The sequence below is a fragment of the Burkholderia sp. HMSC10F09 genome, assembly GCF_001806955.1.
GTDB lineage: Bacteria > Pseudomonadota > Gammaproteobacteria > Burkholderiales > Burkholderiaceae > Burkholderia > Burkholderia multivorans.
In genome coordinates, this window is the sequence record NZ_KV786553.1 from 1 (window position 1) to 45,207 (window position 45,207).

Genomic DNA, 45,207 nt, shown 5'->3' on the forward strand with positions numbered 1-45,207 from the left:
CCGGCGGGCCGGCGGACGTCGTCATCGGCAGCGCGGCGGCCGCGGCGAACGTCAGCACCGCGGCGGCGACCCAGCCGCTGCGCCAGCCGCCGAGCAGCGGCCCGACGACCATCGAGAGTGCGATGCCGGCCGGCATGAAGGTGCTCCACAGGCCGAACACGACCGCGCGGGACGCGGGCGGCGTCACGCGGTTCAGCACGGCCGGCGCCGCGACGACGACGATCACGAAGCCGACGCCTTCGGCGACGCGCGTGGCGAGCAGCACCGCGAAGCTGTCCGCGACTGCGCCGGCGACGCTGGCGACGCCGAGCGCGACGAGTCCCGTGACCAGCAGCCGCCGATCGCCCCAGCGCCGCACGAGCAGCCCGGCCGCGATTCCGCCGAATACGCCGACGAACGGAAAGACCGACATGATGGCGCTCAGCGACGCGAGCGAGCCGCCGAACTGTTGCTGAAGCGACGGCAGCGCGATCGTCGCCTTGCCGACGTGCAGCGCCGACACGATGCTCGCGAGCACGACGTTGACGACGGCCGCGCGATAGCCGCGCGACGGCGTGGCGGCGACCGACGCCGCGACAGACGATTCGGTCATCTGCGATCTCCGTTGTGAGCGGTCGCGCGCATCGGCGTATCCGTTGCGGGCACGAGCGAACCGGCGCCCATCATACAAATTGAAGTTCACTTCAAGTAAAGGGGTGCAGCGCGCAACGATGCGTTTCGCCGATCGAGGCAATCGGCGTAATGGTGCGGTCGAGCCAATCGGCGTAATCGGCGTAATCACCGCAATCGGCGTAATCGGCGTAATCGGCGTAATCGGCGTAATCGAGCCGATCGACGCAATCGACGAAATCGACGTAATACCGTGTATTGCTGCGATGCAGGCCACGCGTATGCGCGCCGCGCGACGACCGGTGCGCAATCGACCGCGCGGTTCTCGGCCGCGACACACCACAGTCGACGCGCATCCGTCTCGCAAACCGTCTCAATCGGCTGAGACGAACGTCCCAGCGTCTCACCCGCCGCCCGATGCGCACGTGCAGAACCGCGCGTCGGCGCATTCGCACGGCGCCTTGGCCGGCGCGGCTGCGCACGATGGTGCGCCGCCCATCGCCTGCCCCGCGCGGCGCTCGCGCGCCACACGCAGCACGCTGGCCCCGTTCCTGCATGCGGTGCGTCGCGCGATCGCACAGCGCGCCACGGTGCCGCGCATCGCGGCACGACGACAGACAACCCACGGAGACAACAACATGAGTACACCCGCATCGAGTTCCGCCCGCAGCATGAAGGCCGCCGTGTGGCGCGGCCGCCGCGACATCCGCGTCGAAGAGGTTCCCGTGCCCGAGCGACCGCCGGCCGGCTGGGTGAAGATCCGCGTGCACTGGTGCGGGATCTGCGGCTCGGACCTGCACGAATACGTCGCCGGCCCCGTATTCATTCCGGTCGACGCGCCGCACCCGCTGACGGGCCTGAAAGGCCAGTGCATCCTCGGTCACGAGTTCAGCGGCGAGATCGCCGAGCTCGGCGACGGCGTGACGGGCTTCGCGATCGGCGACCGCGTGACTGCCGACGCCTGCCAGCATTGCGGCACCTGCTGGTACTGCACACACGGGCTCTACAACATCTGCGAAAACCTCGCGTTCACCGGACTGATGAACAACGGCGCGTTCGCCGAATACGTCAACGTGCCCGCCGAACTGCTGTACCGGCTGCCCGACGGCTTCCCGACCGAGGCCGGCGCGCTGATCGAGCCGCTCGCGGTCGGGCTGCACGCGGTGAAGAAGGCCGGCAGCATCGTCGGGCAGACCGTCGTCGTGGTCGGCGCGGGCACGATCGGGCTCTGCACGATCATGTGCGCGAAGGCAGCCGGCGCGGGCCGCGTGATCGCGCTCGAGATGTCCGACGCGCGCAAGGCGAAGGCGCTCGAAGTCGGCGCGAGCGTCGTCATCGATCCGAAGACCTCGGACGCGATCGCCGAGGTGAAGGCGCTGACGGGCGGCTACGGCGCCGACGTGTCGTTCGAATGCATCGGCCACACGACGACGGCGAAGCTCGCGATCGACGTGATCCGCAAGGCCGGCAAGTCGGTGATGGTCGGGATCTTCGAGGAGCCGGCGCCGTTCAACTTCTTCGACATCGTGTCGACCGAGAAGGAAGTGATCGGCTCGCTGGCCTACAACGGCGAGTTCGCGGACGTGATCCGCTTCATCGCCGACGGCCGGATCGACGTGCAGCCGCTGATCACCGGCCGCATCGCGCTCGGCGACATCGTCGCGCGCGGCTTCGAGGAACTCGTCCATCACAAGGACCGCAACGTGAAGATCATCGTGCAGCCGGCGACCTAGCGGGCACTGTGCGGCCGGCGCGGTCGGCGCCGCCGCGCGATGCCGGCTGCTTCCTGCCGCGCACGGCCGCACGTGGCATCAGGCGATTCTTCGATATACTGGACCGCACAACTTTCGCGCATGCCCGCCCGGCGGGCGCCTTGGTCCGCCCGGCCTCCGCATGCGCGTCCTGTCCACACACACGCGAGAGTCGCCCGTGAAACCGCGAGCCGGCCTGATCCTCGAATTCGTCGTGAACCTGCTGCTGCCGTGGGTTGCCTACCGCGTCGCGCATCCGTATTTCGGGGAAACCGGCGCGTTGTATGCCTCGGCGGTGCCGCCCGTCGTCTGGTCGATCGTCGAGTTCGTGCGGTCGCGGCGCGTCGATGCCGTGTCGCTCGTCGTGCTGTTCGGCATCGCGCTGTCGATCGTCGGGATGGCGCTCGGCGGCAGCGCGCGGACGCTCTTGATGCGCGAGTCGCTCGCGTCCGGCGCGATCGGCGTGGTGTTCCTGCTCTCGCTGTTCCGTGAACGGCCGCTGATCTTCTATCTCGCCCGCGCGACCGTCGCACGCGAGATGGCCGGCGGCGCGGCGCGCTTCGAGGCCGTCTGGGCCGAACAATCGGGGCTGCGGCAGATGCTTCGGCTGATGACGTTCGTCTGGGGCGTCGGGATGACGCTCGAGATGCTGCTGCGCTGCTGGATGGTCGCGACGTGGCCGGTCGAGCGCGTGCTGGTCGTGTCGCCGATCATCGGCTACTCGGTGTTCGGCGGGCTGCTCGCCTGGACGTTCTGGTACCGGCGGCGGATGCGCGCCCGCAACAGCGTCGACATCCCGACCCGCGAAGGGCTCACGGAAACCGCAGGCCCCTGAAGAGCGGCCGGTTCCCGGCCGGTGCGGCCTCGCAGCGGCGCACGGCCGCCTGGCTGTATCGCTGCGGTATGATGCGCGCCGTCTTGTTTGACGAATCCGACGCGCCGCATGACCGCCCTCTCTTTCCCCTTCGTCGCGACGTGGTTCGCGCTGTTCGCGTCCGCCGCGCTCGCGTGGCATCGTCCGCTGCGCCGCGCGAGCCTCGTGCTGGCCGTGCTCGGCTATGCGGGCGCACTCGCGCTCGGCGAACTCGCGCCGATCGCGCTGCTGCCGCTCGCCCTGCTGGCCGCGATTGCGTGGGGTGTCGCGCCGGGCCGTCCGCCGACGCTGCGCATCGTCGCGCACGTCGCCTTTGTCGCGCTGGCAATCGCATTGAGCCTGCATCTGCTGCCGGGTTTTCATAATCCCCGCGTGATCGGCCCCGTGCGCTTCACGCCCGATGCGGTGCCGTTCACGATGTACCTGAACCTCGACAAGCCGCTCGTCGGACTCTGGCTGATGTGGGTGCTGCCCTGGATCGCGCCCGCCGTGCCGATCTCACGCGCCGTGCGCGTCGGTGCCGCCGCAGCCGTCGCGACGGCCGGCGCCTGTCTCGCGGGCGCACTCGCGTTCGGCCTCGTCGGCTGGGCGCCGAAATGGCCGCCGTCCGGCTGGCTGTGGCTCGCGAACAACGTGCTGCTCGTCACGCTCGCCGAAGAGGCGCTGTTTCGCGGCTATCTGCAAGGCGGGCTCGAACGCGTGCTGCGCCGGTTCTCCTGGGGTGCGCCCGCGGCGCTCGCGATCGCCGCGCTGGCGTTCGGCGCCGCGCACGCGGCCGGCGGCTGGCCGTGGATCGTGCTCGGCACCGTCGCGGGCATCGGCTATGGCATCGCCTGGCGACGCGGCGGGCTGTTCGCCGCCGCGCTCGCGCACATCGGGCTGAATCTCGTGCACTTCGCGCTGTTCACGTATCCGATGCTCGCCGCCGCGCGCTGAAGGCAAGCGGCGCCGCGCGCGATGCGTAACGGCGCCGTCAGTTGAACCCGGCGACCGCGTGCGGCACGTACGGACGTTCGAGCGTCGCGATCTCGTCGTCGGTCAGCTTCAGGTCGAGCGCGGCGAGCGCGTCGTCGAGCTGGGGCAGCTTCGAGATGCCGACGATCGGCGCGGTAACGCCGCGCTTCTGCGCCACCCAGGCGAGCGCGACCTGCGCGCGCGGCACGTTGCGCGCGGCCGCGATCGCGGCAACTGCATCGACGATCGCGCGATCCGCATCGGCCGTCGCATCGTACAGCCGCTGGCCGACCGCATCGCTCTGCTGCCGCTCGGACGATTCGTCCCAGTTGCGCGTCAGGCGCCCGCGCGCGAGCGGGCTCCACGGAATCACCGCGATCCCTTCGGCTTCGCAGAGCGGCAGCATTTCGCGCTCCTCCTCGCGGTACAGCAGGTTCAGGTGATTCTGCATGCTGACGAAGCGCGTCCAGCCGTGCTGCCGTGAGGTGTAGAGCGCCTTCGCGAACTGCCACGCGTACATCGACGACGCGCCGATATAGCGCGCCTTGCCCGCCTTCACGACGTCGTGCAGTGCCTCGAGCGTCTCCTCGATCGGCGTGCTGTCGTCCCAGCGGTGGATCTGGTACAGATCGACGTAGTCGGTGCCGAGCCGCTTCAGGCTCTGGTCGATGTCGGTCATGATCGCCTTGCGCGACAGCCCCGCGCCGTTCGGGCCCGGCCGCATCCGGTAGAACACCTTCGTCGCGATCACGACCTCGTCGCGTTTCGCGAAGTCGCGCAGCGCACGACCGACGATCTCTTCGGACGTGCCGTCCGAGTACATGTTCGCGGTATCGAAGAAGTTGATGCCGGCTTCGATCGCGCGGCGGATGATCGGGCGGCTTTCCGCTTCCGGGAGCGTCCACGGGTGCGTGCCGCGCGACGGTTCGCCGAACGTCATGCAGCCGAGCACCAGCTTCGACACTTCCAGTCCTGTGGATCCGAATTTCACGTATTCCATCGTCTGCCTCGCCAGTCGGGTTGAGCTTGCGGCCGACGCGCGCGGAAACACGACGAAGCGTACGCACGCGCAGCGGCCGAAACGTCGCATGTTATACCGGCCCGCGCGCGCCTGCAGGCGCGCGGATCGGTGCGGCGGACGTCAGCGGATCTGGTCGGCGATCGGCCGCAGGAATTCCGAGAAGCCGGTCAGCATGATCTGCACGCCGACGCACAGCAGCAGGAACGCGGACACGCGCATCGCGACCTTCGTCCCTTCGGTGCCGAGATAGCGCGCGAGCAGCGCGGCACGGCTGTACGTGAGCCAGATCACGACGCCGATCAGTGCCGACACCGCGACCGATACGATGCTCGACAGCATGAATTCGGAGAGCTTGTGCGTGCGGTTCGCGTTCAGCGCGATCGCGGTCGCGATGGAGCCGGGGCCGACGGTCAGCGGCACGGTCAGCGGGAAGAACGCGCGCGTCATGATCGCGTTGGCATCGATCGGCTTGACGGGCGTATCGCCGCCGCCCGGCACGTCCGGTTCGTTCAGCATCTGCCAGCCCGACACCGCGACCGCGAAGCCGCCGCCGATGCGCAGCGCCTCCATCGAGATCCCGAAGAAATGCAGCACCGGCGTGCCGACGAAGAACGCGACCATCAGCACGATGAACGCGTTGAACGCGACCTTCTTCGCGAGCAGATGCCGCTCGTGCTCGGTCAGCGTTTCGGTGCGTTCGAGAAACAGGAAGGCGATGCCGATCGGATTGATGATCCCCATCAGGCCGGTGAAACCGAACAGGATCTCGGAGATAAGGCGGTGAACGATCATCGGCGCGAACAAACGGTCGGGGCTGGGCCGGCGGCGTGCCGGGGGTCACGCATTGTAGAGCAAGCGCCTGGCGCCGCGCGCAAATCGTGCACGCGTTGCGCAACGCGCCGCTCGCGCGCGCATCCCGCAAGCGAGGCAAGAACACAATGCGCGGGCCCGCCTTTATTCCGCAGCCGGCTCCCACGCAGGCGCACGCTTCGCGAAGAACGCAGCGAAGCCCTCCTTCGCTTCGTCGGTCGCGCGCACGCGCGAGATCGTCTGCGCCGTGAACGCCGCACGCGCGTCCGACGGCGGATACTCGCCGATCGCATCGAAGAAGCGCTTGATCTCCATCAGCGCGTTCGGGCCGTTGCGGCCGAGTTCGGCGAGCGTCTTGTCGAGCGCGTCGTCGAGTGCATCGAGCGGGACGGCCTGATGGATCAGCCCGATCGCGACCGCGTCGTGCGCGCTCAGCTGCGTCGCCGTCAACGCGAGCCGGCGCGCCTGACGCTGGCCCACTGCCTCGACCAGATACGGACCGATCACGGCCGGCAGAATCCCGAAGCGCGCCTCGCTGACCGCGAACCGCGCGTGCTCGCTCGCGATCACGATGTCGCAGGCCGCGCAGAGGCCGACGCCGCCGCCGAACGCGTGGCCCTGCACGCGCGCGACGGTCGGCTTCGGACACTGCCGGATCGCGCGCATCATCGCGGCGAACCGCTCCGCGTCGCGCAGGTTCGCGGCAGCGTCGTTCGCGCTCGCACGCTGCATCCACTGCAGGTCGGCGCCGGCGCAGAACGCGCGGCCGTCCGAGCGCAGCACGATCGCACGCACGCCGTCGCGCGCGCCGAGCACGGTAAACGCGTCGGTCAGCTCGGCGATCATCGTCTCGTCGAATGCGTTCAGCACGTCGCCGCGCTGCAATGCGACGGTCGCGATGCCGCGCGCATCGACCGTCACGGCCAGAGTCTTCAATCCATCCATCGAACAGGTTTCCTCGCTAAAAGACAGCAGCGCCCGCCACGGCGCCGCGATTACGCGGCGATCCGCCGGTCGACCACGCGGCGCGCCTTGCCCGTCGCGCTCGCCGGAATGCCGCCCGCGGCCAGCACGGTCACGCCGGCCGACACACCGATCATCGTCTTGATGCGATGCTGCAGCGCGCGTGCGATCTCGGCTCGTTCGCCGTCGGTCGTGCTCGCGGTCGCTTCGGAGCGCAGCTCGACCGCGAGGTCGAGCCGGTCCATGTGCCCGTCGCGCGACAGCGTGATCTGGAATTGGCCGGACAGCTTCGGCTGCGCGACCACGAGTTCCTCGATCTGGCTCGGGAACACGTTCACGCCGCGCACGATCAGCATGTCGTCGGAGCGGCCGGTGATCTTCGCGAGGCGGCGCATCGCGCGCGCGGTCGGCGGCAGCAGCGCGGTGAGATCGCGCGTGCGATAGCGGATCACCGGCATCGCCTCCTTCGTCAGCGACGTGAACACGAGTTCGCCCTCGCTGCCGTCCGGCAGCACCTCGCCCGTCACCGGATCGACGATCTCCGGATAGAAGTGGTCTTCCCAGATCACCGGGCCGTCCTTCGTCTCCACGCATTCGCACGCGACGCCCGGGCCCATCACTTCGGACAGCCCGTAGATGTCGAGCGCATCGATGCCCGCGCGCGTCTCCACTTCTTCGCGCAGCGCCTGCGTCCACGGCTCGGCGCCGAAGATGCCGATCTTCAGCGACGACTGCGCCGGGTCCATTCCCTGCCGCACCATCTCGTCGATCAGGTTCAGCATGTACGACGGCGTGACGAGGATGATCTTCGGCTCGAAGTCGCGGATCAGCTGTACCTGCTTCTCGGTCTGGCCGCCCGACATCGGCACGACCATGCAGCCGAGCCGTTCCGCGCCGTAGTGAATCCCGAGCCCGCCGGTGAAGAGCCCATAGCCGAACGCGTTGTGCAGCGTGTCGCCGGGCCGGCCGCCCGCCGCGCGGATCGACCGTGCGGTGACGTTCGCCCACGTGTCGATGTCGCGCGCCGTGTAGCCGACCACGGTCGGCTTGCCGGTCGTGCCGCTCGACGCGTGCACGCGCACGACCTGCTCGCGCGGCACCGCGAACAGCCCGAACGGATAGTTGTCGCGCAGGTCGTGCTTCGTCGAGAACGGGAACTTCGCGAGATCGGCGAGCGTTTTCAGATCGTCCGGATGCACGCCCGCCGCGTCGAACGTGCGGCGATAGTGCGCGACGTTGTCATACGCATGGCGAAGCGACCATTTGAGGCGCTCGAGCTGCAGCGCCTGCAGTTTGTCGCGGCTGGCGGTCTCGATCGGCTCGAGCGCGGCGGCGGGGTGCGTCGGGTAAGTCATCGGGGTGCTCCTCCAAGGGAATATGTCGTTGTCGTGATCGGGATCGCGGCTACGCGCGCAACGACCGGCCGGCCGCGTGCCGCGCGGCGATGCGCGGCGAGACGCGATAGCGGTCCTCGCCGTAGCTCGCGGCGAGGTTCGACAGCACGCGGTAAACGCGGCCGACGCCGATCGCGTCGGCCCACGCGAGCGGGCCGCACGGGTAGTTGACGCCCTTCTCCATCGCGAGATCGAGATCGGCGGGCGAGCAAACGCCCTGGTTCACGGCGTCGGCCGCCTCGTTCGCGAGCATCGCGACCGTGCGCATCGCGATCATCCCCGGCACGTCGCCGAGGCCGATCACGCGGAAACCGGCCTGCTGGAACAGGCCGACCGCGTCCGCGTACGCGGCGTCGCTGCATTGCAGGGCGCGCGCGAGCGCGACGACGCCGGCCTGCGTGTAATCGCGCGCGAGATCGACGAGCACGAGATCGGTCATGCCGGTTTGCGCGGCGCGCTCGGTCGCGGTGCGGCCGTCCGTCAGCGCGATCGACGCGCGGCCGGCCGTCGCGATCAGCTCGTGCGGATGCGCATCCTGCACGCGCGCGCCCGCGATGCGCTCGGCCAGGCGCGCATGCAGCGCGGCGGCCGGGCCGTCGACGGCGAACAGCACGACGTCGGCCGGCGCGTCGCGCGGCGGTTCGACCTCGGCGACGGGCGGCGCAGCGCCGTCCGCATAGGAATAGAAGCCGCGCCCCGACTTGCGGCCGAGGAAACCCGCGTTCACGAGTTCCTGCTGGATCAGCGACGGTGTGTAGCGCGGATCGTTGAAGTACGCGCGGAACACCGATTCGGTCACCGCGAAGTTCACGTCGTGACCGATCAGGTCCATCAGTTCGAACGGCCCCATCCGGAAGCCGCCGGCGTCGCGCAGCACCGCGTCGATCGACGCGGGCGTGCCGCCCTGTTCGTTCAGCACGCGCAGCGCCTCCGCGTAGTACGGCCGCGCGACGCGATTGACGATGAAACCGGGCGTCGACTTCGCCATCACGGGCTTCTTGCCCCACGCGGCCGCGGTCGCGTAAAGCGCCTGCGCGACCTCGGGCGCGGTCGCGAGCCCGCTGACGACCTCGACGAGCGCCATCAACGGCGCCGGGTTGAAGAAATGCAGGCCGGCGACGCGCTGCGGCGCGCGCAGCCCGGCCGCAATCGACGTGATCGAGATCGACGACGTGTTGGTCGCGAGCAGACACGCATCGTCGACATGACGTTCCAGCGTCGCGAAAATCTCGCGCTTCACGTCGAGCCGCTCCGCAGCCGCCTCGACGATCAGCGCCGCGGGCGCGAAATCGGCGAGCGCGCGCACGGCGCGGATGCGGCCGCCGGCGGCTTCGGCCTCGGCCGGCTCGAGCCGCCCTTTCTCCGCGAGCCGCGCGAACTGCGCACGAATGCCGGCCAGCGCCTTGTCGCAAGCGGCTTCGTTCAGGTCGTACAGCAAGACCGTGTGGCCGGCCGCAGCCGCAACCTGCGCGATACCCGCGCCCATCGCGCCGGCGCCGATCACGCCGACGACGGCCGACAGCGGCAACGCGCCGGGGTTCGTCGAATGTGCAGAAGAAACAGCCATCGCTTGCGATCCGTCATCAAGTGGAAGTGCGAGCGATTATAAACCGACCGGTCGGTAGATTTATGTCAGGGCGAGCCCGAATTTGTCGGGCAACGCAGCATGACGGAAGCTGCGACGACACAAAATCGACATGGCCGGGCACTTTTTTCGAACAGAAAGGTCAATGTAAGCGTTCGAAAACGAGATAACGGTCCCGGAACGCCTGATAAGATTCGACGAATCGCCGGCTTTCGGGGGAAAACCGCGTGTCGAGCCGACATCGGCGCCCGGCGTCGGTCATGCGGGGCCGGAACGGCGCCGCCGCCGAGCCGCCGGCCGCATCGAACCGTTTCATCCAGCGACGGGCTCCGGCCCGCCCGCGCCCGTCGCGGCCTCGCGGCCGCACACCTCGGCGACGCTACCGCGCAGCCATCCTTCAGCTGCATCGTCCTCGTTCGGCGGATTGTCCGGCCGGGCTTCGTCAACCCGTGGCGACGCATCGCGCGTCGCCACTCGAATAAGGAAACCCTCCATGCCGATCTCGTCCAACCAGCTCCCACGCTGGACCCTCTGGGCCCCGCTTGCCGCCTGGCTGGTGCTCGCGCTGTCGCGCGTCGTGCCGGCCGAAGGCCTCGTCATCGCGCTGTTCGCGGCCGCGCTCGCGGGCGCGGTGTTCGCCGCCGTCCATCATGCCGAAGTCGTCGCGCATCGCGTCGGCGAGCCGTTCGGCACGCTTGTGCTCGCGGTCGCCGTGACGGTCATCGAAGTCGCGCTGATCGTGTCCGTGATGCTCGGCGCCGGCCCGGAAAAATCGGGCCTCGCGCGCGACACCGTGTTCGCCGCCGTGATGATCATCTGCAACGGCATCGTCGGGCTGTGTCTGCTCGTCGGCGCCTGGAAGCACGGCGAACAGGACTTTCATGGGCGCGGCGCAAGCAAGGCGCTCGCGGTGCTCGCGTCGCTGTCCGTGTTGTCGCTCGTGATGCCGAACTATCTGAGCGCGGCGCCCGGCCCGATGCTGTCGAAGTCGCAGCTCGCGTTCGCCGGCGTGTCGTCGCTCGTGCTGTACGGCGTCTTCGTGTTCGTGCAGACGGTGCGCCATCGCGACTACTTTCTCGCCGATCACGACAGCGCGAACGAGGCCGTGCATGCGGCGCCGCCGAGCGGCCGCACCGCACTGATCAGCCTCGCGCTGCTGTTCGCGAGCCTCGTCGCGGTCGTGCTGCTCGCGAAGCTGCTGTCGCCGGCCGTCGAGCATGCCGTGATGAAGCTCGGCGCGCCGGAAGCGGCGGTCGGGATCGTGATCGCCGCGCTCGTGCTGCTGCCGGAAGGGCTCGCGGCCGTGACGGCCGCACGCGCGAACCGGCTGCAGACCAGCATGAATCTCGCGCTCGGCTCCGCGCTCGCGAGTATCGGGCTCACGATCCCGACGGTCGCGGCCGTGTTCATCTGGGTCGGCCAGCCGCTGACGCTCGGCATCGGTCCGATGGAAACCGTGCTGCTGGCGCTGACGCTGCTCGTCAGCACGCTGACGCTGAGCCAGGGTCGCACGACCGTGCTGCACGGCGTCGTGCATCTGTCGCTGTTCGCCGCGTATCTGTTTCTGTCGGTCACGCATTGACCTGTCGCCGGGCCTGGCCGCACGTCGATTCAAGCGTGCGGCCGGGCCGGCGCCCCGCCGCTTTCCCCTCGCCTTTTCGCTTTGCGCCTTCCTGCGTCGCACTCGCTCGCCGGCGCGACCCTCACGCGATGCCGCCGTCCGCGCTTTCCGTCAGAAACCGTTCGACCATCGCATTGAATACCGGCAGCGCCGGATTGTCGTTGTCGCTCCGCCACGCGAGATACAGTTCGGCCGCGACGTCGACGTCCGCGAGCGGACGAAACACGACGCCGTCCACGTGCAGCTCGCGCGCGGACGCCGGCACGAGCGCGGCGCCGAGCCCCGCGCGCACGAGGCCGAGGATCGTATGCGTCTGCCCGACGTAATGCAGGTAGTTCGGCAGCCGCCCGGCGCTCGCGAACATCCCGGAAATCATGTCGTGGAAATACTTGCCTTCGTTCGGCGAATACGCGATGAACGGCTGGCGATCGAGATCGTCGGGGCCGATCCGTTCGTGCACGGCGAGCGGCGCGCCTTCTGCGCCCGCGACGAGCATCGGCTCGCGCTGCACGAGCCGATATTCGAGCGGCTGGCGCGCGGCGCGCTGGCGCACGAACCCCGCATCGAGCATCCGCGACGCGAGCGCGTCGATCTGCACCGTCGACACCATCTCGCGCAACTCGACGTCCACGTCCGGCAAGGCGTGCGCGGCATGCGCGAGCAGCATCGGAATCATCCGGTATGCGCTGACCGCCGTGAAGCCGAGCGTGATGCGGCCCGCGCCGCCGTGCGCGACGCGCTGCGCGGCCTGTTCGGCCCGCGCCGAGAATTCGAGGATGTGCCGCGCGTCGCGCAGAAAGCGTTCGCCGGCCGCGGTCAGACTCACCTGCCGGCTGCTGCGCTCGAGCAAGGCGATGCCGAGCGCATGTTCGAGCAGCTGGATCTGCCGGCTCAGCGGCGGCTGCGTCATGAAGAGCCGCTTCGCCGCGCGCCCGAAGTGAAGTTCCTCGGCGACCGCGACGAAGCAGCGAAGCTGGTGCAGTTCGATCATTCAAGCCTTGAATCAATCAATAGGCGTTTGATGTTAGGCCAACATCGATGCGATTCCTATACTCGGTTGCACCCGATGCGCGGCCCGCGCCGCGCACGCCGACCGAGACTCTGATGACCATCGATATCCTGCTTACCCAGCCGCTTCCCGAATCGATCGACGCCGAACCGTCCGCCCGCTACGCGGTGCATCGGCTATATGCGACCGATGAGCCGGACGCATTGGTCGCGCGCGTCGCACCGCGCATCCCGGGCGTCGTGATCGGCGGCGTCGACGGCTTGTCCGCCGCGCTGATGGACCGGCTCGGCGCGCTCGAAATCGTCGAGATCAACGGCATCGGCACCGACGCCGTCGATCTCGAACGCGCCCGCGCACGCCGCTCGTGATCGGCTACTTCGTCGCGCACACCGGCTCGTTTGCCGGCGCCCTGTGGTTCGTCGCCGCGCACGGGCTGATCGGCATCGCCGCGTACGCGTGGCTTGCGGGCCGCTTCGAGCGGATTCGCGTCGCAGCGGACGGGTGATCGCCGCGGTTCAGGATCGCGCGTTCGGGCGATACGCCCGCGCGCCGCATCACGCTCGCTTCAGGCCGCCGCTTTGCGCCTGCTCGGTCGTCAGCCGGTCGAGCTCGCGCAGGTCGTTCTCCAGCGCCGGCGTCAGCGTCGTGCGCAGATGGTCGAGGAATGTGCGGATCTTCGCATCGAGATAGCGGCGCGTCGCATAGACCGCATAGACGCTGACGGTCTGCAACCGGTATTCGGGCAGCACGCGGATCAGCCGCCCTTCGCGGATATCGTCGAGCACCGTATAGAGCGCGACGCAGGCGATCCCGCGCCCGGCGCGCACCGCGACGCAGAGCGCGTCCGGCACGTTGACCTGGAACGGCGCGGGCTGCAGTTCGTACACGGTCTCCTCGCCGTCGGCGCGTTCGAGCCGCCACTCGCTCGCGGGCGACGCCGGTGTGTCGAGACGCAGGCACACGTGATTCGGCAGATCGTCCGGCGTCTGCGGCGTGCCGTGCCGCGCGAGATAGTCGCGCGACGCGACGAGCACGCTGCAGCTCGTGCCGCAGGTCTGCGCGACGTAGCCCGAATCGGGCAACTGCGACGCCGTGACGATCGACACGTCGTACCCTTCCTCGACGAGGTTCGGCATGCGCTGCGCAAGCGTCAGCTCGACCGACACCTCGGGGTTGTCCTCCTGATAGCGGACGATCGACGATACGACATGACTCTGCCCGAGCCCCGTCATCGCATGGATGCGCATTTTCCCGCTCGGCCGCAGCAGCGCATTGCGCGCCTCGGCGTTCGCGTAGTCGATCTCCGCGAGGATCGATTTCGCGCGCTCGAAATAGCGCTCGCCGCTTTCGGTCAGACCGAGATGACGCGTCGTGCGATGCAGAAGACGCGTCTGCACGTGCGCTTCGAGATTCGACACGGCGCGCGACACCTGCGCTGTAGTCGCATCGATCTCTTTCGCGACCGCAGTGAAACTGCCGGCTTCGACAACGCGCACGAACAGGCGCATGTTTTCGAGCATGTCCATTGAATTGGCTTCGGGAGAGTCTGTGGGGAGAAGGCGTCGGCCGCGTGCGCGTCAGCCGGGCGATGCAGCACGGCCGCGAACCGCGCGACATCGCTCACCGTGCCGGGGAGAAGGCGGGAGAGCGGGCATGGCGGACGGGGTTCTGACATAGCGGGGATTCGGTGGCCGGAATTGTACGCCGCCGCAGACAAATTTGCGCAATGACGCACGCGGCGGCTTTCATCGAATGAAAGGTTGCCGCAAGGAACGCGCGTCGCCTGCGCGCAACGCGTTGATGCAGCGCGACAATTTGTATCACGACGCGATATAATTCCGGCCCGGCCCGCGGCATGCCGCCGCGATGCGTCCGATCTTTTCAACCGTTACGTCCATGTCGTCAGGCTCCTCCCCGTCGCGCCGCACGCTGCGCCAATGGCTGCACAGCTTCATTCCCCACCCGATGACGCTCGGCTGGCGCGAGCGCCTGCGTTCGTGCACGGGCGCGCTCGTCGGCATTGCGACGGTCGGCGTCACGATGCGGCTGCTGCCGGGCGTGCCGGGCCTCGTGCCGCTGCTGGTCGCGCCGATGGGCGCCTCGGCCGTGCTGCTGTTCGCGGTGCCCGCGAGTCCGCTCGCGCAGCCGTGGTCGATCATCGGCGGCAATCTCGTCGCCGCGACCGTCGGCGTCGCGTGCGCACAGTGGATCGCGGATCCGATCACGGCCGCCGCGGTCGCGATCGCCTGCGCGATCGGCGGGATGTTCGTGCTGCGCTGCGTGCACCCGCCGTCGGGTGCGGTCGCGCTCACGGCCGTGGTCGGCGGCCCCGCGATCCATGCGCTCGGCTTCGGCTTCGTGCTCGAACCGATTCTGCTGCAATCGGCGATCCTGCTGTCGGCCGCGCTCGTGTACCACGCGCTGACCGGCCACCGCTATCCGCACGGCAGCGCGCGCGGCGACGCGAAGCCGCAGGCGGCGACGCCGGCACGCGGCGGCTTCAGGCGCGAGGATCTCGACGCGGTGCTCAAGCGTCGCAGCGAATGGCTCGACGTCGATCCGGACGATCTCGAAACGCTGCTGCGCGAAACCGAAATGCAGGCCTATGCGCGCACGTTTGGCCAGCTCACGTGCGCGGACCTGATGACGAAGAACGCGATCAGCATCGCGCCGTCGACGTCGATCACCGCGGCGCTCACGCTGCTCGACCGTCATCGCGTGAAGGCGCTGCCCGTCGTCGACGCGGACGGCCGGCTGACCGGCATCGTCACGCGCGCGGACCTCACGCGCCCGCTGCGCCGGCCTGCCGCGCTGTGGCAGCGCCTGTCCGCGCGGCTGCCCGAATCGTTCGGCGGCCAGCCGCCGAGCGTGTCGACCGTGATGACGCGCGACGTCGCGTCGGTGCCGCAGACGCTGCCGCTGACCGCGCTCGTGCCGCTGTTCACGCATTCGGGCCACCACCATATTCCGGTCGTCGACGCGTCGCGCCGGCTCGTCGGCATCATCACGCAGACGGACCTCGTCACGGGCCTGTACCAGCAGACGCAGATACTCGAAGCCGCGTAACGCGCGCGAAAGCCGAACAACGCAAACATCGTTCAAATACGGCCATTTATATCATGTTGTGATATATTGGCGCGCTATTGAAACCGACCTTCCGCCCCTGCGATGACCGATAGCCGACGTGCGCTGACCAAAAGCGACTTCCAGCAACTGTCCGAATTCCGCTACCAGATGCGGCGTTTCGAACGCTTCTCCGAGCGCGCCGCGCAAAGCGAAGGCGTGACGCCGCTGCAATACCTGCTGCTGCTGCACATCAAGGGCTATCCGCACCGCGAATGGGCGACCATCGGCGAACTCGCCGAGCGGCTGCAGGCGCAGCATCACGGCGTCGTCGCGCTCGTCACACGCTGCGAGGCGCTCGGCCTCGTGAAGCGCAAGCCGAGCGAAGCCGATCGCCGGCAGGTCGAGGTGCACCTCGAGCCGGCAGGCGAAACGCTGCTTGCGCGCCTCGCGGCGATGCATCGCGCCGAGCTGAAGTCGCTCAAGGGCGCATTCCAGGTTCCCCAGATCGATTACTGACCTCCGTTTTTCCGACTCCGATGAACGCACCGCACAAACGCGATTTCTCGACCAACGAACGCCTGCCCAGGATCGCGTTGCTAGCCGCCGTGATCGGCCTGCTCAGCACGCTCGCGGCGTTCGTGCTGTTGAGCCTGATCCATCTGTTCACGAACCTGTTCTTCTTCCAGCAGTTCTCGTTCGCTGACCGCTCGCCCGCCGGCAACACGCTCGGCGCGTGGGTCATCGCCGTACCGGTGATCGGCGCGCTCGTCGTCGGCCTGATGGCGCGCTTCGGTTCGGAGAAGATCCGCGGGCACGGCATTCCCGAAGCGATCGAGGCGATCCTGTTCGGCAAGAGCCGCATGTCGCCGAAGGTCGCGGTGCTCAAGCCGCTGTCGTCGGGCATCGTGATCGGCAGCGGCGGCCCGTTCGGCGCCGAAGGCCCGATCATCATGACGGGCGGCGCGCTCGGCTCGCTCATCGCGCAATGCGTGCACGTGACGGCCGCCGAGCGCAAGACGCTGCTCGTCGCCGGTGCGGCCGCCGGCATGACGGCCGTGTTCGGCACGCCGGTCGCCGCGGTGCTGCTCGCCGTCGAGCTGCTGCTGTTCGAATGGCGGCCGCGCAGCTTCCTGCCGGTCGCGCTCGCCTGTGCGGTGGCCGGCTTCGCGCGCGCGCTGTTCTTCGGCGTCGAGCCGCTGTTTCCGCTGACGACGGCCGCGCCCTCACCCGTCGCGCTGCTGTCGTGCATCGTCGCGGGCCTGCTGTCCGGCGTACTCGCGTGCGGGCTGTCGGCGGCGCTGTATCGCGTCGAGGATACGTTCGCGAAGCTGCCCGTGCACTGGATGTGGTGGCCCGCGCTCGGCGCGATCGTGATCGGCGTCGGCGGCTGGCTCGAGCCGCGCGCGCTCGGTGTCGGCTACGACGTGATCGGCGATCTGCTGCATCAGCACATCGCGCTGCAGATTGCACTCGCGTTGCTCGTCGTGAAAGCCGTGATGTGGGTCATCGCGCTCGGCTCGGGCACGTCGGGCGGCGTGCTCGCACCGTTGCTGATGCTCGGCGCGGGCCTCGGCACCGTGCTGTCGCCGGTGCTGCCGGGCGGCGACCCGGCGCTCTGGCCGCTCGTCTGCATGGCGGCGACGCTCGGCGCAACGCTCGGCGCACCGCTGACCGCGATCGTCTTCGCATTCGGACTCACGCACGACGCGAATGCGCTGCTGCCGCTGCTCGCCGCGACGCTTGTCGCGCACGGCTTCGCGACGGTCGTGATGAAGCGCTCGATCATGACCGAGAAGATCGCGCGCCGCGGCTATCACATCTATCGCGAGTACGGCGTCGATCCGCTCGAACGGCACGACGTCGGCGAGGTGATGACGCCCGCCGACTCGCTCGTCGCGATCGACGGCACGGCGACGCTCGAGACGGTGGCCGCGCAGTTCTTCGGCGCGCAGCAAACGCATCGCGCCTATCCGGTCGTGCAGAACGGCCGGCTGCTCGGTGTCGTCGATCGCGCGTTCGTCGACGCGCAGCGCGCGCAACGCACACCCGACACGTCGATCGCGACCGCGCTGGCCGATCGCGCGCCGGCGATCGCGCTCGCGCACGAAACCTGCCGGCTCGTCGCGTCGCGCCTCGCGATGCTCGGGCTCGAGCGGCTGCCGGTCGTCGACGATCCGCAATCGATGCGCCTCACGGGCATCGTGTCGCGCAGCGATCTGATCAAGCCCGCGCTTCAGCATTTCGACGACGAACACAAGCGCGAGCGCTTCCGTCCGATCGTGCCGGCGAACCTGCGCGATCCGGGCGCGCGCAAGGCGGGCTGATGTGCGGCCGCGGGGCCGCGTTGCGTTGCCCCGCGCGGCACCGTCGCGGCGTTTAAAGTTGGTTGACAATTAAGCAGACAAAAGTTTGTCATCATGGCACTCATGCGACGGGGCCATCAGCAGTCTTCCCAGCCATTCCAACCTCGCAGTTCGATAACGACAATCAACGATCCGGCGCGCGGCGCGGCATGGCGGCAACGCATGCCGCGTCGCGATCGCCGCGATCGTCGCGTTGCCCGATCGCAGAGCGCGCAGGGTTCGTCGATGCGTAGCTCGTGAAAGCGGATGCCACAATCGGCCGGCGGCTGCCGGCTTCCGCGCAACGAGAAGTCGGCGGCGCTCACGCCTAAGGTCAATCACAGCCAGGCCGGTGTCGGGCAGCCGAGCGCAGTGCCGAAATTCCTGCGGCCCAAGCGGCGCGCCGCGATTCGGTGTATCGATGCGCTGAAGAAGGGGACGGTCACGTAACGCGCACGCGGTGAGACGGGCCTGCCGGCGGTGGCGCATACCGGGCGCGGCAGGTTCATCACGAGGTTCGCGGGCGGAGACGGTGCGCCGCCCTTCCCGATCGTGGCGTGCCCTTCGGGCCGGTCGATGCGCGCGTCGACGAGCCGATACGGCACGACGCGCTCAATCGTCCAGCGGCTCGACCGTCACGGCGACCTTCAGCTCCTGCCCCGCCCCGCCGCCGCGAATCACGCCGCGCAGCGGCGCCACGTCCGCATAGTCGCGGCCGATCGACAGCATCACGTAGTCGTCGCCGGGCGCGCGATCGTTGGTCGGATCGAGCTGCAGCCAGCCGCCGTCTTCGGGCCACGCCGGGTCGTACACGGCGGCCCATGCATGCGACGCGTCCGCGCCGATCAGGCGCGGTTGCCCGGGCGGCGGCTGCGTCAGCAGATAACCGCTGACGTAGCGCGCGGCGAGCCCCAGCGAGCGCAGCGCGCCGATCATCACGTGCGCGAAATCCTGGCACACGCCTTTACGCAGCCGCAATGCATCGAGCGCGGTCGTCGTGATGTCGGTGCTGTTCGGCGTGTACGCGAAGTCGGCGTGAATGCGCCGCATCAGATCCCATGCTGCCTGAACGAGCGGCCGACCGGGCGTGAAGCTCGCGGCCGCATACGCGGCGAGCGCCGGATCGCACGGCACGTGCGGCGACGCGAAGACGAACTCGCTCGCCGCATCGTACGGCTGCCCCGCGCGAAACTGAAGGCGCTCGCGCACGGCTTCCCAGGCGGTCGCATGCGCGGCGGCGGGACGCGCGATAGCCTGCGGCGGCTTCCCGCGCGCGCCCTCCGACCAGGCGGGCGCGCTCACGCGCACGGTGCTGCGGCTGCGCACGAACAGCGCATCGTGCGGCTGATTCAGCGCAAACGACGCACGCGCGTTGCCGAACGCATCGATCTCGGTGCCGATCGATTCGGGCGCGGGCTCGATGTCGAGCGAGAACGACAGCAGCTGCTGGCGCGGCGTCGCGAGCGGCTACAGCCGCGCCTGATGCTGCGCCGATTCGACGCGCGCCGCATAACGGTATTCGGTATCGTGCGTGACGCGCAGCAGCCGGCCCGGCGCGGCATCCGCCGTGGCGGGCGGCGTCGCGTCGACCGCTCCGGCCGGCGTCTTCGCGGTGTGTTTCGACGTCACCATAGCGCCCTGCCCGCCTCGCGCACGTGGCTGAAATAGCGCTCGCCGATGCGGTTCGACAGTTCCCACACGGCCTTCGCCGTCGCATCGAGCGCGGCGAGCAGCGCCTCGTGCCGGCCGTCGTCGCCGGTCTCGCAGAGCTCGTGCAGCGACCATGCGGCGACGTCCGGAATCGTTTCGGCCAGTTCGGACAACGCATAGCCCTCGCTGCGCTCGACCTTCGTCAGCCGGCCGCGCAGCGCCTGCACGACCCAGCCGAGCGAACGCGGGTTGTCGGTGTCGAGCACGACGAGCGACAGCAACGGCGCGACGTCGAAACCGCGCTGGAACCGCGAGCGGAACGTGATCGTGCTGTCGAACAGTTCGAGCACGAGCTCGAAGCCGTCCTGACGATGCACGGCGCCGCCGTCGAACGCGAAGCGCAGCACACTGCACAGAAAGTCGAGGCGGTCGATCTGCCGGCCGATCGACAGCAGCCGCCAGCCGTCGTCGCGCGTCATGTTGTCGGTCTGCGCGCCGGTGATCGCGCCGAGCAGCAGGCCGAGGCGCTCGAGCAGCTGCAGCGCTTCGTTGCCGATCTGCTCTTCGGCTTCCGGATGATCGGCGCTGTCCGCGAACAGTTGCGTCGCGTCGTCGATCAGCCGCCACTGGTCGCTCGACAACCGCTCGCGAATCGCGGCGGCCGCGCCGCGCATCCCGAACAGGCAGGCCGCGATCCCCGACGTGCGATCTGCACCGCGCGTGAGCGACGTCGCGAGCGCGTGCTGAAACGCGCCCGGCGCATCGACGGCATTCGGCGCATCGGCCGCGACGAGCCCCGTGTCGCGGCACAGCGCGTCGATCAGCTCGAGGTGCGCGGGGCTCTCGACATCGTCTTCGCCGCGCAGCCGCTCGAGCGCCGCGCGCGCGAGCCGCATCAGGTTGGTCGCGCGTTCGGTGTAGCGGCCGAGCCAGAACAGGTTCTCGGCCGCCCGGCTCGCGATCGCGCGCGGCCGTTCGACGAGATCGTCGGGGCCGAGACGCGTCTGCAGCAGCGTCGTCGAATCGACGATGCCCTCGGTCATCACCCACGTATCGACAGTGCTGCCGCCGCGCGGCATCGGCGCATTGAACAGCGCGTCGCGCGTGCCGACGCGCGACAGCCCGCCCGGCAGCAATCGCCAACGCTGCGCGCCATCGGCGAGCGCGAACACGCGCAGCAGCAGCGGCTTCGGCACGATGCGCGCGCTGCCGTTGCCGTCCGGCGCGCCGTGCGTGCGCCACGTCGGCGCCTGCGACAGCGGCAAGTCGGCCTGCACCGTGTATTGCTCGGGCCGCGCGAGAATCCGCGCGCGCCATTCGGCAAGCTGCGCCTGCGTGAGCCGCGCGCCGATCACCGGTTCCTGCACGCCGGCCGACGCGCCGTCGGCCGGATACGACGGCCGTACGATGCTGCGCGCGAGCTGCGGCAACGCGTCGTCGCACGCGGCCGCTTCGCCGCACCACCACGAATGCACGGCCGGCAGCGTCAGCGTCTCGCCAAGCACGGCTTCCGCCAGACGCGGCATGAAGCCGAGCATGCCCGGCGATTCGAGAAAGCCGGACCCCGGCGCATTCGCCAGCAGCACGTTGCCCGCGCGCACGGCCTGCAGCAGCCCCGGCACGCCGAGCAGCGAATCGGGGCGCAGCTCGAGCGGATCGAGCCACGCGTCGTCGACGCGCCGCAGGATGCCGTGCACGGGCTCGAGCCCGCGCAGCGTCTTCAGGAACACGCGGTTGTCGCGCGCGGTGAGGTCGCCGCCTTCGACGAGCGTGAGGCCGAGGTAGCGCGCGAGGTACGCATGCTCGAAATAGGTCGCGCTGTGCGGCCCCGGCGTCAGCAGGACGATGCGCGAATTGCGCCGCGCCGGGCTGAGCGCCTGCAGGCTCTGCAGCAGCGACCGGTACGCGGACGCGAGCCGCTGCACGCGCAGCCCGCGAAAGCCGCGCGGAAAGAGCCGCGACACGATCAACCGGTTTTCGAGCAGATAGCCGAGGCCGGCCGCGCCCTGCGTGTGCTGCGCGACCATCCGCCACTGGCCGTCCGGCCCGCGCGCGAGATCGAAGGCGACGACGTGCAGCCAGGTATCGCCCGGCACGCGCGCGCCACGCATCGCGCGCAGATAGCCGGGATGTCCGGTGACGAGCGCGGGCGGCAGCAGGCCGCGCGCGAGGATCGTCTGCGCGCCGTAGAGGTCGGCCATCGTCGCGTTGAGCAGCCGCACGCGCTGCAGCACGCCGCGCTCGATCGCGACCCAGTCCTCGGGCGTGACGATCATCGGCAGCAGGTCGAGCGACCACGGGCCGGCCGCGCCGTCGCCGGCGCGCTGTTCGTGCAGCTGATAGAACAGGCCGTTCTCGCGCATACGCCGCTGCAGCGCGTCCGCGCGGCGGTCCAGATCGGCAACGCCGTCGCTGCCGATCGCGGTGAAGAAGCTGCGCCACGCCGGCGCGAGCGCGGGCGCATGGAGGCCCGCCACGCTGCCGCGCAGTTCGTCGTAGCGGCCGGCGGCCGCCGGCGCGGCGAGCGCGGCGGCCAGCTCGGCCGCATCCGGGTGTGCGCCGGTATCGAAGAGCGTGGGCATCGCGTCGGCGAGAGCGTCGGGGTGAATGGGCGGCACGGTGTCGTTCCGTCGTCAGCGGGCAGGCGCGCGCCTGCGTGCCCGGATCGGCAAGCGGCGGGTGGCCGCAGCCTGCCCGCATCCTAGCACTGCGGCCCGTGGGCCGCGAGGTCGAAAGCCGTGCATCGTCGTCGGTCCCCTCATCGGGCGCTCAAGGCCGGCGCAAGTCGAGCGTGAACGGGAATTCGCGGCTCGGCGCGGCCGCCGCGACGTCCATCCGCCCCGGCGTGTGTCCCATCCCGACGAAACGCGCGAGCCGGCGGCTTTCGGCTTCGTACGCATTGACCGGAAACGTCGCGTAGTTGCGCCCGCCCGGATGCGCGACGTGATACCGGCAGCCGCCGAGCGAGCGCTGCAGCCACGTATCGACGACGTCGAACGTCAGCGGCGCATCGACGCCGAGCGTCGGGTGCAGCGCCGACGGCGGCGACCACGCCTTGTAGCGCACGCCCGCGACGTATTCGCCGGCCGTGCCGGTCGGCTGCAGCGGCAGCGCGCGGCCGTTGACGGTCACGACGTGCCGGTTGTCGTTCAGCCCCGTCACGCGCACTTCGAGCCGCTCGACCGACGAATCGACATAGCGGACGGTCCCGCCCACCGCGCCCTCCTCGCCCATCACGTGCCACGGCTCGAGCGCGCCGCGCAGCGTCAGCTGCATCCCGTTTACGGCGATCTGGCCGAACAGCGGGAAGCGGAATTCGAAGTGCGGCGCGAACCACGCGGCGTCGAATGCGAAGCCGCTGTCGCGCAGTTCGTTCAGCACGTCGTCGAAGTCCATCTTCACGAAGGCGGGCAGCATGAAGCGATCGTGCAGCGCGGTGCCCCAGCGCGTGAGCGGCGTCGTATAGGGCGCCGCCCAGAAGCGGGCGATCAGCGCGCGCAGCAGCAGTTGCTGCACGATGCTCATCCGCGCATGCGGCGGCATCTCGAACGCGCGCAGTTCGAGCAGGCCGAGCCGGCCGGTCGGCGAATCGGGCGAATAGAGCTTGTCGATGCAGAACTCGCTGCGGTGCGTGTTGCCGGTCACGTCGATCAGCAGGTTGCGCAGCACGCGATCGACGAGCCAGGGCGGCGGCGGCTCGCCGCCCTGCACGTGACGCCGGATCGCCGCGAACGCGATGTCGAGCTCGTAGAGCTGATCGTTGCGCGCTTCGTCGACGCGCGGCGCCTGGCTCGTCGGCCCGATGAAAAGACCCGAAAACAGATACGACAACGACGGATGGTTGAGCCAGTACGCGATCAGGCTCGCGAGCAGATCCGGGCGGCGCAGGAACGGGCTGTCGGCCGGCGTCGCGCCGCCGAGCACGACATGGTTGCCGCCGCCGGTGCCGACGTGGCGGCCGTCGACCATGAATTTCTCGCTGGAAAGCCGCGACTGCCACGCGGCGTCGTACAGAAATTCGGTCTGCGCGACGAGGTCGTCGAAATTCGCGGCCGGATGAACGTTCACCTCGATCACGCCGGGATCGGGCGTCACCTGCAGCATCTTCAGCCGCGCGTCGCGCGGCGGCGGATAGCCTTCGAGCACGAGCTTGACGCCGAGCGCCTGCGCGGTCGCCTCGATCGCTGCGAGCAGGTGCAGGTAGTCGTCGAGCGCGGCGAGCGGCGGCATGAACAGATACAGGATGCCGTCGCGCACCTGCGCGCAAAGCGCAGTACGCGTGACCCACGCGGCCGATTCGAAGCGTTCGGGATAGCGCGATGCGCGGGCGTCCTGCGCGTCCTGCGCGTCCCGCGTGTCCTGCGCGTCGCCGCGCTTGCCGTCGTCACGCCACTGCATCACCGTCTGCGCCTGCGCTTCGCGATGTACGCCCGGCACGTAGCGCGGCGCGGCGCCCGCATCGGCCGACGCGGCCGGGCCGCCATAGCGCGCGCGCAATGCGGCGGCATCGGGCAATGGCTCGGCCGGCGCGAACGGATCGCGTTCGTACAGATGCGGATAGTCGCCGGCCGCCACCCACGGCAGCGAATCGAGCGGCAGCCGATAGCCCATCGGCGAATCGCCCGGCACCAGATACATGCGCTCGTCGCGGAAGAACCACGGGCCGGTCTGCCAGCGCGCGCCGTCGAGCGGCGGCGTGCCGTCGGCGCGCCGGATCGGCAGCACGTAGCCGACGACGCTGTCGAGCCGCTGGTCGAACACCTTGCGCAGCCGCGCCCGTTCGAGCTCGTCGTCGACGCGCGAATCGAACGGATCGACGTTGACGGGCAGCCGGCGTTCGCGCCACAGGTAATACCAGACGTCTTCGTAGCCGGGCCGGATGAACTCGCCGCTCAGCCCGAGCCGTGCCGCGAGCGCATCGATGAAGCGCTTCGCGTCGGCAGTGCCCAGCGCGGACGGCTCGCGTTCGTCCGCGAACAGCGACGGGTCGTCCCACACGGGCTCGCCGTCCGCGCGCCAGAAGATCGACATCGCCCAGCGCGGCAGCTGTTCGCCCGGATACCACTTGCCCTGCCCGACATGCAGAAAGCCGCCGCGGCCGTATTCGGCGCGCAGCCGCTGCACGAGCGCCGTCGCATAGCCGCGCTTGGTCGGACCCAGCGCGTCGGTGTTCCATTCGGCGCCGTCGCGGTCGTCGATCGACACGAAGGTCGGCTCGCCGCCCTGCGTGAGCCGCACGTCGCCGGCCGCGAGCGCGCTGTCGACCTGCGTGCCGAGCGCACGCACCGCCTGCCACTGCGCGTCGGTATACGGCTTCGTCACGCGCGGCGATTCGTACACGCGCGTGACGGTCATCTCGTGCTCGAACGCGACCTCACATTCGTCGATCAGCCCGTCGACCGGCGCCGCGCTCGTCGGCTGCGGCGTGCAGGCAAGCGGAATGTGCCCTTCGCCGGCGAGCAGGCCCGACGTCGGATCGAAGCCGATCCAGCCGGCGCCCGGCAGATAGACCTCGCACCACGCATGCAGGTCGGTGAAATCGACCGACGTGCCGCTCGGGCCGTCGAGCGACTTCTGGTCGGGCGCAAGCTGGATCAGATAACCGGACACGAAGCGCGCGGCGATGCCGAGATGCCGGCACAGCTGCACGAGCAGCCAGCCGCTGTCGCGGCACGATCCCGAGCCGAGCTCGAGCGTCTGCGCGGGCGTCTGCACGCCGGGCTCCATCCGCACGAGATAGCGGATGTCGCGCTGCAGCCGCTGATTCAGCGCGACCAGGAAATTCACGGTGCCGGCCGGCGTGCGATCGACGCCGTCGAGATACGCGCGGAACACCGGCGCGGCGCTCGTCTGCGGATCGCAGGCGAGATACGGCGCGAGTTCGATCTTCAGCGCCTCGTCATAGCTGAACGGATACTGCTCCGCGCTGCTTTCGAGGAAGAAGTCGAACGGGTTGTACACCGACATCTCGGCGACCAGATCGATCGTGATGTCGAAATGGTCGGTGCGTTCGGGAAACACGAGCCGCGCAAGATGGTTCGAGAACGGGTCCTGCTGCCAGTTGATGAAGTGCCGGGCGGGCTCGACCGTCATCGAATACGCGACGATCGGCGTCCGGCAGTGCGGCGCGGGACGCAGCCGCACGATCTGCGGGCCGAGATTGACGAGCCGGTCGTAGCGATAGCGGGTGGCGTGGTGCAGCGCGACGTGGATGGGCATGGGACCTCGGATCGGGGTTGGGTCGGGCCGGCGTCGCGCCGCCTCGACGCGTCGCGCGCGGCACGGCGGTGGCGACGCGCAGGTGCGTCAGACAAGTTCCGGAGACTGCGCGACGCTGATGTCGACGCCCACGGCGATCGCGCCGATGCCGGTCACCGGCTGCGCATCGCGGCAGTCGAGCCCGACCGCGATGCGCACGTAGCGCTCGTCCGGGCAACGGTTCATGAACGGATCGAAGCCGACCCAGCCGAGCCCGTCGACATGCGCCTCGGCCCACGCGTGACCGGCCGGCGGTTGCATCAGCGCGACGGGCTGCGGCCGCGCATCGAGCGCCGCCTGCGCATGCGCCGGGCCTTGCGATTGCGACTGCGACTGCCCGGCGTGCGATGCGCCGAGCACCTGCTGCATGCCGTCGCCGATCTGCAGCGCGAGCGCCTTTTCGCGTTCGCCGCCGGCGTTCTGCTTCGCGTCGGCGACGCGCTGCATCGCGCCGTCGGCCAGCACATAGCCGGAGACGAAGCGCGCCGGGATCTTCAGCGCGCGCGCGGCCGCGATGAACGCATGCGCATGGTCGCGGCTCGTCCCTTCGCCGCTTTGCAGCGCGGTCTCCGCATCGACGGGCGTGTCGGTGCCGTCCGGCGCATAGGCGATGCGCTCGTGCACCGCGGTCATCAACCAGTGCAGCGCGTCGAGGCTGCGCGGCTCGAGCGGCAGCGCGCCGGCCAGCGCGCGCACGACGTCGCCCGCTTTCGTCAGCACGGTGTCGCGTTCGAACAGCCACGGCGGCGCATAGCCGTCGGGATCGCCGACGATGCCGGCCCGGTCCTGCGTCTCGACGACGCCGGCCGCGACCACGACGATCTCCGGCTTCGCGCCGCGATCGTGCCGCACGAGATCGATGCGGTTGCCGAGGCCGTCCGCGTAGGACAGCGTCGGCTCGGCGCCGTCGATCGTGACCTGCCAGGCGCGCACCGTCTGGCCGGGCCCCGATTGCGGGCGCAGCCGCAGGCGCTGCAGCGCGTGCGTCGCCCGCTCGTCGAACTGGTAACGCGAGATGTGTCGGATCGCGAGTCGCATGGCAAGCCTCAGTCGAAGTTGTATGCCTCGGCGATGTCGACGCCGAGGTTGTTGTTGCGGCCGATGAAATCGGTCAGGAATTCGTGCAGCCCGCTCTTGAAGATCCGCTCGACCGACGTGTCGGACAACATCTGCAGAATCTTCGCCGCCGTGTCGTGACACGGATGCGTGACGCCGTAATCCTTCGCGAGCAGGTTCAGGCTCGACACGACGCGCCCGTAGCAATAGCGCAGCGAACGCGGCATGCGGCCGTTCAGGATCAGGTAGTCGGCGATGTTCACCGGCTTGTACTGCACGTCGTACACCCAGCGGTACGACCGGTGCGCGGCCACGCAGCGCAGGATCGTCTCCCATTGGTAGTTGTCGAGAATCGTGCCGACGTGCGACACCGACGGCAGCAGCAGGTGGTACTTGACGTCGAGGATTCGCGCGGTGTTGTCCGCGCGCTCGACGAACGCGCCGATCTGCGCGAAGTCGAAGATCTCGTTGCGCAGCATCGTGCTGTAGAAGCTGCCGAGGATCATCGCGGTTTCGCGCTTCACCTCGTCGAGCACCGCCGGCAGCGCGCTTTCCGGCACCGGCTGCGCGAAGGCACGCCGCAGCGCGAGCCACGCGCCGTTCACGCTCTCCCACGCCTCGCGCGTGAGCGCCGTGCGCACCATCCGCGCGTTCGAGCGCGCGGCGTCGATGCACGACAGCACGCTCGACGGGTTGTCGCGGTCGCGCAGCAGATAGTCGGTCACCGTATCGGCCGCATACGCGTCGTATTTCTGCCGGTAGCCGTGGTCGGCGCCCGAGCTGACGAGCACCGACGACCATTCGGCGGGCGCGTCCGACGTGCGCGTGAGCGCCATCCTCAGCCCGGCATCGACGATGCGCGCGATGTTCTCCGCGCGCTCGATATAGCGGTACATCCAGTAGAGGCCGCTCGCAGTCCGTCCCAGAAGCATCTCGTGTCCACTCCGTGTTCGTTCGATTCGCGCGGCGCGTTCGGCGCGCGCGTGCGTCGCACTCAGTCGGCCAGCACCCAGGTGTCCTTGGTGCCGCCGCCCTGGCTCGAATTGACGACCAGCGATCCCTCCTTGAGCGCGACGCGCGTGAGCCCGCCCGGCGTAATGCGGATGCGGTCGGACACGAGTACGAACGGGCGCAGATCGACGTGCCGCGGTGCGAGCCCCGCTTCGGTGAGGATCGGCGTCGTGGACAGCGCGAGCGTCGGCTGCGCGATGTAGTTCGCGGGACGCACGCGCAGCTTCGTTGCGAACGCATCGAGTTCGGCCTTCGATGCGCACGGCCCGACGAGCATCCCGTAGCCGCCGGAACCGTGCACTTCCTTGACCACCAGCTCGTCGAGATGATCGAGCACGTACTTCAGGCTGTCGGCGTCGCCGCAGCGCCAGGTCGGCACGTTCTGCAGCAGCGCCTTGCGGCCCGTGTAGAACTCGACGATCTCCGGCATGTACGAATAGATCGCCTTGTCGTCGGCGATGCCGGTGCCGGGCGCGTTGGCGATCGTGATGTTGCCGGCGCGGTAGACGTCCATGATCCCCGCGACGCCGAGCACCGAATCGGCGCGGAACGTGAGCGGATCGAGAAACGCGTCGTCGACGCGGCGATAGAGCACGTCGATCGGCTGGAAGCCCTCGGTCGTGCGCATCGCGACGCGCCCGTCGATCACCTGCAGGTCGCTGCCTTCGACCAGATGCACGCCCATCTGGTCGGCGAGGAACGAATGCTCGTAGTAGGCCGAATTGTGGATGCCGGGCGTCAGCACGGCGACGGTCGGGTTGTCCGCGTTGCCGCCCGGCGGACAGACGGCCGCCAGCGACTGGCGCAGCATCTGCGGATAGGTTTCGACCGGGCGCACCTTCACCTGCTGGAACAGCTCCGGAAACAGCTGCATCATCGTCTCGCGGTTTTCCAGCATGTAGGACACGCCGGACGGCGTGCGCGCGTTGTCCTCGAGCACGTAGAAGTCGTTCTCGCCGGTGCGCACGATGTCGACGCCGATGATGTGCGTATAAACGTTCCCCGGCGGCCGGAAGTCGATCATCTCGGGCAGGAACGCATCGTTGTGGGCGATCAGGTGTTTCGGCACGATGCCCGCGCGAACGATCTCCTGGCGGTGATAGATGTCGTCGAGGAACGCATTGAGCGCCATCACGCGCTGCTCGATGCCGAGCGACAGCCGGTTCCATTCCGCGCCCGAGATGATGCGCGGAACGATGTCGAACGGAATCAGCCGCTCGGCGGCCTCCGCGTCGCCGTAGACGGCGAACGTGATGCCCGTCCTGCGGAACACGCCTTCCGCGTCGTGGGCTTTCTGGGCGAGGCTCGCGGGGTTCTGCGTGTCGAGCCATTGCTTCAGGCGCGCATAAGGCAGCCTGACCGTGTCGCCGGATTGCAGCATTTCATCGAACGGTTTCATCGACTTGTTCTCCATCGTTCTGCCGGCATTACGCATGCCGGACCGGCGTACACAGTGCCCTGCAAGGAGCGTGCCTTCCGGATCCCCCGCTTTCGCGCCGCATCGGCGCCGCCGGGCATGCCGCCGCACCACGGCGGTGCAGCGTTCGCCGCGAAGCGCCGCATCGATGCGCCGCGATCGCGCACGCGCGCGTGCATCGCGGCAGGCATTTTGCAAGCGCGTTAACAACTTGTTTCGGAATTGTCGGAACCGCGTCCGACGACGGCGACTCTCACTTCCACGCAGCGTTGCTGCGCTTCCCACTCAATCAATCACGACTCGAGGGAGATAACGAACGTGAAATACTTACCGCTCATCGCATTGACCGTGGCAATTTCTGCTCATGCAGCCGGCCCTGCCGTGCAGAATGTGGGACAAAGCCAGAAGCCGGCAGAAGATGTGTCGGCCTGTATCGCCAAGACGTGGGCCGACAAGTCGCAGCAGCAGGTGATCTCGCAGAACGTGCTCGCGAACGGCCTCGCGACCGACGTGTACGTGCCGGGTCAGCAGCCGCCGAACGGCGCCGCCGCGATGGTGCGTCCGTCGTGGCAGGCCGGCGCGAAGACGTGGGTGGGCCTGCGCGGCGACGCAGCGGCCGCCGGCGACATCAACGCGTGCCTGTAACGGCCGGTGCCGGACGGCGTTGCGCCGTCCTTGCACAAACAGCGAGCCCCGCTTCGGCGGGGCTTTTTTTGCGGTGCGATGCGCGCTTACAGATAGCTGCAGACGTAATCGAGCGTCTCGATCACCTCGATGTCGAAGCGGCTCTTGCCCGGCACCGAGAACGATTCGCCCGCGCCGTAGGTCTGCCATGTGTCGCTGCCGTCGAGCTTCACGCGGCACTTGCCGGTCTGCACTTCCATCAATTCGGGGGCGTCCGTGCCGAAGTTGAGCGCGCATGGCAGGATCACGCCGAGCGTCTTGCGCGTGCCGTCCGGAAAGAGCACGGTATGCGACACGCACTTGCCGTCGAAATAGACGTTCGCGCGTTTGACGACCGACACGTTGTCGAATTGGGTAGCACTGGTCATGAAATGTCTCTCGTTGCTGAATGGAAACGCCTGAACGGCGATGAATCGCAGGCCGGCCGCGACGGCAGGCCGGCCGTCATGATACCGGCTCGCGGTCGCGGCCTGTTCGTGGAACCCGCATACGCGTCGCGCCCTAGTGCAACCCCTTGCGACGTGCGGAGTCGCGCAGGCAGTCGAGCAGCATCGCGGCGGCCGGCGTCAGTGGACTGTCGCGGCGCGTGATCACCTGCACCGACACGGCCGGCAGACGCTCGCGGATCGGCAGCACCGCGAGCCGGTCGCGTGCCCATTCGACCTCGAGCAGCTGCTCGGGCATCGACGCGAGCAGATCGGCGCCCGTCATCAGACTGTGCGCGAGACCGAAGCTCGGACATTCGACGACGCGCGTCGGCACCGGCAGCCCGTACGCGACGAACGAATTGAACAGCACCTGCGTCGAGCTTTCCGGCGACGGGTTCATCAGCCAGTCGGCATCGACGAGATCGGCGAGCGACGTCGCCGACGCGAGCGGATGCTCCTTGCGCGCGACGATCAGCGAACGGCTCGCGTACAGCTCGGCGTGATCGAATTCGGCCGCGAGCAGTTCGGGCACGACGACGGCCACCGCGAAATCGAGCGAGCCGTCGTGCAGCCGCGGCAGCGCGACGCCCGGAAATCCTTCGACGAAACTCACGCGCGCGACCGGAAAGCGCCGGCGAAACGCGCGAAACGCGTCGGGCAGGATCGTGACCGCCGCGGCCGGCGTGATCGCCGCGGCGACCGAGCCCGTCATCGCGCCTTGCGCCTGTTCGATGTCGTCGCATGCGCGCTGCATCTCGGCGACGATCAGCCGCGCGCGCACCTGCAGCTGCTGACCGAATGCGGTGAGCTGCACGCCGCGCGCGGTGCGCACGACGAGCGACACGCCGAGCGCGATCTCCAGCTCCTTCACGGCCTTCGTCAGCGCGGCCGGCGACACGTTCAGCCGGCGCGCGGCCGCGCGAATGCTGCCCTCTTCCGCGACGGTGACGAACGCTTTCAACTGGTGATATTTCATGGCGGCAATGCGCGATTCGTGGAAACCCGAAGCCCCTCCGGCCGCGCCGCGTCAGGGTATTCCCGGCGGCAACCGGCGGTAAGCACCGAAGCAATTTATCAGCTTCTGGTACGCAAAAGAAATTTATATGCTTGCAGGTCATAAGCGCATCAAACGCCTCACCCGCCCCACCGGAGACACCATGCCCGCAGCCGTGAACCCCGTCATCCCCGGCATCGCCGCGATCGCGCCCGAACTCATCGACGTGCGGCGCCGCATCCACGCCCATCCCGAACTCGCCTTCGAAGAAACGCTGACGAGCGATCTCGTCGCCGAGCTGCTCGCCGGCTGGGGCTACGAGGTGCATCGCGGGATCGGCAAGACCGGCGTGGTCGGCGTGCTGCGCGAAGGCCAGGGTGCCCGCACGGTCGGCCTGCGCGCCGACATGGACGCGCTGCCGCTCGCCGAAGCGACCGGGCTGCCGTATGCGAGCCGTCACGCGAACAAGATGCATGCATGCGGCCACGACGGCCATACCGCGATGCTGCTGTGCGCGGCGCGCCACCTCGCCGCCACGCGCCGCTTCTCGGGCACGCTGAACCTGATCTTCCAGCCGGCCGAGGAAAACTTCGGCGGCGCGAAGGCGATGATGGACGACGGGCTGTTCGACCGCTTCCCGTGCGATGCGATCTTCGCGATCCACAACATGCCGGGCCGCGCGGCCGGCGACATGGCGTTCCGCAGCGGCGCGACGATGGCGTCGGCCGACCGCGTGACGATCACGCTGCGCGGCGTCGGCGGTCACGGCGCGATGCCGCACTACGCGCGCGATCCGATGTCGGCGGCCGGCAGCATCATGGTCGCGCTGCAGACCATCGTCGCGCGCGAAGTCGATGCGCAGCACGCGGCGGTGATCACGGTCGGCAGCGTGCAGGCCGGCGAGACCTTCAACGTGATTCCGGAAACGGTCGTGATGAAGCTGTCGGTGCGCGCGCTCGACGCCGACGTGCGCGCGCTGCTCGCGCGCCGCATCGAAGCGCTCGTGAAGGGCCAGGCCGAGAGCTTCGGCGTGACGGCCGACGTCGACTACGACTACGGGTATCCGGTGCTCGTCAATCATGCGGAGCCCACGGCCTTCGCGGCCGACATCGCGCGCGGCATGCTCGGCGACGATCGCGTGCAGATCGACGCGCCGCCGCTGATGGGCAGCGAGGACTTCGCGTTCATGCTCGAAGCGCGGCCCGGCTGCTATGCGTTCATCGGCAACGGGATCGGCAGCAAGGGCGGCTGCATGGTGCACAACCCCGGGTACGACTTCAACGACGACATCCTGGCGATCGGCGCGAGCTACTGGGTGCGCGTCGCCGAAGGCTGGCTCGCGGCCTGACGGCCTGTTCTCACGCCGCTGTGCGCTTATCGGGAAATCCCATGGAAACGTCTACCCTTTCGTTCGCCGGTACGCCGGCCGATGCACCGACCGCCGCGAAAAAGCGCCGCCTGATCGCGGCGGCCGCCGTCGGCAACGCGCTCGAGTTCTACGATTTCACCGTCTACAGCTTCTTCGCGATCCTGATCGGCAAGCTGTTCTTTCCGGTCCATTCGTCGTTCGGGCAGCTGATGCTCGCGGTCGCGAGTTTCGGCGTCGGTTTCGTCACGCGGCCGCTCGGCGGGCTCGTGATCGGCATGTACGCGGATCGCGTCGGCCGCAAGAAAGCGATGATCCTGACGCTGCTGCTGATGGCGCTCGGCACCGCGATGATCGCCGTCGCGCCGACCTTCGCGCAGATCGGCATCGCGGCGCCGCTGCTGCTCGTGCTTGCGCGTCTGCTGCAAGGATTCGCGTCGGGCGGCGAAGTCGGCGCATCGACGACGCTGCTGCTCGAACAGGCGCCGCAGCATCGTCGCGGGTTCTACGCGTCGTTCCAGTTCTCGAGCCAGGGGCTCGCCGCGCTCGCGGGCGCGCTGACCGGCGTCGCGCTGACGTCGACGCTGAGCGCCGCGCAGCTCGAAAGCTGGGGCTGGCGCGTGCCGTTCGTGATCGGCACGCTGTTCGTGCCGCTCGGCTACTGGCTGCGCCGCACGGTCGAGGAGGTGCCGTCGGCCGCGCACGCGCCTGCCGAGAAGGTCGCGTCGCTGCCGCTCGCGGACGTGCTGCGCCATCACGGCAAGGCGGTGTTCGCGGGGCTCGGCGTGACGATCGGCGGCACGTCGATCCACTACATCATCGTGTTCTACATGGCGATCTACGGCGTGCAGGTGCTGCATCTGCCGACCTGGCTGTCGATGACGGCCGGCTGCGTCGCGGGCGCGATCCTGATGCTCGCGACGCCGATCGGCGGCTATCTGTCCGACGTGGTCGGCCGCAACCGGATCGTCTGGTGGACGCGCGTTGCGCTGATGCTCGCGATCTACCCGGCCTTCATCGCGCTGAACCGCTGGCCGGGCGCCGTGTCGCTGCTGTCGATCATCGCCGCGCTGTCGGTCGTGCATGCGATCAACATCGGCGCGACCGGTGCGATGCTCGGCGAACTGTTCCCGCGTGCGGTGCGCGCGACGGGCGGCGCGCTCGTGTACAGCGTCGGCGTCGCGATCTTCGGCGGCTTCGCGCAATTTTTCGTCACCTGGCTGATCGCGGCAACCGGCAACCCGAACGCGCCGGCGTGGTATGCGATCGGCTGCGGCGTGCTGACGCTGATCGCGGTGCGGTGCATGGACGAAAAGGCCGGGCACCCGCTCGACTGACGAGCGGGCGCCCGAAAGCTGCACGACGGCCGCAGACGCGTACGGCACGCAGTGCGCCGCGCTGCCATGCCAAGGACACGGGCCCGCCGGGCCCGTGTGTCTTTTATGGCATGTGCCGCTCAGAACGTATGCATCATCCCCACGTAGGCGCCCGTCTGCGATTCGCCCGTCATCGGGCTCGTGTTCGGCGACGCATCGCGCGGCGTCGCGAGCAGCGAGAAGTTCGAGTTGCCGCCGTTGCGCACGTACGCGACCGTCCCGTACAGGAACGTGCGCTTCGACAGGTTGTACGTGGTGCCGAGCACGTACATGATCGCGTGGCCGGACGGATCGTGCGACGCATCGCCGCCGCCGTCGCCGACCTTCACGTAGTAGCCGCCGGCCGTCATCGCCCATTGCGGCGTCGCCGCATAGGTCGCGCCGAGCCAGTAGTGGTCCGCGCGATCGGCAACGCCGGCCGGGCTGTCCGGCGCCTGGTAGTGCGTATAGGCGCCCTGGATCTTGAACTTCGAAATCTTGACGTTCGCGCCGACGAAATACTCGCGCGATGCCGTGAAGATGTTGCTGAACTTGCCGTTGTTGTCGCGCAGCTCGTCGTAGATGCCGCGCACGTCGAGCACCGGCGAATGGTACGAGATCATGATCCCGTCCGAGCGGCCGAAATCGTCGGCCGCGCCGTAGTTGAAGCCGCGCGACTGGTTGCCGAACGCGTACTGCGCCTGCACGTCGAACCCGCCGATCACCGGGCTGTGATACTCGATGTTGTTGCTCGTCTGCTGCCAGTTGCGGCCGCGCACGAGCGATGCCGATGAAAACGCCTGCTGCACGAACGGATCGAATTCCCACACGCCGTCGCTGTCGATGAACAGGTTGCGGCCGGCCTGCAGCTGGCCCCACGTGTCGCTCTTCAGCCCGACGTACGCGCGCCGCGACCAGAGGCGGCCGCCACCGGTGCGGCCGTTCATTACCTGGAACGCGGTCTCGAGGTTGAACACGGTCGACATCCCGCCGCCGAGATCCTCGACGCCCTTCAGCCCGAACATGCTGGTACCCCAGTCGCCGCCTTCGGCGCTCCAGCGCGTCGCGCTGCCGTTCGGCGTCGCGATGTGGTTCAGGTATTCGACGCCGCCGTCGATACGGCCGTACAGCGTCACGCTGGTCTGCGCGATCGCCACCGCCGGTGCGACGGCCGCGATCAGCGATGCGAAGTATGTGAGTCGCAAAGTGATGCCCCCTCGGAGTCTCGACCGTCCGACGCGCGCCCCATGCGCGCGCCCGGTCATCCGCGATCGATCGAAAACCGACCGGGCCCCGCCGCGCACAGCGCGAGCAAGCCGCCCGAGATCGCGATGTTCTTGTAGAAATGAATCATGTTGTTGATCTGCTCGCCGCCCGTCATCGTCCAGTAGCGGTGGCCGATGAGCGCGGTGCCGATCGTGTACAGCGCAAGCAGCAGCGCGAGCGGCCGCGTCTGGAAGCCGACCAGGATCGCGATCCCGACGACGAGTTCCATCACGACCGCGATCGCGGCGGACACGATCGGCGCGGGCGCGCCCTCGGTGCCCATGAATGCGATCGTGCCGGAGAAGTCGACGATCTTCTTCCAGCCGAACATCACGAACAGGATCACGAGCAGGATACGGGCAAGCAGCAGCAGCACATCGCGCTGGGACGCGAGAAACGGTTGGTTCGGTGTCATGGTATTGATCAGCGAAAGACGATGCGCGCGATGCGCACCGCATTGCGAACGAACCGGAGCGGGCGGCCGCATGTGCCGCCCGCCCCGCTCTGCAACAACCGGCATCGGGCCCGCCCGATGTGCTGTGCTCCTCCTGTTCCTATAGGTTGCGCCGTGTCGGCGCGCCCGACTATGTCAGCGCAGCTTCGCGACGTCCTGCTCCGTCACCTTCGCCGCCGGATTGCCGAACTGCGCGGTCACGTAGTTCGTCAGCGCGGCGATCTGCGCGTCGTTCAGATCGTAGCGGAAAGCGGGCATCCCGATATCCTCGCTGCCGATCTTGCGCTGCACGCCGTTCAGGATCACCTGCACGAGGTTCGACGGATTCGACGCGCCGACGGTGGAGTTGTGGAACAGCGACGGGTAATAGCCGTCCGGCGTGCCCTTGCCCTGCATCTGGTGGCACGTCGCGCAGTTGCCGAGATACAGCCGCGCCGGATCGATGCCCGACGACGCGAGCGCGACACCGCGCAGCTTCAGCCCGTCCTCGGCCGGCTTGCCCCACGACGACCGCGGCTGCTTCGCGTTGCTGTCGGCAACGGCCGGCACCGTGCGGACGTACGTGGCGATCGCACCGATGTCCGCTTCGGTCATCTTCGAGAAGCTGTGCTCGACCGCCTCGGCCATCGGCCCGGCCGCCTGCGCGACGCCCGGCACGCTGCCGGTGCGCAAATACTGCACGAGCTGCTGCTGCGTCCAGCTGCCGATCCCCGCATTCGGGTCCGACGTGATGTTGTAGCCGTCCCAGCCGGCGAGCACCGACCCCGCGAGGAAGCTGCCGCCGGTTTCGTCGAGCGACTTCTCCTGCATCGCGATGCCGCGCGGCGTGTGGCACGTGCTGCAGTGCGCGAGACCCTGCACCAGATACGCGCCGCGATTCCATTCGGCGCTCTGCGACGGCTTCGGCTGGTACGGGCCGTCCTTCAGGAACAGCCAGTTCCAGATCTTCAGCGGCCAGCGCATGCTGAGCAGCGCGGGAATCTCGTTCTTCGGCGGCGCCTGCTTGACCGGCTCGACGCCGTGCATGAAGTAGGCGTACAGCGCGCGTACGTCGTCGTCCGTGATCTTCGCGTACGACACGTACGGCATCGCCGGATACAGGTTGTCGCCGTTCTTCGACACGCCGTGCCGCACCGCGCGCTCGAAGTCCTCGAACGTCCATTTGCCGATGCCCGTATCGGGATCGGGCGTGATGTTGCTCGTGTAGATCTTGCCGAGCATCGGTACCGGCATGCCGAGGCCGCCCGCGTACGGCTTGCCGCCCTTCACGGTGTGGCAGGCCATGCAGTCGCCGGCCGTCGCGAGATATTCGCCGCGCTTGACCAGCGCCGGATCGGCCGCGTCGGCCGCGCGCGCGAAGCCCGGCAACGCGAGGCAGCCGGCGATGAGGAAAGTGAGAGTAGATTTCCGCACGGTCAGACTTCCTTCTTCAGCGTGTCCGACATCCGCAGCGCGAGCGCGGCGATCGTCAGCGTCACGTTTACGGTACCGACGGTCGGCATCGTCGCGCTGCTCGAAATGAACAGGTTCGGATGGTCGAACGTGCGGCAGTCCTTGTCGACGACGGAGTCGCGCGCGTCGGCGCCCATGATCGTCGAGCCCGTGATGTGATTGTTCGGCGCGAATTCGTCGTTGAACACGACGTCCGTGCCGCCGAGCACCTTCGCGGCGGTCGCGTAGACCTCGCGCGTGTGCGCGGCGCCGCGCTTCACGTAGTCGTCGATCGCATACGTGATCTCGGGGCGCGGAATGCCGATCGCATCGGTCGCCGTCTTGCTCGGCACGATGCGGTTCTCGGGTTGCGGCAGGATTTCGTGGAAGCAGTCGAACTGCACGTAGCGTGCGGAACGGTCGCGGATCTGCGCGTCGAGCTCGTCGGGCTTCATCAGCTTGCCGGCCTTGAAGATCTTCTGCGTCTCCTGGTCGATGCGCGACAGGTTCGACAGGTGGATCTTCTTCGCCGCTTCGGTCGCGCGGAACGGACCGTCGCGGAAACCGATCAGCGACGTCATCTCCTGCGGGCCGCGGCCCGGCCACAGCTTCTCGCTCGCATAGAACGACACGCCGGTGCCCGGATGGTCCATCAGGTTGCGGCCGACCATGTCCGAGCTGTTCGCGACACCGTTCGGGAAATCGCGGTTCGCGGACATCAGCAGGATCTTCGGCGTCTCGATGCCGTTCGCGGCGAGCACGAAATACTTGCCTTCGACGCGATGCTCGGCGCCCGTCTTGTCCTTGTAGAGCGCCGCGACGATGCGCTTGTCCGGGCCCGTCTCGAGCTTGTAGACGACCGCGTTCTCGATCAGCTTCGCGCCGGCGCGTTCGGCCTTCTCGACGTGCACGATGCCGTTGTACATCGCGCCGATCGGGCAGATCGGCATGCAGTTGTTGTTGCCGCAACAAGTCGGGCGGCCGTCGTACGGGCGGCTGTTGCGCGCGACCGGCTCGGTCACGACATGGAACTTCGGATCGTAGTTGTTCAGCGCCGTCTTGATGGTCTGCTCGTTGAACGACAACGGCAGCGGCGGCATCGGATACGGCTGCTTGCGCGGCGAGTACAGATCTTCCTCGGGGCCCGGGCCCCACACGCCGAGCTCTTCCTCCGCGCGCTGATAGTACGGCTCGAGATCGTCGTACTGGATCGGCCAGTCGCGGCCGACGCCGTACACGCTCTTCATCTTGAAGTCGTTCGGAATGAAGCGCCACGCCGACGCGGCCCAGTGCCACGTCGTGCCGCCCACCGCGCGGATGTACTGCGAGTTGAACTTGTGCTCGCCCTTCAGGATCAGGTAGTCGTTCGGCGGGCCGTACTCGGGATGCGGCGCCCACGGGCTCGACGGGTACGGCGCCATGAAGTCCATCTTGTCGGGCTGATTGCGGAAGCGCTCGACGATTTCCCAGCGCGGCATGCGCGGGCCCGCTTCGAGCAGGATCACCGCCTTGCCCGCCATCGCGAGCTGATGCGCGACGATCGCGCCCGCGACACCCGATCCAACGACGACGACGTCGGCCTTTTGCGTATCGGTATCGGCCATCAGGCTTGCCTCTCGATCGGTTTGTCGGCCCAGAAGCCGGGTTTGTTGGGGCAATACGAACGGATCACGAGCGTATCGGACACGACGCCGAACATTAATGCTTCCTCGTACGTAATCACGACGTTGTCGACGATGCCGAGATACCAGGCCTCGAGGATCGTCAGTGCGAGCGATTCCTGTTCAGGCGTCAGCGAACCGGACGCGAGCGCGCCGGCGAGCTGCGGCAGGCTGTCGGCCGTCTTGAACGAGCCCTTCTGCAGCGCCTGCAGCAAGCGCTCGCCGATCACGCGGCTGAGCCCTTTCTTGCCGGTCAGCGATTCGGAAAGCGTCATGAACGTATCGAGCGGCGCAGTGCCGGGGTTGTCTGCAAGCGCCCGCAATGTCAGCGAACCCGTGAGGCCCGCTGCGGTCAGCGCCAGCGCGCCTTGCAACCATTGACGCCGCGTGATGCCTGATGCGGCTGCGTCGCCGTGGCGACGCGAGTGGGGAGTGTTGTCGTTGTGCATGTTTCCTTCTCTCGAACACCGGATTCGGGAAAACCACGCTTGATATTTCTCAAAAATCGGCGCGGACCTGAAATGTACGCGCACATTCCGGAACGGACAATGGTTTTATAGTCCATTCAATGTGTCGCCATTCGTAACGATCGCCATTTCGCTGCATTTTTGTGTCGTCGGCGCGACACGTGTGCGACACGAAGCATGTCGCGTTCCGCCTCACAGACGCTCGGTTAGAATCGCGTGCAATCAAACAGAAAGCTTCCCTCCGAGGGCATCGAGCGATGAAGCAACGCAAACACGATAACAAACCTGAGCGAATCCATCATCCCGATCGCGCTCGTCGTCTCTGGCAGGCAGGCGCACTCGCGGCGCTCGCCGGCGCCGCGGCGCTGTCGCTGCATGCGGGCGCGGCGCGCACCGTCAGCGTCTCGCCGCAAGGCACCGTCACCGAAGTCCGGCAGGCCGTCGTCAAGTTCGACGAAGCGATGGTCGCGTTCGGCTCGGCGTCCGCGCCCCATCCCGCGCGCGTGAGCTGCACCGACGCGGCCGCCGCGCGCGGCCAGGGCCATTGGCTCGACGACAAGACGTGGGTCTACGATTTCGAAAACGACCTGCCGCCCGGCGTTCGGTGCGCGGTCGCACTGAACGACACGCTGCGTTCGGTCGCGGGCAACGCGGTCGGCGGCCCGCATCGCTTCGCGTTTCAAACGGGCGGACCGTTCCCGGTATCGGTACGGCCCGGCGCGCGCGAGATCGAGGAGCGGCAGGTGTTCGTGCTGAAGCTGAACGGCCCTGCCGACGAGCGCTCGGCACTCGCGAACATCTGGTGCGAAGCGGCCGGCATCGGCAACCGGATCCCCGTCGCCGCCGCGGACGGCGCGACGCGCGCCGCGCTGCTCGACCACTTCGGCTGGAAGCGCGATGCCGCGCGCGTACTGACGCTGCAATGCGCGCAGGCGCTGCCGGCCAGCGCGAAGATGCAGCTCGTGTACGGCAAGGGTGTCGCGAGCCCGAGCGGCATCGCGAACGAGACGGAGCGGCGCTTCGACTTCACCGTGCGTGCGCCGTTCGCCGCGAGCTTTTCGTGCGAGCGCGAGAACGCGAACGCGCCGTGCACGCCGCTGCGTCCGCTGACGCTGACCTTCAATGCGCCGATCGCGCGCAAGGACGCGGAAGCGATTCGGCTGCGCGGGCCGGACGGCGCACTGTCGCCGACCTTCGCGGCCGACGACCGCAGCGACGAAGTGACGACCGTCACGTTCGCCGCGCCGTTGCCCGCGCAGGCCGCGCTGACGATCGAGCTGCCGACGCGGCTGCACGACGTGACGGACCGCCCGCTCGCGAACGCGGACCTGTTCCCGCTTGCGACACGCACCGCGCCGATGCCGCCGCTCGCGAAGTTTTCGTCGGGCACGTTCGGCATCGTCGAGCGTTTCGCCGAGCCCGATACGCCGGCACTCGTGCCCGTCACGCTGCGCAACGTCGAAGCCGATCTGCACGTCGCGGGCCTGAACGCCGGCGATGCGCAATTCTCGAACCTGAAGGTCGACGACGACACGGCGATCCGCGAATGGATGCGCAACGTCGAGCGTTTCGACAACTGGGCGATGACGGCCGGCGCGATCGACGAACGGATGCCCGGCCTGCTGACGCGCAAGGGCCAGCACCCTGTCTACGTGCCGCTCGCGGCCGGCGAGCGAATGCCGGCGCCGAAGGATCGCCGCATCGACGTGCGCTCGCTGTCGCTGCTCGGCGGCGAGCGCGGCGTGCAGACGCTCACGCTGCCGAAGGCCGACCCGAAGACGCTGCGCCCGTTCGAGGTCGTCGGCGTGCCGATCGACAAGCCGGGCTTCTACGTGCTCGAACTCGCGTCGCCGGCGCTCGGCCGCTCGCTGCTCGCGAAGCCGTCGACGATGTACGTGCGCACCGCCGTGCTCGTCACCAACCTCGGCGTGCATCTGAAACAAGGCCGCGACAACAACCTCGTCTGGGTCACGACGCTCGACAAGGGCAAGCCGGTGCCGAACGCGCAGATCCGCGTGTCCGACTGCAACGGCGACGAGATCGCGGCCGGCAAGACCGACGCGCAAGGCCTGCTGAAGATCGACGGGCCGTTCGAGCCCAAGCGTGAATGCCGCTCGTCGGAGACCTTCAACGACTACTTCGTGTCGGCGCGCGTCGACGATCCGAAGACGGGCCGCGACATGGCCTTCGTCAGCTCGAACTGGAACCGCGGGATCGAGGCATGGCGCTTCAACGTGCCGACCGACACCGACCATGCGCCGACCGTGCGCGCGCACACGGTGTTCGACCGCACGCTGCTGCGCGCGGGCGAAACCGTCTCGATGAAGCATTTCGTGCGCACTGAGACGCTGCAGAGCCTCGCGTTCCCGTCGCAGTATCCGACGCGCGTGACGATCCGCCATCTCGGCAGCGGCCAGACCTACAAGCTGCCGCTCACGTGGGCCGCCGACCATAGCGCGGACACGCAGTTCGCATTGCCGGCCGCCGCGAAGCTCGGCGAATACAGCGTCGAGCTCGAAGACGGCCCGGACGATGCGCCGACCAGCAGCATCTACAGCGGCAGCTTCCGCGTCGAAGCGTTCCGGCTGCCGGTGCTGAAAGGCACGATCGGCGCGCGCGATGCGCAGACGAGCCCGCTCGTCGCCGCGAAGGAAGCGCCGCTCGCGGTGCAGATCGACTACGTGTCGGGCGGCGGCGCATCGAACCTGCCGGTGCAGGTGTCGGCGCTGATGAAATGGGCCTCGCCGCCGTTCGCCGACCGCTTCGAGGATTTCAGCTTCACGCCGTATCGTCCCGACACCGGCGACGGCATGGCCGACGACGACGAACAGGACGACGACGACCGATCGTCCGCGAACGGCGATCCCGACGCGACGAAGCTGATCGCCGACAAGCTGCCGCTGACGCTCGACCGCAACGGTGCCGGCGCGATCACGCTGAAGGGGCTGCCCGCGATCGACGCGCCGAAGCGCATTGCGCTCGAAGCGACCTTCGCCGACCCGAACGGCGAAGTGCAGACGATCCGCGGCGACACGATGCTGTGGCCCGCCGCGGTGGTGGCCGGGATCAAGGCCGGCCGCTGGGTGTCGGTCGGCCAGCGCGTGCCGGTGCAGGCGCTCGCGGTCGACTTGCAGGGCAAGCCGCGCGCATCGGTGCCGATCGAGATCAAGGGCGTCGCACGGATCACGACCTCGTCGCGCAAGCGGATGGTCGGCGGCTTCTACGCGTACGACAACAAGAGCGACACGCGCGATCTCGGCGTGCTGTGCTCGGGCAAGACCGACGACAAGGGCCGCATGGCCTGCGACGCGACGCTCGAACAGGCCGGCAACGTGCAGCTGATCGCCGTCGCGAAGGACGGCGACGGCCGCACGTCGAACGCCTCGACGTCGGTATGGGTCACGCGCGAGGACGAACTCTGGTTCGGCGGCGACAACACCGACCGCATCGACGTGATCCCGGAGAAAACCGCGTACGAGCCCGGCGAGACCGCGCGCTTCCAGGTGCGCATGCCGTTCCGCTACGCGACCGCGCTCGTCGCGGTCGAACGCGGCGGCGTGATGGAAACGCACGTCGTCGAGCTGAACGGCAAGAATCCGACGGTCGACCTGAAGGTCGACGCAAGCTGGGGGCCGAACGTCTACGTGTCGGTGCTCGCGCTGCGCGGCCGGATTCGCGAGGTGCCGTGGTATTCGTTCTTCACGTGGGGCTGGAAGGCGCCGGTCGAATGGGCGCGCGCGTTCTGGCGCGAAGGCCGCCACTACGAGGCGCCGACCGCGTTCGTCGATCTGTCGAAACCCGCGTTCCGCTACGGTCTCGGCGAGATCAAGGTCGGCACCGGCGTGCACCGGCTCGGCGTCACCGTGACGACCGACGCGACGCGCTATACGGTGCGCAGCACCGCACGCGCACAGGTCAAGGTCACGCTGCCGAACGGGCAGCCGGCGCCGGCCGGCACGCAGATCGCCGTCGCGGCCGTCGACGAGGCGCTGCTCGAACTGATGCCGAACGCGAGCTGGGATCTGCTCGACGCGATGCTGCGGCGTCGCGCATACGGCATCGAGACCGCGACCGCGCAGATGGAAATCGTCGGCCGCCGGCACTTCGGGCGCAAGGCCGTGCCGGCGGGCGGCGGAGGCGGCAGCGCACCGACGCGCGAACTGTTCGACACGCTGCTGCTGTGGAACCCGCGCGTGACGCTCGACGCGAACGGCAGCGCAACCGTCAACGTGCCGCTGAACGATGCGCTCACGCGCTTTCGCATCGTCGCGATCGCGGCCGTCGGCGCCGATCGCTTCGGCACGGGCAGCACGTCGATCCGCAGCACGCAGGATCTGCAGCTGATCTCCGGGCTGCCGCCGCTCGTGCGCGAAGGCGATGCGTTCCGCGCGCAGATCACGCTGCGCAATACGACGGACCGCGCGATGCAGGTCGTCGTGACGCCGCGCGTGACGGGGCTCGACCTCGCACCGCAGACGGTCTCGATCGCGGCGAACGCCGCCGCCGAGATCGGCTGGACCGTCACCGTGCCCGAGCAGGCGCTCGACGCGACGGGCGCGCTGAACTGGCGCATCGAAGCGGCCGAGCAAGGCGGCAAGCGCGCGTCCGATGCGCTGGCCGTCGCGCAGAAGGTCGTGCCCGCGTTGCCGGTGACCGTGCAGCAGGCGACGCTCGCGCAGGTCGACGGCACGCTGACGGTGCCCGTTTCGGCGCCGGCCGGCGCCGTCGCCAATGCGCAGGGTGCGCCGCGCGGCGGCATCGCGGTGTCGCTGCAGTCGAAGCTCGCGGACGGCCTGCCCGGCGTGCGGCGCTGGTTCGAGCGCTATCCGTACCGCTGCCTCGAGCAGCAAACCTCGCGCGCGATCGGCCTGCGCGATGCCGCGCAATGGCAGGCGCTGGTCGCGCGCATGCCCGTCTATCTCGACGGCGACGGGCTCGCAAGCTACTTCCCGCCGGCGTCCGACGACGCGCACTCGGGCAGCCCCACGCTGTCGTCCTATCTGCTCGTCGTATCCGACGAAGCCGGCCGGCTCGATCCGCGCTTCGCGCTGCCGGAAGACCTGCGCACGCAGCTCGAGGCCGGGCTCGCGCGCTTCGTCGACGGACGCATCGAGCGCAACAGCTGGGCGCCGCGCCAGGACCGCGACCTGCGCAAGCTCGCGGCGATCGAGGCGCTGTCGCGCTACGGCGCCGCGCAAGCCCGCATGCTCGGATCGATCGAGATCGCCCCGAACCAGTGGCCGACGTCCGCGCTGATCGACTATCACGCGATCCTCACGCGCGTGAAGGACATTGCGCAGCGCGACGAGAAACGCGCGCAGGTCGAGCAGATCCTGCGCGCGCGCCTCACCTATCAGGGCACGCAGCTCGTGTTCTCGACGGCGCGCGACGACGATCTGTGGTGGCTGATGACGAGCAACGAGACCAACGCCGCACGCCTCGCGCTCGAATTCGCGGGCGATCCGGCGTGGAAGGACGAGATGCCGCGCGTGACCGCCGGCCTGCTCGCGCTGCAACGTCAGGGCGCATGGCAGACGACGACGTCGAACGCGCTCGGCCTGCTGGCCGTCGAACGCTTCTCGCGCACGTACGAGAGCGCGCCCGTCGCCGGCACGACGAAGGTCGCGCTCGGCGGCAACGAGCGCACGATCGCGTGGTCGCAGCCGCCCGCGGCCGCCGACGCACCGGCATCGGCCACCGCCGCGACGCG

At 68.7% G+C, this 45,207-nt stretch carries 34 protein-coding genes and 3 pseudogenes; 13 read left to right on the forward strand and 24 right to left on the reverse strand.

Annotation, left to right across the window (positions count from 1 at the left end):
* On the reverse strand, positions 1-592 hold a 592-nt coding region (locus HMPREF3115_RS04270), incomplete at its 3' end, for an MFS transporter (protein WP_141751633.1).
* Between the two features lie 91 nt (positions 593-683).
* A complete protein-coding gene (locus tag HMPREF3115_RS31455; protein ID WP_176748735.1) occupies positions 684-1,166 on the reverse strand; it encodes a hypothetical protein in 483 nt (160 codons plus the stop codon).
* Between the two features lie 114 nt (positions 1,167-1,280).
* On the opposite strand from HMPREF3115_RS31455, the gene HMPREF3115_RS04285 reads away from it, so the two are divergent.
* From HMPREF3115_RS04285 to HMPREF3115_RS04295, 3 genes are all read left to right on the forward strand, one after another.
* Positions 1,281-2,342: a 2,3-butanediol dehydrogenase gene (locus HMPREF3115_RS04285; protein WP_006409386.1), complete on the forward strand. Its 1,062-nt coding sequence runs from the start codon at positions 1,281-1,283 to the stop codon at positions 2,340-2,342.
* 196 nt (positions 2,343-2,538) lie between these two features.
* Positions 2,539-3,195, forward strand: coding sequence for a VC0807 family protein (locus tag HMPREF3115_RS04290; RefSeq protein WP_053298476.1), 657 nt, complete (start codon positions 2,539-2,541; stop codon positions 3,193-3,195).
* Positions 3,196-3,303: 108 nt separating this feature from the next.
* Positions 3,304-4,170, forward strand: a complete 867-nt coding sequence (locus HMPREF3115_RS04295; protein ID WP_070553511.1) for a CPBP family glutamic-type intramembrane protease — start codon at positions 3,304-3,306, stop codon at positions 4,168-4,170.
* A gap of 37 nt (positions 4,171-4,207) precedes the next feature.
* Here HMPREF3115_RS04295 and HMPREF3115_RS04300 read toward each other — a convergent pair whose 3' ends face one another.
* The 6 genes from HMPREF3115_RS04300 to HMPREF3115_RS31460 form a co-directional block, all read right to left on the reverse strand.
* Positions 4,208-5,188, reverse strand: coding sequence for an aldo/keto reductase (locus HMPREF3115_RS04300; RefSeq protein ID WP_012216916.1), 981 nt, complete (start codon positions 5,186-5,188; stop codon positions 4,208-4,210).
* A gap of 141 nt (positions 5,189-5,329) precedes the next feature.
* Positions 5,330-6,001, reverse strand: a complete 672-nt coding sequence (locus HMPREF3115_RS04305) for a MarC family protein (protein WP_006396931.1) — start codon at positions 5,999-6,001, stop codon at positions 5,330-5,332.
* Positions 6,002-6,163: 162 nt separating this feature from the next.
* Positions 6,164-6,964 carry an enoyl-CoA hydratase-related protein gene (locus HMPREF3115_RS04310; RefSeq protein ID WP_070553493.1) on the reverse strand — a complete coding sequence of 267 codons (801 nt, stop codon included), beginning with the start codon at positions 6,962-6,964 and terminating at the stop codon, positions 6,164-6,166.
* Between the two features lie 50 nt (positions 6,965-7,014).
* Positions 7,015-8,337 carry a phenylacetate--CoA ligase PaaK gene (gene paaK / locus HMPREF3115_RS04315; protein ID WP_070553494.1) on the reverse strand — a complete coding sequence of 441 codons (1,323 nt, stop codon included), beginning with the start codon at positions 8,335-8,337 and terminating at the stop codon, positions 7,015-7,017.
* 49 nt (positions 8,338-8,386) lie between these two features.
* Positions 8,387-9,943, reverse strand: a complete 1,557-nt coding sequence (locus HMPREF3115_RS04320; RefSeq protein WP_070553495.1) for a 3-hydroxyacyl-CoA dehydrogenase — start codon at positions 9,941-9,943, stop codon at positions 8,387-8,389.
* A gap of 160 nt (positions 9,944-10,103) precedes the next feature.
* Positions 10,104-10,277 (reverse strand): hypothetical protein, encoded by a 174-nt coding sequence (locus HMPREF3115_RS31460; RefSeq protein ID WP_006403421.1) that lies wholly within the window; start codon positions 10,275-10,277, stop codon positions 10,104-10,106.
* A 177-nt stretch (positions 10,278-10,454) separates the two neighbouring features.
* Between HMPREF3115_RS31460 and HMPREF3115_RS04325 the strand changes: the two genes are divergently transcribed.
* Positions 10,455-11,543: a calcium:cation antiporter gene (locus HMPREF3115_RS04325; protein ID WP_070553496.1), complete on the forward strand. Its 1,089-nt coding sequence runs from the start codon at positions 10,455-10,457 to the stop codon at positions 11,541-11,543.
* A gap of 121 nt (positions 11,544-11,664) precedes the next feature.
* On the opposite strand, the gene HMPREF3115_RS04330 is transcribed toward HMPREF3115_RS04325, so the two are convergent.
* A complete protein-coding gene (locus tag HMPREF3115_RS04330; RefSeq protein ID WP_070553497.1) occupies positions 11,665-12,573 on the reverse strand; it encodes a LysR family transcriptional regulator in 909 nt (302 codons plus the stop codon).
* Between the two features lie 113 nt (positions 12,574-12,686).
* Between HMPREF3115_RS04330 and HMPREF3115_RS04335 the strand changes: the two are divergent.
* Both HMPREF3115_RS04335 and HMPREF3115_RS30650 read left to right on the forward strand, forming a co-directional pair.
* A pseudogene (locus tag HMPREF3115_RS04335) lies at positions 12,687-12,950 on the forward strand (hydroxyacid dehydrogenase); the annotation flags it as partial.
* Positions 12,947-13,096: pseudogene (locus tag HMPREF3115_RS30650) on the forward strand (MFS transporter); the annotation flags it as partial. The pseudogenes HMPREF3115_RS04335 and HMPREF3115_RS30650, both read left to right, overlap by 4 nt.
* A 49-nt stretch (positions 13,097-13,145) precedes the next feature.
* On the opposite strand, the gene HMPREF3115_RS04340 reads toward HMPREF3115_RS30650, so the two are convergent.
* A complete protein-coding gene (locus tag HMPREF3115_RS04340) occupies positions 13,146-14,117 on the reverse strand; it encodes a LysR family transcriptional regulator (protein WP_006403417.1) in 972 nt (323 codons plus the stop codon).
* A gap of 370 nt (positions 14,118-14,487) precedes the next feature.
* Between HMPREF3115_RS04340 and HMPREF3115_RS04345 the strand changes: the two genes are divergently transcribed.
* The 3 genes from HMPREF3115_RS04345 (at position 14,488) to HMPREF3115_RS04355 (ending at position 17,981) form a co-directional block, all read left to right on the forward strand.
* Positions 14,488-15,657 carry an HPP family protein gene (locus HMPREF3115_RS04345; protein WP_012467947.1) on the forward strand — a complete coding sequence of 390 codons (1,170 nt, stop codon included), beginning with the start codon at positions 14,488-14,490 and terminating at the stop codon, positions 15,655-15,657.
* Positions 15,658-15,759: 102 nt separating this feature from the next.
* Positions 15,760-16,173 (forward strand): MarR family winged helix-turn-helix transcriptional regulator, encoded by a 414-nt coding sequence (locus HMPREF3115_RS04350; protein ID WP_006396919.1) that lies wholly within the window; start codon positions 15,760-15,762, stop codon positions 16,171-16,173.
* A 20-nt stretch (positions 16,174-16,193) separates the two neighbouring features.
* Positions 16,194-17,981 carry a chloride channel protein gene (locus HMPREF3115_RS04355; protein ID WP_070553498.1) on the forward strand — a complete coding sequence of 596 codons (1,788 nt, stop codon included), beginning with the start codon at positions 16,194-16,196 and terminating at the stop codon, positions 17,979-17,981.
* 356 nt (positions 17,982-18,337) lie between these two features.
* On the opposite strand, the gene HMPREF3115_RS31465 is transcribed toward HMPREF3115_RS04355, so the two are convergent.
* The 7 genes and pseudogenes from HMPREF3115_RS31465 to HMPREF3115_RS04390 form a co-directional block, all read right to left on the reverse strand.
* Positions 18,338-18,604: a hypothetical protein gene (locus HMPREF3115_RS31465; protein WP_176748736.1), complete on the reverse strand. Its 267-nt coding sequence runs from the start codon at positions 18,602-18,604 to the stop codon at positions 18,338-18,340.
* Between the two features lie 7 nt (positions 18,605-18,611).
* Positions 18,612-19,631, reverse strand: a pseudogene (locus HMPREF3115_RS04365) (transglutaminase N-terminal domain-containing protein).
* Complete coding sequence (locus HMPREF3115_RS04370; protein ID WP_053298467.1) at positions 19,625-22,231, reverse strand: circularly permuted type 2 ATP-grasp protein; 2,607 nt, start codon at positions 22,229-22,231, stop codon at positions 19,625-19,627. Before HMPREF3115_RS04370 ends, HMPREF3115_RS04365 begins: the two are co-directional and overlap by 7 nt.
* Before the next feature lie 187 nt (positions 22,232-22,418).
* Entirely contained in the window at positions 22,419-25,868 is a 3,450-nt protein-coding gene (locus HMPREF3115_RS04375) for a transglutaminase family protein (protein ID WP_070553501.1), read from the reverse strand.
* Between the two features lie 87 nt (positions 25,869-25,955).
* Positions 25,956-26,945 carry a transglutaminase family protein gene (locus HMPREF3115_RS04380; RefSeq protein WP_006403405.1) on the reverse strand — a complete coding sequence of 330 codons (990 nt, stop codon included), beginning with the start codon at positions 26,943-26,945 and terminating at the stop codon, positions 25,956-25,958.
* An 8-nt stretch (positions 26,946-26,953) separates the two neighbouring features.
* Entirely contained in the window at positions 26,954-27,895 is a 942-nt protein-coding gene (locus HMPREF3115_RS04385; protein WP_006396908.1) for an alpha-E domain-containing protein, read from the reverse strand.
* A gap of 62 nt (positions 27,896-27,957) precedes the next feature.
* Positions 27,958-29,373, reverse strand: a complete 1,416-nt coding sequence (locus tag HMPREF3115_RS04390; RefSeq protein WP_035488112.1) for a circularly permuted type 2 ATP-grasp protein — start codon at positions 29,371-29,373, stop codon at positions 27,958-27,960.
* A 336-nt stretch (positions 29,374-29,709) separates the two neighbouring features.
* Here HMPREF3115_RS04390 and HMPREF3115_RS04395 point away from each other — a divergent pair, with 336 nt between their 5' ends.
* On the forward strand, positions 29,710-30,036 hold the full coding sequence (locus tag HMPREF3115_RS04395; RefSeq protein WP_012216902.1) for a hypothetical protein: 327 nt from the start codon (positions 29,710-29,712) through the stop codon (positions 30,034-30,036).
* Positions 30,037-30,122: 86 nt separating this feature from the next.
* Here the strand turns inward: HMPREF3115_RS04395 and HMPREF3115_RS04400 are convergent, their stop codons facing one another.
* Positions 30,123-30,443, reverse strand: a complete 321-nt coding sequence (locus tag HMPREF3115_RS04400) for a pyrimidine/purine nucleoside phosphorylase (RefSeq protein WP_070553503.1) — start codon at positions 30,441-30,443, stop codon at positions 30,123-30,125.
* Between the two features lie 133 nt (positions 30,444-30,576).
* Complete coding sequence (locus HMPREF3115_RS04405) at positions 30,577-31,479, reverse strand: LysR substrate-binding domain-containing protein (protein ID WP_070553505.1); 903 nt, start codon at positions 31,477-31,479, stop codon at positions 30,577-30,579.
* A 181-nt stretch (positions 31,480-31,660) separates the two neighbouring features.
* Between HMPREF3115_RS04405 and HMPREF3115_RS04410 the strand changes: the two genes are divergently transcribed.
* Positions 31,661-32,845 carry a M20 aminoacylase family protein gene (locus tag HMPREF3115_RS04410; RefSeq protein WP_006403395.1) on the forward strand — a complete coding sequence of 395 codons (1,185 nt, stop codon included), beginning with the start codon at positions 31,661-31,663 and terminating at the stop codon, positions 32,843-32,845.
* Positions 32,846-32,886: 41 nt separating this feature from the next.
* The gene (locus tag HMPREF3115_RS04415; RefSeq protein ID WP_070553507.1) at positions 32,887-34,200 is read left to right on the forward strand and encodes an MFS transporter; all 1,314 of its coding nucleotides are present in this window, start codon (positions 32,887-32,889) and stop codon (positions 34,198-34,200) included.
* 119 nt (positions 34,201-34,319) lie between these two features.
* On the opposite strand, the gene HMPREF3115_RS04420 is transcribed toward HMPREF3115_RS04415, so the two are convergent.
* The 5 genes from HMPREF3115_RS04420 to HMPREF3115_RS04440 form a co-directional block, all read right to left on the reverse strand.
* Entirely contained in the window at positions 34,320-35,423 is a 1,104-nt protein-coding gene (locus HMPREF3115_RS04420) for a porin (RefSeq protein WP_006403393.1), read from the reverse strand.
* A 56-nt stretch (positions 35,424-35,479) separates the two neighbouring features.
* Positions 35,480-35,899 carry a DoxX family protein gene (locus HMPREF3115_RS04425; RefSeq protein WP_006412656.1) on the reverse strand — a complete coding sequence of 140 codons (420 nt, stop codon included), beginning with the start codon at positions 35,897-35,899 and terminating at the stop codon, positions 35,480-35,482.
* A 174-nt stretch (positions 35,900-36,073) separates the two neighbouring features.
* The gene (locus HMPREF3115_RS04430) at positions 36,074-37,351 is read right to left on the reverse strand and encodes a cytochrome c (RefSeq protein ID WP_006403391.1); all 1,278 of its coding nucleotides are present in this window, start codon (positions 37,349-37,351) and stop codon (positions 36,074-36,076) included.
* A 2-nt stretch (positions 37,352-37,353) separates the two neighbouring features.
* Positions 37,354-38,973 carry a GMC family oxidoreductase gene (locus HMPREF3115_RS04435; RefSeq protein WP_006396898.1) on the reverse strand — a complete coding sequence of 540 codons (1,620 nt, stop codon included), beginning with the start codon at positions 38,971-38,973 and terminating at the stop codon, positions 37,354-37,356.
* Positions 38,973-39,479 carry a sugar dehydrogenase complex small subunit gene (locus HMPREF3115_RS04440; protein WP_006396897.1) on the reverse strand — a complete coding sequence of 169 codons (507 nt, stop codon included), beginning with the start codon at positions 39,477-39,479 and terminating at the stop codon, positions 38,973-38,975. The genes HMPREF3115_RS04435 and HMPREF3115_RS04440 overlap by 1 nt, the downstream gene beginning before the upstream one ends.
* A gap of 275 nt (positions 39,480-39,754) precedes the next feature.
* On the opposite strand from HMPREF3115_RS04440, the gene HMPREF3115_RS04445 reads away from it, so the two are divergent.
* The coding region (locus HMPREF3115_RS04445) for an alpha-2-macroglobulin family protein (protein ID WP_070553509.1) at positions 39,755-45,207 on the forward strand (5,453 nt) is incomplete at its 3' end.

Excerpts from the sequence above, each read along its gene's own strand:
- HMPREF3115_RS04300 (WP_012216916.1), bottom strand. The coding sequence starts at position 5,188 with ATGGAATACGTGAAATTCGGATCCACAGGACTGGAAGTGTCGAAGCTG.
- HMPREF3115_RS04405 (WP_070553505.1), bottom strand. The coding sequence starts at position 31,479 with ATGAAATATCACCAGTTGAAAGCGTTCGTCACCGTCGCGGAAGAGGGC.
- HMPREF3115_RS04345 (WP_012467947.1), top strand. The coding sequence starts at position 14,488 with ATGTCGTCAGGCTCCTCCCCGTCGCGCCGCACGCTGCGCCAATGGCTG.
- HMPREF3115_RS04410 (WP_006403395.1), top strand. The coding sequence starts at position 31,661 with ATGCCCGCAGCCGTGAACCCCGTCATCCCCGGCATCGCCGCGATCGCG.
- HMPREF3115_RS04310 (WP_070553493.1), bottom strand. The coding sequence starts at position 6,964 with ATGGATGGATTGAAGACTCTGGCCGTGACGGTCGATGCGCGCGGCATC.
- HMPREF3115_RS04355 (WP_070553498.1), top strand. The coding sequence starts at position 16,194 with ATGAACGCACCGCACAAACGCGATTTCTCGACCAACGAACGCCTGCCC.
- HMPREF3115_RS04325 (WP_070553496.1), top strand. The coding sequence starts at position 10,455 with ATGCCGATCTCGTCCAACCAGCTCCCACGCTGGACCCTCTGGGCCCCG.
- HMPREF3115_RS04400 (WP_070553503.1), bottom strand. The coding sequence starts at position 30,443 with ATGACCAGTGCTACCCAATTCGACAACGTGTCGGTCGTCAAACGCGCG.
- HMPREF3115_RS04385 (WP_006396908.1), bottom strand. The coding sequence starts at position 27,895 with ATGCTTCTGGGACGGACTGCGAGCGGCCTCTACTGGATGTACCGCTAT.
- HMPREF3115_RS04390 (WP_035488112.1), bottom strand. The coding sequence starts at position 29,373 with ATGAAACCGTTCGATGAAATGCTGCAATCCGGCGACACGGTCAGGCTG.
- HMPREF3115_RS04380 (WP_006403405.1), bottom strand. The coding sequence starts at position 26,945 with ATGCGACTCGCGATCCGACACATCTCGCGTTACCAGTTCGACGAGCGG.
- HMPREF3115_RS04295 (WP_070553511.1), top strand. The coding sequence starts at position 3,304 with ATGACCGCCCTCTCTTTCCCCTTCGTCGCGACGTGGTTCGCGCTGTTC.
- HMPREF3115_RS04425 (WP_006412656.1), bottom strand. The coding sequence starts at position 35,899 with ATGACACCGAACCAACCGTTTCTCGCGTCCCAGCGCGATGTGCTGCTG.
- HMPREF3115_RS04440 (WP_006396897.1), bottom strand. The coding sequence starts at position 39,479 with ATGCACAACGACAACACTCCCCACTCGCGTCGCCACGGCGACGCAGCC.
- HMPREF3115_RS04415 (WP_070553507.1), top strand. The coding sequence starts at position 32,887 with ATGGAAACGTCTACCCTTTCGTTCGCCGGTACGCCGGCCGATGCACCG.
- HMPREF3115_RS04285 (WP_006409386.1), top strand. The coding sequence starts at position 1,281 with ATGAAGGCCGCCGTGTGGCGCGGCCGCCGCGACATCCGCGTCGAAGAG.
- HMPREF3115_RS04305 (WP_006396931.1), bottom strand. The coding sequence starts at position 6,001 with ATGATCGTTCACCGCCTTATCTCCGAGATCCTGTTCGGTTTCACCGGC.
- HMPREF3115_RS31455 (WP_176748735.1), bottom strand. The coding sequence starts at position 1,166 with ATGCAGGAACGGGGCCAGCGTGCTGCGTGTGGCGCGCGAGCGCCGCGC.
- HMPREF3115_RS04350 (WP_006396919.1), top strand. The coding sequence starts at position 15,760 with ATGACCGATAGCCGACGTGCGCTGACCAAAAGCGACTTCCAGCAACTG.
- HMPREF3115_RS31460 (WP_006403421.1), bottom strand. The coding sequence starts at position 10,277 with ATGAAACGGTTCGATGCGGCCGGCGGCTCGGCGGCGGCGCCGTTCCGG.
- paaK (WP_070553494.1), bottom strand. The coding sequence starts at position 8,337 with ATGACTTACCCGACGCACCCCGCCGCCGCGCTCGAGCCGATCGAGACC.
- HMPREF3115_RS04340 (WP_006403417.1), bottom strand. The coding sequence starts at position 14,117 with ATGGACATGCTCGAAAACATGCGCCTGTTCGTGCGCGTTGTCGAAGCC.
- HMPREF3115_RS04330 (WP_070553497.1), bottom strand. The coding sequence starts at position 12,573 with ATGATCGAACTGCACCAGCTTCGCTGCTTCGTCGCGGTCGCCGAGGAA.
- HMPREF3115_RS04435 (WP_006396898.1), bottom strand. The coding sequence starts at position 38,973 with ATGGCCGATACCGATACGCAAAAGGCCGACGTCGTCGTCGTTGGATCG.
- HMPREF3115_RS04375 (WP_070553501.1), bottom strand. The coding sequence starts at position 25,868 with ATGCCCATCCACGTCGCGCTGCACCACGCCACCCGCTATCGCTACGAC.
- HMPREF3115_RS04370 (WP_053298467.1), bottom strand. The coding sequence starts at position 22,231 with ATGCCCACGCTCTTCGATACCGGCGCACACCCGGATGCGGCCGAGCTG.
- HMPREF3115_RS04320 (WP_070553495.1), bottom strand. The coding sequence starts at position 9,943 with ATGGCTGTTTCTTCTGCACATTCGACGAACCCCGGCGCGTTGCCGCTG.